The sequence below is a fragment of the Arthrobacter sp. E3 genome, from assembly GCF_017353415.1.
GTDB lineage: Bacteria > Actinomycetota > Actinomycetes > Actinomycetales > Micrococcaceae > Specibacter.
This window is the reverse complement of record NZ_JAFMPX010000026.1, coordinates 1-50,284: the sequence shown is the minus strand read 5'-3', so window position 1 is coordinate 50,284 and position 50,284 is coordinate 1. Positions and strand designations below refer to the sequence as shown.

The window sequence follows — 50,284 nt, the reverse complement described above, 5'->3', positions numbered from 1 at the left end:
GGGGGGGGGGGGCGGGCCCCCCTCGCCCCCCCCCCCGCCGCTTTTCTCATGAAAATCCCCTTCTTGAAAGTTGAAAGCTAAAATGTTGAAATTGCTGCTGCACACCTTCTCCATGGCATTCCCCATTGTCGTTGTGGTGCTGGGCATCCTGCTGCTGGTGGGCAAAATAGTATTCCTGCCGTACTTCATCGCCGCCGTTGTTGTCATGGTGGTCCTCTTGGTGCTTTTGTACGTGGACAAGAAGAAGGACGCAGCAATCAGCAAGTAGGCGAGTAATTGAGCACCGTTGAAACAAGTGTGCTAAAAAAGATATGTGCCTAAAATTATTGATGCCGATGACCGCCGTGAACTCGTTGCGGACGCCGTGTTCCACGTTATTTCAGAACGTGGAATGGGACAGGCATCGCTACGCAACGTAGCCAAGGCCGCCAATCTGGCCTTGGGTTCGGTGCGGCACTATTTCGATAACCAGGGCGAACTGATGGAGTTTGCATGCAGGGTAAACTCTGAACGCATCCATGTCCGGGCCCTTGACAAGCTTGTTGAGTTGGAAGAGAACACCTTGCCCGTTGCGGCCGCGGAGATCGTGGAGAATTGCGCCGCTGTCCTGGAGGAATTGCTGCCCTTGGATGAAAACCGGCGGGTCGATGCCGTGGTGCACATGGAGTTCATGCTGGCGGCACGCACCAATACCGACCTTTCCGCTGCCGCCAGGGACGACTATCGGGCCACGGGTGCCGTCGTTGGCCGAGTGGTCATGCAATTGCTGGAAAGCCCTCTCGCTGCCGCCAATTTGGTCCCGGTGGATGAAGCTGAAAGGCTCATCGGCCTCCTGGACGGTTTGAGCCTGCGCATGGTCCTGCAACCAGCCTGGTCGGCTCCCGAACAGGGTCGGTCCACCCTTCGCAGGCATCTGCACACGCTCCTATTAAAATAGCCTCACATTTGGTCAGTGCCGAGTTCCTCGCTTCAGAGTAATCTTGAAGGTGGGATTGCTGCACCAATAATGCAGCGGCTGGAGGCGAAAGAGAATGCATCACACAGGTGGCCCCGGATGGCGCATCACCATGGATACGTGCGGACCCATGCTGATAGCCCTTTATCTGCGCGACGTGGCTGGTCTGGTGGGCGCGGGTACCCCTGCCCTGTCAGATGTGGCACCCACGGTCGACGCCTCAGACCACACCATGCTGATCTCCAGTGTCGGTGGCACCGACGCTTTGCGGGACCAGTGGGAATTCTGGTGGAGCAGGCTGCTGCAGCAGGTGCCCGGTACGCAGGAAACCCTCACGCCCCCGAACTTCCCCGAACTGGCGGGGATGCCCGCCCTGCAGCGGGTGGCCCAAGCCCACTATGGGGCCGCACTGACTTGGTCCAGAGAGCAGACGAACCTGTATTCAGCGCTTGCACAGCAGCGTGAAACCCTGGGTGAGCACAAAATTTTGGCGGATCTTGTACAAAACAGGGAGATGGAACTCGGCCGCTGCGCCAGGGATTTCACCCTCACCATCGTAGAAGTTCCACTCGCAGAGCAACGGGCGTGGTTCATTGAACCGAACCGCCTCATCATGAGTTCCCACCTGCTTGATGACCAAGCATCCTTTTGCAGTTTTGTCCGTCCCGTGGTGGAACTGCTGGTCTAGCTTTGTGTTGCCGGGGCTAGCTGGATTGCCACTTGTTCCGGAGCTGCCGAACCACCAGTCTGCCAGCCCACGTTGCGGCCGTCGGTGTTGGCGCTCCTATCCCATGTTTGGCCGGCATGGCTAACTTCGACGATGCCGAATTGTTGTGCGTTCGCCAGTGCCCAGTTGGCCACGATCCAGCCATGGGATGGGGAAACCGGAACGTGCACCAGTGTGCCCGCTTCATTAACCGTCGTAGTGGCATCGAAAAGCCCCACGGCTGCTTGTGCCGCTGAAATCACAAGTTGTGGGTTGCTGCCGGATGTTGCGGTTGGCAACGTGCAATTGAGACTTGCGGAACTTTGCCCCGACATGGCGGAGGCAAAGGCGCGGGACAACGCCTCGTGCTTGCCGTAGGCGTGCGGGTACCCGGAGCGCTGGACGATCTGGGCGGCGTCATTGACGGGCATGTCAACATAACCTGGTACTTGAGCCAAGGCATCGTAGAATGCGTTGGCAGAAAATACCGGGTCCATGATTTCATCCACACTTCCCCAGCCTTGGGACGGGCGCTGCTGGAAAAGGCCAATCGAATCCAAATCCCCGTAGTCAATGTTGCGCAGCCTTGATTCCTGCAATGCCGTGGCCAAGGCTATGGAAGCTGCGCGCGCAGGCATGCCGCGCTGCACTGCGAGCGTGGTGATGAGGGACGCATTTTGGCTTTGATCAAGGGCAAGTTTGTAGCTCGCGTCTCCGACCGTTGCCGTGCAGCCAGTGGACAGCCCTGGAGCCAAGGTGTTCCGGAGCGTACCAACAAGCCAGGCGCCGCCGCCAATGAGCAGGCCGAGACAGACCATGGTGACAGTCAGCAACGTGGCAACGCGACGGCTCCGCCGGCTCATGGCACGGAACGTTCAGCAGTTGCGTTGCTAGTTCGCATGCAGGATCTCATTGAGGGCCACAGTGACACCCTTGCGCGGCAGGGCCTCGACTTCACCGGTGCTTGAGTTGCGGCGGAACAACAGGTTCGGAAGGCCTGAAAGTTCGCTGGCCTTGACCACAGCGCTGGTGAGCGTGCCGTCGTCGTTCTTGGAGCCGTAGAGCCGCACCCGTGTTCCGGCGGTGACATACAGGCCAGCCTCCACCACGGAGTCGTCGCCGATGCTGATGCCCACGCCTGAGTTGGCACCCAACAGTACTCGCTCGCCCACAGCCACCCGTTCACGGCCGCCACCGGACAGTGTGCCCATGATGGAGGCGCCACCGCCCACGTCGCTGCCGTCGCCCACCACGACGCCGGCGGAAATGCGGCCTTCAACCATGGAGGTGCCCAGCGTGCCGGCATTGAAGTTCACGAAGCCTTCGTGCATGATCGTGGTTCCTTCGGCCAAGTGGGCACCGAGACGCACACGGTCGGCGTCGCCAATGCGGACCCCCGACGGGACCACGTAGTCCACCATGCGTGGGAACTTGTCGACGCCGTATACCGTGACTGGGCCGCGGTGGCGCAGCTTGGCGCGGGTGAGTTCAAAACCGTCGACGGCGGCTGGGCCAAAGTTGGTCCACACGACATTGTTGAGCTTGCCAAAAACGCCGTCGAGGTTGAGGGTGTTCGGGGCTGCAAGGCGATGGGAGAGCAGGTGCAGGCGCAGGTATGCGTCCACGGCATCCTCAGGGGCTGCATCCAAGTCGATCTGGGCGAAAACAACCTGCACGCTCACGTCCCTGTCCGGGTCGGTGCCTGCTGCTGCCAGCTCGGTGAGGGCCGCGTCTGCTTCGGGAGCGTTCCCCAATGTGCCTGCGATGGTGCCCAGAGCAGGGCTGGGGAACCACACATCAAGGACGATGCCTGAACTGGTGGTGGTGGCAAGGCCGAAGCCGTGGGCGGAACGCTCTGTGGGTGCAGCTGGTTGGGTCATTGGATAAGTTTATCGGCACCGGGGGAGCGGGAATGTCAGCAGCACTGCTCAGACCACTGTGAAGCTGATGGAGTGCCAGCCGCTGGAGCCGTCAGGTGCCGGAGGTGCCTGGTCCTCGGTCTGCAGTTCGTTGCCGACGTCGTAGGCGCGGACGCGCACTTTGTGGTTTCCGGCCGGGGCGTTCTCCCAGACGTATGACCACTGGCGCCAAGTGTCCACCGACGCCTCGGCGGCCAGCGTAGCAGCAAGCCAAGGGCCGTCGTCCAGCTGGATTTCAACCTTTGAAATACCCTTGGTCTGCGCCCACGCACTGCCGCCGATGGAGACTTTCCCAGCAGGGATGCGTGCCAGCGCCCGGGGAACCTCCACACGTGATGCAGTTTTGATGGGACCGTGTGAGGACCAGCCGCGTGATGTCCAATACCCTGCATTCTCGGCGAAGGTTGTGACTTCCAAGTCAACAACCCACTTGGTGGCTGAGACAAAGCCGTAAAGACCCGGCACCACCATGCGGACGGGGAATCCGTGTTGCAGGGGCAGTGGCTCGCCGTTCATGCCCACTGCCAACATGGCGTCACGGTCATCCTGAAGAATGGGAAGGGGCGTTGATGCGCTGAAGCCGTCGATGCTTGTGGACAGCACCATGTCGGCGCCCGCCTTGGGCTTTGCCCGGGCCAGCAGTTCTCGAATGGGGTAGCCAAGCCATTTGGCGTTGCCGGCGAGGTTTCCGCCGACCACATTCGAAACGCAGGTCAATGTCACATACGACTCGATGAGATCCTGCGCGAGAAGTTCATCGAAACTCAGCGTAATTTCTTCCTCAACCATTCCGTGGACGCGCAGTTCCCACTTGGCTGGGTCGATCTCCGGGACCACCAGGGCAGTGTCAATGCGGTAAAAGTCGCTGTTGGGGGTCACAAACGGGGTGACTCCCTCCACCGGCGCCTGCACCCCAGCGGGCAATGCCACAGCTTTGATCTTGGCGGACGGGAGCTTGAGGGCCTCACGCACCTGCCGCACGGCGTTGCGGGTGGTGGAAAGGGCGCTACCTGCCACGCCGGCCACAACAGCCACTCCAGCCAGGGCCACGGTTCTTAGCAGGAAACTGCGACGACTGGTGGAATCCACATTGGCGGCCTGCTGCCCTGCCTGAAGTGGCTGTGCCTGCGTTTGTTCATGTGCTATTTTCGGTTCCGGGGTCAAGAACCGCAGGCTCAGAAGCCCGGCGATGGTGCCGACCAGCAAAGGAAAGAGGTCTGCAATGCCGGCGCCGGAGCGGGTGATGATGGCTGCGGCCATGACAAGGGCAAAGACAACCACCAGTGCGGCGCCAACCCGAAAGTGCCTGCGGGCCACAATGCCGGCCACGGCGGATAGCAGGGCTGCTGCCACTCCCATGGAGATCAGCAGCACCATTTTGTCATTCGTGCCAAAAGTGGCGATGGCGAAGTCTTTCAGCCACGCCGGGGTGAAATCAATGAACGTGGAGCCAACTGATGTCAGCGGGGCTGATGCAGGGCCAAAAAAGACCGAGACCAATTGGGCTGAGGCAAACAAGATTCCAGCCGCAACGACGCCGGCCAGTGCCCCTGGCCAGAGTCCATGCAAAGAATGTTGACGTGGTGCCTTGTTCAGATTGCGCATTGGTTGATCCTTAGAATTATTGCTTGGCTACCGGGTTGGCAGTTCGGTAGAGGTGCTCTTAAAGTACTTCGGAGCGGAGCCCCTGTCGGATTGCTTGGACAGGGGCTCCGCTCCGAGAACTCTTTTACTTTAGAGCGCTTGGACCATAAGTGGCTTGGTGGTGGGCGCCGTCGAACCGCCAGCCGGTTCAATGGTGATCCCGACATGCGTGGCACCGTCCAGCTTCCCGTCGAGCACCTGCATGCCTGGGGTGGGAGAGCCGGGATTCGGCATGACCCCTGCGGGAACCGCCCCTTCGGCGGAGATGAACCAGAGTTCATAGGTTTTATCCGCCGGCAGCTCAGGCATGCCCTTGACCATGACGGCGGCCCTGTTGGCCGTGGTGGAGGAGGCGACGGTTACTGATGCGCCGTCGGACATTTCGGTGGTGGCAATCTTGGCGTCGGAGGCACTGACTATCCCCAGCATGGCTTCCTGTTGTGCCGCAGCCGAGGCCTGATTGGATTCAAGGGCCACAAGCCTTTTTTGCAAGTCGGTGTCGGTCGAATTTTGGCCGACAACCCAACCGGCGGCACCGGCGAAAACCGCCAGCGCAGCAGCGGCGCTCAGTGCTGGCAGCCAGCGACTCCGGGTGGCGGTGTTGGGAGCCGAGGAATGGCTTCCATGCCTTTTACCGGAGGAAATATCGAGGACTGTTGAGGAGTTCGAAAGTTGACGTTTGTTGCGAATGGCAGCCATCACGTCGGCCTTGAGCTGTGCCGGTGGTGCTTGCTCATCTGTTCCGTAGGCCAGCAGTGTCGCTGTCTCGGTGAGTTCGCGTGCCTCTTGCGATGTCTGCTCGTCGGTGATTGCGAACTCTTCAAACTCGATACGTTCCTGGTTATCCAGGGCGTCCAAAGCGTAGGAGCCGGTGTTCAAGTGCAATTGCTTGTCCATCATGCCACTCCTAACCTGTCTCGCATCCTTATCATTCCGTCACGGATTCTTGTCTTAATTGTACCCACTGGAACCTTGAGAAGCTCCGCTACCTCTTGATGGGTGTAGCCTCCGTAGTAGGCCAAGCTGATGGCTTCCTGCTGGGCAGGTGTCAAGGACTTTAAGGCCTGTTTGACGCGTTCGGCCTCAAACTTGCCTTCCACCGTGTCAGCAACGTCCTCGTAGCTCTCTTGAAACTCTTTGATACCTTGGCGCAGGTCCCTGTCGGTGCTGGCCTGGCTGGCTCTGACTTTATCCACTGCCTTTCGGTGCGCAATGACCAAAATCCAAGACATTGCCTTGCCTTTGTCCGGATCAAAGCGGGATGCCTGTTCCCAGATGTCAAGGAAAACCTCTTGGGTCACTTCCTGACTCTGGGCGGGGTCCCTGACAACGCGGCGCACTAAGCCAAATACTCTGGGCGCTACTTCGTCATACAAAATCTCAAAGGCCGCCTCGTCGCCAGAGGCGACGAGGCGGATAAGTTCTTCCTGGGACGGCGGGGCCAAGGCCTCCACGGATCGCAACCACGGTACACGCATAGTGTCTACAGTGCCACGTTCTTCCCTCTGAAGCGGACTTCCTTCGATATGTGTTGCGAAATATTGATGCTTACGGTTACTTCTTGGCCGGGGGCATCAGTACGGTGTCGATCAGGTAGACCGTGGCGTTGGCAGTCTTGACGCCACCACAGATCACCTTGGCGTCATTGACCATGATGTTGTCGCCACTGCCGGTGACCTTCAGGTCGCTTCCCTCGGCGGTTGCGTGCGTTCCATCAATGTCCTTGGGGGAAAGCTGACCGGGGACCACGTGGTACGTCAGGATGGAAGTCAATGCTGCCGAGTCGGTCTTCAATCCGTCGATGGTTGCTGCCGGGATCTTGGCGAAGGCGTCATCAACTGGTGCGAAGACTGTGAACTGGCCGCCGTTGAGCGTGTCAACCAGATTGACGTCCTTGTTCAACTGGCCCGAGATGGCGGCCGTGAGAGTCTTCAACAGGGGGTTGTTCGAGGCAGCGGTGGCAACCGGATCCTGAGCCATGCCGGCAACTGAACCTGCTCCCGACGGAACTGCTTCGGCGTAGGCTGCACAGCCTGATCCAACAAGGTCTCCTGCCATTGCCTCAGTGGTGGCCATGGGGGCTTCGGAAGACATCGGCGCCTCCGAGCTTGCGCTCGGCGTGGTGGTCGTTGCTCCGCTGCAGGAAGTGATTCCCATTGCTGCAACGGCCAGGATTCCCAGGCCAAAGCTGATGCGCTTACGGTTTCCGGACTTCAAGGTGGTGTTCATGATGAGTCTCCATAAATGTGAAAGCGGAAGGATTCCGTTTTTTCCCCACCAGTCGCGGCTTGCGCTGCTCCGGTTCGGGCTGTCAGAGAGTACTTCGGAGCAGCTCGGGAAACGGATTGGATTTTCTTGAAGAAAGTTTTTTCGCTCTTTTCCGCACCGCTAAACTGTGGGAATGACCAGCCAAAATACCCCGCAAACCCCAGCCACTGCCCCGGGAGCATCGACACCTTCGACGGGCTCCCTGCCGCTGGATATCCGCCAGGATGTGGCCATGCTCGCTGCGGACTTGATGGACATTGAGAGCGTCTCCGGAAACGAGGGAGCACTCGCAGACGCCGTGGAGCAGGCCCTGACCGGGCTGGAACACCTTCACGTGGTGCGCAACGGCGATGCCATCGTGGCGCGCACATCGCTGGGCCGGGGCGAAAGAGTGATTTTGGCCGGCCACCTAGACACGGTGCCCCTGCCCACTGCATCGGGGGCGCGAGGAACCGTGCCCAGCACTTGGGACGGTGAGGTGCTGTACGGCCGCGGGGCAACGGACATGAAGGGCGGGGTGGCAGTGCAGCTGGCCCTTGCTGCCACGCTGCTTGAGCCGAACAAGGACCTGACCATTATCTTCTACGACCATGAAGAAGTGGCCGCGTCCAAAAGCGGTCTGGGCCGTCTGGTGCGCGAAAACCGGGAATTGCTCAACGCGGATTTTGGCATCCTGCTTGAACCAACCAATGGGACGGTGGAAGGTGGCTGCAACGGCACCATTCGCTTTGAAGCAACAACGAAGGGGATTGCGGCACACTCTGCACGGGCTTGGATGGGGGAGAACGCCATCCACGCGGCCGCACCGATCCTGGCCCGGCTGGCAGCCTACGATCCTGCAACCGTCACCGTCGACGGCCTGGACTACCGGGAATCATTGAACGCTGTGAAGATTCACGGCGGCACGGCTGGCAACGTGATTCCGGATGCCTGCGTGGTGGAGATCAACTACCGGTTCGCGCCCGATAAAACCCCGGCCCAGGCCGAGGCGCATGTGCGTGACGTGTTGGCCGGCTTTGATTTGGTGTGCACGGATTCCTCCTCCGGGGCACGTCCGGGACTCACAGCGCCAGCCGCGGCCAGCTTTGTGGCGGCTGTGGGGCGTGAACCACTTCCCAAGTACGGCTGGACAGACGTTGCCCGGCTGAGCGAGTTGGGTATCCCTGCCGTGAATTTCGGCCCAGGCGACGCACTGCTGGCCCACAGCGACAACGAGCATGTGCATGGCGGTGCCATTCGCGAATGTCTGGCGGCACTGACCCGTTGGCTTGCCTAGCCCCACCCTCGTGGCGACTGCCGCTTAAACGTCAGGGGCCGGCGTCGTTCATTGAAGAACGACGCCGGCCCCTGGCTTTGCTGCTTGGGTTGCCGCAGGCGGATCAGCCAGTCAGGCCAACCTTGGTCTTGACGATCTTCACGCGGGAGGACATCTTGAATTCCACGTACTTGGCAATGCCGGACAGGATCAGGCACAGGCCCACATAGATGACGGCAGCGACCATGAGCGCCGGGACCACGGGGGAGCCGTACCCGCCCTGCGAGCCAAGGAAGTCGGCGTAGTACAGGATTTCGTGGTACGTGATGAGGAAGCCCAGCGCGGTGTCCTTCAAAATGACCACGAGCTGGGAAATGATGACCGGCAACATGGCTCGAACTGCCTGCGGGAGCAGGATCATGCGCAGCACCTGGCTCTTGGACAGCCCAATGGCAAGTCCGGCCTCACGCTGTCCCTTGGGGAGGGACTCGATGCCGGCACGGAATACCTCGGCCAGCACAGAGCCGTTGTAGAGGATCAAGCCGACCACAACGGCGATGAAGGGCGTGATGCCCTTGACACCGGCGGAGGGCAGGCCGTAATAGACAATCATCATCAGGACCAGCAGCGGCACCGCACGGAACAACTCGGTGAACCAGTAGCAAGGGATGTGCAGCCACTTGGAATCGGACAGACGGCCGAAGGCGAGGACGATGCCCAGCAGCAGGCTACCTACGGCTCCAACCGCAAAGGCCTTCAGCGTTGCGCCGATGACCTCCAAGAAGGTTTGCTGGACGAGTGGGAACGTGAAGATTTCCCACTTCTTGGCCGTGAACTGCCCCGATTCGTAGAACCGGAACAAGATGAAGCCAATGATGCCGACCACCACAACGAACGTCGCGACGTTCAGATAAACGTTGCGTGTGCGGGCTTTGGGTCCGGGGACGTCAAACAGTACTGAGCTCATCGTGCCACCCTCCACTTCTTTTCAAGGTAGCGTTGCAGCGGCGTCATGATCCCCAGCACCAGAACCACAAAGATCAAGGCAACCCACAGCAGCCCTGGCAAGAGGGGCTCGCCGCGTTCGCTCAGGTAGGCACGAATGGCACCGGCTTCCAGAACTGAGAACCCCGCGGCAACCGTGGTGTTCTTCAGCAGTGCAATGAATACGCTGAAAAGCGGAGGAACTACTGAGCGGAACGCCTGTGGGAGCACAATCAGCGTCAGAGTTTGGATGAAGGGAAGCCCTATCGCCCGGGCGGCCTCGGACTGTCCGACGGACACGGTGTTGATACCGGAGCGGATTGCTTCGCAGACATACGTTGCCGTGTACAGCGAAAGGCCGACGATGGCGGCATTCATGAAACTGATCGAAGGCAGTCCCAACCGGGGATAACCCAAGGCGAAGAAGGCCAGTATCAGCACCAGGGGGGTATTGCGAACGGCATTGACGTAAAGGGTTCCTGCGGCACGCATGGCAGGAGCCGGGGAGACGCGCATCCCGGCCACGAGGGTGCCCAGAATCAGTGCGAAAAACGCAGAAATGATGAAAAGAATTCCAGTGTTCTTGAAGCCAGTGAGAAACAAGTCGCTGTTGTCAATAATTATATTCACAGGGCTGTGTCGCTTTCAGTGAATTGGCTAGAGGGCTAAGCGGTGGTGGTGGGGGGGGGGGATGCCCGGGCAACACCACTACCTTGGGACGCTTAGTACTGATCAACCGCGGGCTGCTCGACCTTCGTGCCGGATTTGCCCAGCGTGGAGTCGTAGATCTTGGTCCACGTTGCGTTGCCGTCGGTCAGGGTCTTGTTCAAGAACGTGCGCAGTGCGGTGTCGCCCTTGGGCAGGCCGATTCCGTACTTCTCCACGGTGAACGGTTCGCCAACAACTTTCAGGTTGTCAGGGTCCTGTGAGGCAAAGCCCAACAGGATGGCCTGGTCGGTGGTGACAGCGTCAACGCTGCCACTCTTAAGTGCGTCCACGCACTTGGAGTAGATGTCGAACTCAACCGGGACAGCCTTCGGGAAGTTCTCGCGAATGTTCTGGATGGGCGTAGAGCCGGTGGCGGAACAAACCTTCTTGCCATCCAGGTCCTTTTCGCTCTTGATCGTGTCATTGGACTTCTGCACCAGCAAGCCCTGGCCCGTGATGAAGTACGGTCCGGCGAAGTCTACGATGGCCTTGCGCTTGTCGGTGATGGAGTAGGTGCCCACGTAGAGGTCCACGTCGCCGTTGGCGAGGGCCGTTTCACGGTTGGCTGACGGGATGGCCTTGAAATCAATCTTGTCCTTGGCCACGCCCAGCGAGGCTGCCATCCAGGTGGCAATCTCAATGTCGAAGCCGCTGCGCTGACCGGTAGCTGCGTCCAAGTAACCCAGTCCGGGCTGGTCTTCCTTCACACCAATCCGGATTGCCCCGGAGGACTTGATCTTATCGAAGGTGGGGCTGCCTGTGAGGGCAACATCTTTGGCTACATCAAAGGCTGGGGCGTCGCCAGCGGAGCCGCCGTCGGTGGAGCCTCCTCCTGCAGTTGTGCCGCCGCAACCTGTCATAGCCAACGCCGTGGCTGCTAGAACAGCCGCAACTCCGAGGCTCTTCCTTCCAAAAAATTTCTTCACGTGTATTCCTTTGATAAGCGGCCGTCATGGCCGGTGAAATGATCGGCTTCAGCAGCCGGGAAAGCTAAAAATACGTTGCGTGTCAGTTGGTGAGGATCTTGGACAAAAAGTCCTTGGCCCTGGCTGTCTGCGGATTGGTGAAGAACTCACTCGGCGTGGCCTCTTCGACAATCTGTCCGTCGGCCATGAAGATCACCCTGTCCGCTGCTTTGCGGGCAAAGCCCATCTCGTGGGTCACCACCACCATGGTCATGCCTTCTTTGGCCAGTTCAACCATGACGTCCAGGACCTCATTGATCATTTCAGGGTCAAGTGCGCTGGTGGGCTCGTCGAAGAGCATGACCTTTGGCTTCATCGCCAAAGCCCGTGCGATCGCCACGCGCTGCTGCTGCCCGCCGGAAAGCTGGGCCGGCAGTTTCGCTGCCTGGTGGCCTACGCCTACCCGGTCCAACAAGCTCAGGGCGAGCTTGTCGGCGTCGGACTTGCTCATGCCCTTGACCTTGATGGGCCCCAGTGTGACGTTTTCCAAAATTGTTTTATGTGCAAACAAGTTGAACGACTGGAACACCATGCCCACATCTGCGCGCAAGGCCGCGAGCTGACGGCCTTCCTTGGGAAGTTCCTTGCCCTCAATGGTGATGGAACCCGAATCGATGGTTTCCAGCCGGTTGATGGCGCGGCACAGGGTCGACTTGCCGGAGCCCGAAGGTCCGATGACAACCAAGACCTCACCCTTGGCAACTTGCAAGTTGATGTCCTTGAGCACGTGCAGAGTGCTGTAGTGCTTGTTAACAAGCTTTAACTCCACTAGTGCAGGAGCATGTCCGGGATTTGTCATGCATTGAATCTATCGAGTTTCTCGCGAGGTGGAAGAGAAATCACGAAGATGGGCAAGGATCGTAACGCTAACGAGATATTCTGAGCCAGCGTTTTAGCGGTTTTCACGTAGCCTTATGGGCATGAGCGCACCCACAGGACCCAGCAGCCCCATTCGCCCGCAACTTAGACGATTCGGCATATGGCGCAAAAACGGCAAGGGCCACGAAACCGCGGATGCCCGGCTGCTGGAGACCCCGCCGAGCAGCGATTTCACCCACACCGACCCGTGGCGGGTCATGCGGATCCAAAGCGAGTTCGTGCAGGGCTTTGATGCGTTGGCTGAAATTGGCCCGGCCATCAGCGTGTTCGGTTCGGCTCGGACCAAACGGGACTCACCGTTTTACGCCACCGGGGTTGAAGTGGGCAAGCGTCTGGTCGAAGCGGGTGTAGCGGTCATCACCGGGGGCGGGCCCGGGTCCATGGAAGCAGCCAACCGGGGTGCTGCAGAGGCAGGCGGGCTGTCCATTGGCCTGGGTATTGAACTTCCTTTTGAAGAAGGCATGAACGAATGGGTTGGCCTGGGCGTCGACTTCCGCTACTTCTTCGCCCGGAAGACCATGTTCGTGAAGTACGCCCAAGGCTTCGTGGTGCTGCCCGGAGGACTGGGCACCTTGGACGAGCTCTTTGAAGCCATGGTCCTTGTGCAAACCAGCAAGGTCAGCCAATTCCCCATTGTGCTTGTGGACAAGGAATTCTGGGGTCCGCTGCTTGACTGGATTCGCAACGTGGTCATTGAACGAGGCCTTGTTTCGGTGGGGGACATGGACATTATCTCGATCGTGGATACGGCCGAAGAAGCCGTGGAACTCGTCATGGCTGGCAAGGCCGGTGCAAAAGTCGCTGCCCGTCGGGGCTGACATCATTGCTGTGGGGCGCTGTAGCTTGCTGTTGGCGGCGTGACATACGCCAGTATGGCCGCGCGTCTGGCACCATGGTCTAGTGACCTATTTCTTGATCTTTCTGGCGGTGGCGGTGGCTGCGGCAGCGGCGCTGTACGTGGTGGGCCTGAACAGGCAGGAGCCCGATGCTCCCGTATATGCTGACGCGCTGGCCGCGCCCGTGGCGAATCTGCCACCGGTTCTCCTGCCGGGCACGCCCGAGCCCGCTGATGTGGATAAGTTGCGGTTCTCCTTGGGGCTGCGGGGCTACCGTATGGATCAGGTTGACGAAGTCCTTGACCGACTCCGAGATGAGTTGGCAACCAAGAATGAGCGCATCACTGAGCTGGAAGGTGCATTGCTCACACCCGACCGCGATGCTGCACGCGGCAATGCTGACGCAGACACCAGCCACAACGGCTGATCGGATATGACAGGGGTGGCCGAAGACGACGGACGGATCCGCTGTGCCTGGGCTGGGATTGAGAGCGACAAACAATACCAGCGCTACCATGACCTCGAGTGGGGCAGGGCAGTGGCAGGCGAAGCGGAGCTGTTTGAACGGCTGAGCCTTGAAGCCTTTCAGTCCGGTCTCAGCTGGCTCACCATCTTGCGCAAGCGCGAGGCATTCAGAGCGGCCTTTGCCGACTTCGATCCGGCAATCGTTGCCAGCTTTGGCCCGAGCGACGTCGAACGTCTCATGGCGGATGTTTCAATTGTGCGCAACCGCCTGAAAATCAACGCCACGATTGGCAATGCCAAAGCACTTCTGGCACTGCCTTCCGGAACCACACTCGGTTCGCTCATCGCCTCGGAGGCCCCTGCCTCCACCCGGCCCGCAGGGGCACCGATTCCAACGCAGACGCCCGAATCGCGGCAGCTGGCGAAAAGCCTCAAAAAGTACTGGTTTTCGTTTGTCGGACCAACCACCGCCTATGCCATGATGCAGGCCATCGGCGTCGTCAATGACCACCAGCCGGAGTGTTGGCTGGCACCGGAAAAAGCTTTGACCCTGCCGTGAGCGGGCCGAATAAACGTGCTCTGGAAACGGGTCCGGTGCACACCGTCAACGATGAGCTCTACGCCATGTTGCGCAGTGTTCTCGCCCCGTTGCGGAAGGCTCCGTGGTGGCTGAAGGTCACGTTGATCTATGGCGCAGCCCGGTTTGTTTCTTATGCCATCCTGCTGGGTGCGGCCTGGCATGCCGAAGCATCCCCATGGGGTGGCCAGCAGCCTGACTACTTGACGTTCATCGACCGCTGGGATGCCGGCTGGTACGAGCGAATCTTCAACGGCGGCTACCCGACCAGCATCCCGCGCAACGACGACGGCACTGCGCAACCCAACGAATGGGCCTTTTATCCACTCTTCCCACTGTTGGCGCGTGGACTCAGTGCCGTGACCGGATGGGGTTGGGCAACATCCGGGGCCACCGTGGCAACCATGGCAGGGCTGGCCGCGGCGCTCATGATCTTCTGCCTGTTCAAGTACGTCGCTTCAACATTGACGGCCTTGTGGGGCGTGGCGTTCTTTGCTGTGTTCCCGGCTTCCCCGATCCTGCAAGTTCCCTATGCCGAATCGTTGGGCATCTTCTTCATCGCTGCTGCGCTGGATCTGCTGATCAAGCGAAACTACTGGGCCGCGATGCCCATGGTGGTACTGCTGTGCCTGACGCGTCCGGCAGGGGTGCCGTTTGCCGCTGTCGTGCTTGTGCATCTGCTGTTGCGCTGGCGGCACCGAAACGATGAACCGTTTCCGCGCAGGGACAGGGCTGCCGGCACGGGGCTGCTGGTTTTGAGCGCCCTCATGGCGTTTGCATGGATGCTGGCAGCGTGGTGGGTGACGGGGGAGCGCAGCGCCTACACCGATACTGAAACTGCATGGCGCGGTACGTCGTTGGTACTTTTCAAACCGTGGTTCGATGCCGGTGTTTCTCTGATGGGGCCATTCTGGGGGCCCGTGCTGCCCATACTTTTTGTGGCGCTGGCAGCGCTTTACTTGAATTCCAGGGCCGTCCGACGGATCGGGCTGGAACTGCGCATCTGGTGCACCATGTACTTGTTGTACCTGCTGGCCGTTTTGCATCCACAGTCCAGCACGTTCCGTATGCTGCTTCCATTGTTTCCGCTGGCCTTGGCGTCTGCCTTCATCTCCCGCTCCCGTGCGTACCGCTGGAGCGTGCTGGTGCTGTTTGGCGTCCTGCAAATCGTGTGGGTGGTGTGGTTGTGGCAATTTTCCGCCATCAGCACCGGCCAGGCTTGGCCGCCCTAATGGCATCGTCTGTGTCAGGGTGGGCGCGCCGATTAGCGCCCGGGCAGCCAGTACGGAATAATAGGTTGTGAGCAATACAACAGAAAGCCCTGCTGGGGAAAGCCCAGGCAGGGCAGGTGTGCACTACGAAAAGGGGAACTCCTGATGGCGGCCATGAAACCTAGAACCGGCGACGGTCCAATGGAAGTGACTAAAGAAGGTCGAAGCTTGATTCTGCGTCTGCCGCTGGAAGGTGGCGGGCGGCTCGTGGTTGAGATGAACGCCGACGAGGCCGTCAGCCTCAAGGATTGCCTGGTAGGGGCAACCAAGTAGCACCCTCCAGAAAAGTTCGAAAAAAGTGGAGGAACAGCAACTGCTGTTCCTCCACTTTTTTGTTCTCATAGAAGAACTGATGCGGTTAGGGTTGCTGCCGCTTGACTGCCAGCAACAGGCCGTCGCCGGTGGGCAGCATAGTGCTGATCAGCGCTTCGTTGTCGCGGATGAGCTTGCCGACGCGGCGCAGCACCACTGTACTGGTTTCGCGGATAGCGGGATCCGAGACCCGGTCCTTGTCCAGGGCGTCATTGACAATCAGCAATCCACCCGGTTTGAGCAGACGGATGGCCTGTTCCACGTACTCGGGGAAACTGGGCTTGTCGGCATCAATGAACACCAAGTCGTAGGCGCAGTCCGTCAGCCGTGGCAGCACATCCTGTCCACGGCCGGAAATGGTCCTCGTGCGGTTGGCTGGCGATCCGGACTCGGCAAAGGCCTCGCGCGCCGCCTTGAGGTGGTCGACGTCGGGGTCGATGGTGGTCAGCACAGCCCGCGGACCCAGCCCGCGCAGGAGCGAAACGCCGGAGACGCCGGCGCCGGTGCCAACTTCTACGGCCGTTTGCGCCTTCGAGTTGGCAGCGAGGACGGTCAGTGTGGCCGCCACTCCTGGGCTGACGGCGAATAGGCCCAACTCGTGAGAGCGTTCCCGGGCACGTCGCAGAACAATGTCTTCCACAGGGAGTCCCTCTGCATAGGACCAGCTGGTGGATTTGTCGGCGCTCAAGGGCAGTGTTTCCTAACATGGGCAGTAGCTGTTGCGGTGGCTACCTCTAGCCTACTGCCTGTGCGCCCGGTGTACTGGCGGGTACCGCTCAGCTAAATGTCAGCAACGTTTGGCACAATATTGGGACATACAGGGATCGTTCCCTAGGCTAGACATTCCCGCCGTGGGAAGAGCAGACGAGATTGAACCGAGGTGCAGAGATGAGTCCGAGCGTAAACCCCGTGATTCTTCCCGCCAGTACAGCCGGACAGGAAGTTGCAGCTGAGTGGGTCATGCCCTCATGGACTGAGGTGGTTGAAAACCACTCCGCCAAGGTTTTCCGCCTTGCGTACCGGCTCACAGGCAACAAGTACGACGCCGAAGATCTCACCCAAGAAGTGTTTGTCCGCGTGTTCAAGTCCCTGGCAAACTTCAAGCCAGGCACCCTCGACGGCTGGCTGCACCGCATCACCACCAACTTGTTCCTCGACCAGGCACGCCGCAAGCAGCGAATTCGCTTCGACACCTTGTCCGAGGATGCTGCCGCCCGCCTGCCCGGGAACGATCCGGGCCCCGAGCGGATCTTTGAATTCAACAACCTCGACAATGACATTGCCGCAGCGTTGGAGGCCTTGCCGCCAGACTTTCGTGCCGCCGTCGTACTTTGTGACATGGAAGGCCTCTCCTACGACGAAGTGGCGAATGCGTTGGGTATCAAGCTCGGCACGGTGCGTTCGCGCATCCACCGCGGCCGGTCCATGCTGCGGGAATCTTTGGCAGACAGGGCCCCCGGAGGCAGCAGCAACGCCCGCCCTGCGCGCAAGCCGCTGTTGAAGCTGCCGCGGATGGGGACCGCAGGCTAGACTTTTCCTTGGCAGTTGCCAACAGTCCGTAGACAAAGAATAATCCCTAAACGTTCAAGCATTAACGCTGGGAATCGTTGCTTTGAGCCTTGAGAGGGTAATCTTCCTAACGTGTTTGGTATCAATACCCCCGAGCTGGTCCTGATTATCATTGTGGCAGTCCTGGTGATCGGCCCTTCCCGGCTTCCCGGCTACTTGGAGAAGCTGAAGAACCTCATTCGCGAGGTGCGCAAGATGGCTTCCGGTGCGCGTGAAACAATTCGCGAAGAGGCCGGCGTGGACATTGATGACATTGACTGGAAGAAACTTGACCCGCGCCAGTACGACCCCCGCCGCATTATTCGCGAGGCGCTGCTTGATGACGACGACGCGGAAGCGCTGAACTCACTGAAGATGGCCCCGGGTGCGGCCATCGCCTCCATGATGGGCAAGGACAGCGACAAGAGTGCCGTCCCGGTTGCCGCGGAGCCCGAGATTGTCCGCCTCCCCGAGGGTGAGCGCGCCCCGTTCGACGTCGAAGCGACGTAGAAACCCCTTCTTTATATTGCGGCGGGTCTGCTTCGCAGGCTTCGGCCGCTCGAAATCGCGCTTTCGCGGCGTCGGCCAGCCCCGAAAGTGCAGGAGCGTCGGTGTTTTACGCCCCGAAAGTGCAGGAGCGTCGGTGTTAGCGGGGGGTGACGCCCAGGCTCAGCCCGGAAAGCCCGCGCGGACGCACGGCCAGCCTGTCCGCAATGGCCAGCAGGGCCGCAGCCGCTGGCGAATCCGGATCCGAGAGAACTATGGGCAAACCCGCGTCGCCGCCCTCACGCAAGGCGACGTCGAGCGGGATCTGCCCCAGCAGCTCCACGGGTGAGTTGACGGTTTGTGATAGCCGCTTGGCAAGCAGCTCGCCGCCGCCGGAGCCGAACAACTCCATGGTGCTGCCGTCGGGCAGAGTCAAAAAGGACATGTTTTCAATGGCGCCGGCAATTTTCTGCCCCGTCTGGACGGCAATGGCACCGGCGCGCTCGGCCACATCGGCAGCGGCCGCCTGCGGGGTTGTCACCACCAGCAGCTCAGCCTTGGGCAGCAGCTGCGCCACGGAAATCGCCACGTCGCCCGTGCCCGGCGGCAGGTCCAGAAGCAGAATATCCAAGTCCCCGAAGTAGACATCGGACAGGAACTGCTCCAGTGCCCTGTGCAGCATGGGCCCGCGCCAGGCAACGGGTTGGTTGCCGGCCACGAACATGCCGATCGAAATGACCTTCACACCGTGGGACACCGGCGGCAGGATCATTTCATCCACACGCGTGGGCGCCTGCGTGATGCCCATGAGCCCGGGAACCGAGAATCCGTAAACATCTGCGTCCACAATGCCCACGCGCAGCCCCCTCGCCGCAAGGGCGCAGGCAAGGTTGACGGTGACCGAGGACTTGCCCACACCTCCCTTGCCGCTGGCCACGGCATAAATACGGGTCAGTGAGCCTTCGTCGTTGAAGGGGATGCCACGCTCGGGTGCGCTGCCCTTCAATCGTTCCCTGAGCTCCGCACGTTGTTCGGCAGTCATGACGGTCAGCTCCACGTCAACGTCAGTGACGCCGTCGAGCTTGGCCAGTGCGCCCGTGACATCCGCCGTGATGGTCCCGCGCAGGGGGCAGCCAGCTATCGTGAGGCGGACGACGGCGCGTACCCGGCCGCCGTCTAACGCCTCCACCGACTCGACCATGCCCAATTCCGTGATGGGCCGGCGCAGTTCAGGGTCAATGACCGTGGCCAGAGCGGCAAGCAAAGTGGAGTGGGACGGGGCATTCATGGAGCAGACCTTAGGGATTGGTGGAGCGCTTGGAGTTACGGGTCTCTTTCAGGGTATCCCGACCCTCTGTTTGCGGGCCTGATGTATGGGGATCGTCCTGCACGGCCAGTAACTCTTCGAGCAGACCGCGCAGTTCCGAGCGGACAAAGTCTCGTGTGGCCACTTCACGCAAGGAAATACGCAGGGCCGCAATCTCGCGGGTCAGGTACTCGGTGTCGGCCAAATTGCGCTCATTGCGGGAGCGGTCCTGCTCAATCTGTACCCTGTCGCGGTCGTCCTGGCGGTTCTGTGCCAGGAGAATCAACGGCGCAGCGTAGGAAGCCTGGGTGGAGAAGAACAAGTTAAGCAAAATGAACGGGTAGGGGTCCCAGTGCAGGCCGAAAAGACCAACGACATTGATGGAGATCCAGACAATGACGAACACTGTCATATACAGCAGGAAATTGGCCGTACCCATGTAGCGGGCAAAGCGTTCGGCGAAGCGGCCGAAGAAGTCCGGGTCGCTGGTCAGGTTGGGCAGGAGCCGGGATTTCAGCTCCATGGGCGTGTCAAGGCCGCCACCCTTTGCGTGGTGCCGCTCAGCCAATGCGTCCTCCTAATTTCCTAAACGGTGCCCCGTCTTCATGGGTGCGCCAGTCGTCAGGCAAGAGATGGTCCAACAAGTCGTCAACCGTGACGGCGCCAACTAGGCGGCCTTCCTTATTGAGGACTGGAAGGGAGTTGAGGTTGTAGGAGGCCATGATGTGGCTGACCACCGCAATATCATCCTGGTCCGAGACGGGGCTGAGGTTCTTATCCACAATGGTGCCCAATTGTTCGGGGGGCGCGCTGCGCAGCAACTGTTGGATGTGGACCACGCCAAGGAAGCGTCCGGTGGGGGTTTCCAGGGGTGGTCGGCAAATGAAGATGGCCGATGCCAGTGCGGGGGAGAGGTCTTCACTGCGGACGTGGGCCAGCGCTTCTGCAACGGTCGCTTCAGGGGGGAGGATGACGGGGACGGGCGTCATGAGAGCGCCGGCTGTTCCTTCCGCATATTGGAGCAGGCGGCGAACATCCTTCGCCTCATCCGGTTCCATGAGCAGCAGAAGCTGCTCTGCCTTGGCCTTGGGCAGATCCGCCAGAAGGTCGGCGGCGTCGTCAGGGTCCATTTCTTCCAGCACGTCGGCTGCTCGCTCGTTGTCCAAGGCAGAGAGCAACGTGACCTGATCATCTTCAGGGAGCTCGGACATGACGTCTGCCAGGCGCTCATCCTGCAGTTCGCTGGCCACTTCCACACGGCGTTTGTTACTCATGTCCTGCATGGCGTCGGCAAAGTCCGCCGGTTTGAGGCTCTCATGGTTGGCGACGAAGAAGGTGGCGCTTTGTGGCTGCGTGTCATCCTCGGTTCGCGCTTCGGACCAGTCAATCAGCACGGTGTGTCCGCGGCGCAGGCCACGAAGGCGGGACGTGGAGGCTCCGCGGCGAACAAAAAGTTTAGTGACAAGCCAATCGCCATTGTTCTGCTGGTCCATGGCGATATCTTCGATGACGGCCACGCCGCTGCCATCTACGAGTGTCACCTTGCGGTCAAAAATCCCGCCCACCACCAGCTGCTCGGCGCCGCGCTGTTCAAAGCGACGCAAATTCACCAAACCGGTACAGATAATTTGGGACTGGTCCATGGAGGTCAGTCGGGTCATGGGCACAAAGACCCGCTTCTTGCCGGGAACTTCCACTACTATGCCCACCGCATGGGGTGCCGCGTTCAGCTTACGACCCAGAACGACGACGTCGCGCAGCTTCCCAAGACGGTCCCCGATGGGGTCAAAGACGTCAAGGCCCAAAAGTCGGGCAACAAAGATTCGTGTTGGTTGTGTACTCACAGATACAGGCTACTTCCCCGCTCGTACAATGGCCCAACCTTTACTCCTGCCATTGACGTCGCGGTCAAGCCCTGGACGTGGGCTTGGCAGAGCGTCGCAGGTGACGCTCATGGTCCTTTCATTTCACTGCCAGCGATACTCCAGTCAACGTGCAGCATCATGATGGACAATAGGAGCATGGCAAACCTCTTTGGACGCTCCCGACCACAGGACGAGGCCCGCATTGTTCCCACCGGCGAAACAATCGGTTCCTACACTTCTTACTTGGATGCGCAAAAGGCAGTTGACTACTTGGCGGATGAAAAGTTTCCCGTCCAGCATGTCTCTATTGTGGGCAACGACCTGAAGATCGTGGAGCGGGTGACAGGGAAGCTCAGTTACCCGCGTGTGGCCCTCACTGGCGCTATGACCGGTGCATGGTTTGGCTTGTTCATTGGCGTGATGCTCTCCTTCTTTAATTCCGGAAGCAATGGTGGTGCACCGTATCTCAACGTTTTCACGTCAGTCCTTTTGGGGGCTGCGCTGTGGATGTTGTTCGCGATCATTGGCTACGCAGCCCAGCGTGGCAAGCGCGACTTCACCTCCACCAATCAGGTGTTGGCCACCAGCTATGACGTGATTGTCACCGCTGATGTGGTCATGGACGCACGCCGCCTGCTGGCCCAGCTGCCGATGAACTCCAACGCTCCCCGACCAACACAGGCGTACCAGGGACAGGGCTTCCACGGCCAAGGACAAAATCAGGGATACCGCCCTCCGGCACAGCCGCCGGCTTCATCTGGTCCGGCTCCAACACGGCCCGAAGGCTGGCATGATCCCTACGCGCCGGCAGACCACTTAGCCGGCGATTCATCCGGACAGGGTGAAAACGCTCAGGGAGACGCGAATACTCATCCGGCCCAGGCGCCAACCCCGCGGGGACAGTTCCATGATTTGCCTGATGGGCGCCCGCAATACGGCATTCGAGTGGAGCCCGCTCCGGCATCCAAGGACCCTAACGCACCTGCCGATGGCCAAGGTGGCGGATCCGGCGCCTGAATGTGCGTCCGGTAGTTCCCTGATTAAGTAGAAATCGAATGACAACAACCCGCAGTCGCCTGCGGGTTGTTGAGTTTAAGTCGCCATGCCGCCGGGTTGAGTGATTCATACAGCAGCTGATGCGGGTGCCACGTTCCGCCCGTAGACAGTACTGCGGCTGATGTGGGTTGGTCCGCGTGTCACCCGCCGGAGCTGCAGTATGAATCGTAGTCACGACAGCACACCCGCAGGAGCTGTCATACGAATGGCCGGGATGGCTATTGCCGCCGATTTCTGCCTCGATCAGCTGACTGCTTCGTTATACTCTTGACTTTCCATGGTGGAAAGTGGTTGACTTTCCACCATGGAAAACGAACAGAACCCCGAAGCCGCTCCAACCCACGATGCGCATGCCACCCTCGCTGCCATTGGCGGTGCGAGGTCCAACGCAGCCGATCGCCTCGTGACTCCCTGGTGGTACCACCCAATTCTTGGTCTGCTGGCCGCGGTGTTCGTTGTTGTCTACGCGACCGGCGACATTGTGGCCGTGCTCATCGTCACCGTCCTATATTTTGGTGGTTTAGGCGTCCTCATGGGGGTGTATAAGGAGAAGACCGGGATGTGGATCAACGGTCTCAGGGCAGGAAGGGCCAGCTGGTGGACGCTTCCCTTAGTGGTGATCATGGTGGCCTGCCTGGGCGTTGCGTACTATTTACACGCCGTGCATGGACTTGACTGGCCTGCATGGGTGGCGGGTGTAGTCATTTTCGTTGCCGTGAACTTTTTTGGTCACAGATTTGACGTGGCTCTGCGCACCCAGCTGCGGGAACAACCGTGACCGTGCCGACTGAAGTAGGGCTCAATGAGGTCATCCACGCACCCAACCGCCTGCGCATCTGCGCGTTCCTGAGCACCGTGGACCGGGCAGAATTCAGTATTATCCGCGACATGCTCGGGGTGGCAGACTCCGTCACGAGCAAGCAGCTGAAGGTGCTCGAGGACGCCGGTTACCTCACGCTCACCAAGCCGACCGGTAAGGGACGCGTCAAGACATGGGCCGGGCTCACGGGGGAGGGTCGGAAGGCGTATGCGTCCCACGTCGCTGCGCTCAAGGCGCTAATTGCGGGTCAGTGACGCCGAGGAGTGACCCTGGGCCTGACGGGGAACATACACAAAGGGCGACGTCGGCACCCAAACATGGGTACCGACGTCGCCCTTTGTTGCAGGCGTTCTGTTGCAGGCGCGTCTAAAGCTGGTGCATCAGCCCAGCAGGTTCGCCATCCATGCTTCGACGGCGTCGGCCTCGCGGGGCAGTGCCGCGCTCAGGTTGACGGGGCCGTTGGCGGTGATGAGGATGTCGTCCTCGATGCGGACGCCGTGGCCGCGGTACTCGGCCGGAATGGCCAGGTCCTCGTCCTTGAAGTACAGGCCAGGCTCAATGGTGAAGATCATTCCCTCGGTGATGATGCCGTCAATGTAGAGGTCGGCGCGGGCCTGGGCGCAGTCGTGCACGTCAAGGCCCAGGTGGTGGCTGGTGCCGTGCGGCATCCAGCGGCGGTGCTGCTGGCCGGCGGGGGAGAGCGCCACCTCCGCGGTGACAGGCAGCATGCCCCAGTCGGAGAGGCGCTCGGCCAGGACCTTCATGGCGGCCTCATGCACTTCGCGGAACTTCCGTCCCGGTACGGCTACGGCGAAGGCGGCGTCGGCAGCATCCAGTACGGCCTGGTAGATCTTCCGCTGGACCTCGGTGTACTTGCCGTTGACCGGCAGCGTGCGAGTGACGTCGGCCGTGTATAGTGTGTCTGCTTCCACCCCGGCGTCGACGAGCAGCAGCTTGCCGGAATCGACGGTGCCGGTGTTGCGGTTCCAATGCAGGACCGTGGCGTTGTTGCCGGCGGCGGCAATGGTGTCGTAGCCCAGCTCGTTGCCTTCTTCGCGGGCGCGGGCAAAGAACGCACCTTCCACAACGCGCTCGCCGCGCTTGTGGGCGACCGCGCGGGGCAGGGCCTTCACAATCTCTTCGAAGCCGGCGATCGTGGCGGCCACAGCGACCTTCATCTGCTCGATTTCCCACTCGTCCTTGACCAGGCGAAGGGCGGACAGTTCCTCGGCGAGCTGTGCGTCGAGGTCGTCCAGGATGGAGAAGTCCATGGCGTCCGGGTTTTTCGCCGTGTTGTAGCGGGCAGTGTCCACCAGGGCATCGATATTTTCATCCACCTTGCGCACCAAGCGGATGGACGTGCCGCCAACGCTGGTCTCGCCAACGTTCTTGGTGACAGCCACTTCAAGCTCGCTCAGGTCCGCGGTGGGCAGGCCGAGGAGGGCCTGGAACTCTGCGAGGGTAGGGCGGCGGCCAATCCAAAACTCGCCGCTGCGCGAATCTGCGTAAAACGCCTTGGAGTCCCGGCCAGCCATGGGACGGAAGTACAAGGTGGCGCGGTGGTTGCCGCCGTCGTCCCCTTCACCGTCAGCTACGGGATCAAGCACCAGTACGGCGTCGGGCTCATGGTCCACGCCAAGGCCTGTCAGGTGTGCAAAGGCGGAGTGCGGGCGGAAACGGTAGTCGCAGTCATTGGAGCGGACTTTTAACGGCCCGGCCGGGATGACGAGGCGTTCGTTCTTGAACTGCCCGGAAATCGCACGACGGCGACGCGCGGCGTGATCTGCCACCTCGGCCCGGGCGGGGAGCTCAGCGGAGCCGGGGGCCCACTGGGAGGCCATGAAGGTGCGGAAAGCGTCCGAGTCGGGACGGTGTGAACGGTTGTTCACCCGCTCCTCGAGAGGCTGCTCGCTTGAATGGTCGGTGTTCGCGGGGGTTTTCTCATTGTGGTTCACTCCTTAAGTCTCCCACCGCTTGCGAAAAGGGACAAAGGCGGGGCAATCCACCCGGGGTAGGCCGGTACCGGGCCGTGCCCAGAAGGTGGCGACTGCTTCATAAGAGGGCGGGCGACGTACGCTTGGGGCGTGAGGATCGATCTGCATACCCATTCCAATATTTCCGACGGCACCCAGACTCCGGCTGAGCTGGTGGCCGCGGCCGCGCAGGCACGCCTGGACGTCATGGCGTTGACTGACCACGACTCCACGGCTGGCTGGGCAGAGGCGCTGGAGGCGGCCCATGAGCACGGGGTGGGACTGGTGCCGGGTATGGAAATTTCCTGCAAGACGGACCGTGGCGTCAGCGTTCACCTGCTCTGCTACCTGCAGGATCCGGCTCACCCGGGACTGCTGGAGGAGATCACCAAGGCCAGAACTGCCCGCCTGAGCCGCGCCGAACGCATGGTGGAGCTCCTTTCCGAGGACTACCCGCTGAGCTGGGCGGACGTCAACGACCACGTGGCCCCAGGTGCCACGATTGGGCGCCCGCACATTGCCGACGCCCTGGTTGCAGCTGGCGTTGTGGCAGACCGAAGTGAGGCCTTCGCCAGCATCTTGACCTCGCGTTCACGCTACTTTGTCAGCCACTATGCCCCGGACCCCGTCCAGGCAGTGGAGCTGGTGCGCGCTGCTGGCGGCGTGCCCGTGTTTGCGCACCCTGTCGCTGCGGCGAGGGGACGGGTGGCGCCACCTGAGGTCTTCCATGACATGATCGACGCCGGACTGCTGGGCTTGGAGGTCGATCACCGGGACAACCCACCCGAGGGCCGTGAATGGCTGCGCAAACTGGCGGCGGAAACCGGCATGATCATGACAGGCTCCTCCGACTACCATGGGGCGGGGAAGCCGAATCTGCTGGGTGAAAACCTGACTGATCCATCAGCCTTGGAGCGTATTTTGGGGCACGGAACGGGCACTAAGCCGTTCTTGCAGTAGCCGGTGCACCGGTAGTGGTTGTAGGCACACGCGGTAGGCACACGCGGACTCAACGAAAAATGCCGCAGTTTGGCGAAAATGCCGGGGTTTGTACCGTGGCATTTTCGTCAAACTGCGGCATTTTTGCTCGCTGCTAGAACATGCTGGTTACTCGCCGCTGTCCTGCTGTGCCACGACTTCGCCGTTGCGGCGACGGGTGCGGCTGCGCCTGGGGCGTGCTGCGCGAGCCTCGGCGGGAGCGCCGCCCTCAGCTGGTGCGGCAGTTTCGGTGGATGTACGACGGCGGTTACGCCCGCCGTCGTGCTTATCACCGGCGCCGGACTCTTCGCGACGCTTCTCACCATGACGGGCACCCGAGCGGTTGCCTCCGCGGTTTCCACCACGGGGGGCCTCAGACTTGGGGGAGTTGCGCTTGCCGGTCTCGCCGAGATCCTCAAGAACCTCTGCGTCAATGCCGGCGTGCGTGCGCTGGTTGCGCGGCAGGCGGCCCTTGGTTCCGGCAGGAATGTCAAGGTCGGTGTACAGGTGCGGTGAGGACGAGTACGTCTCAACGGGTTCAGGAACGCTGAGGCCCAAGGCCTTGTTGATCAAGGCCCAGCGCGGCATATCATCCCAGTCGACGAATGTCACGGCCGTGCCCTTGTTGCCTGCACGGCCAGTACGGCCCACGCGGTGCAGGTAGATCTTTTCGTCCTCGACGCACTGGTAGTTCACCACGTGCGTGACGTCATCCACATCGATGCCGCGAGCTGCGACGTCGGTGGCGACAAGCACATCAACCTTGTTGTTGCGGAAAGCACGCAGAGCCTGCTCGCGGGCGCCCTGGCCCAGGTCGCCGTGGATGGCAGCGGCGGCGAATCCGCGGTCAACCAATTCCTCTGCAACCTTCGCTGCCGTGCGTTTGGTCTTCGTGAAAATAATGCTGCGGCCGCGGCCGTTGGCCTGCAGGATGCGGGCCAGCACCTCGATCTTGTCAAGGTTGTGGGCGCGGTAGATCAGCTGGCGGATGTCGCGCTTTGTCAGGCCCTCGTCGTCGGGATCAGCAGCACGGATGTGCGTGGGCTGGGTCATGTAACGGCGTGCCATGGCCACGACCGGGCCGGGCATGGTGGCCGAGAAAAGCATGGTTTGGCGCACGGCCGGGGTTCCGGAAATCAGCGTCTCAACGTCGGGCAGGAAGCCCAGATCGAGCATTTCGTCGGCCTCGTCAAGGATCACGATGCGAACGTGCTTAACGTTCAAGTGGCGCTGCTTGAGCAGGTCGATCAAGCGGCCCGGGGTGCCAACAACCAGTTCAACACCCTTTTGCAGGGCCTCGATCTGCGGCTCGTAGGCGCGGCCACCGTAAATGGTGGCGATGCGGATGCCGCGGTGCTTGGACGCTGTGACCAGGTCACCGGCAACCTGCACGGCAAGTTCGCGTGTGGGCACGATGATCATGGCCTGGGGTGCGCCCGGCGCTGCGAGCTTCTCAAAGCCCTCATCCTTCGGGGCCACGATTCGGTTCAGGGCCGGGATGCCGAAGCCGAGCGTCTTGCCCGTTCCGGTCTTGGCTTGGCCAATGATGTCGTGTCCGGTCAAGGCGATGGGCAACGTCATGGCCTGGATGGGGAAGGGGTGGATGATGCCGGCCTCGGTCAGTGAGGAAACGATCTCATGGTGCACGCCGAAGCTGGCGAACGTTTCCTTCTCTTCCTGGCGGGGAGGCTCGTTGCTGCTCAGTGTGCCGTCAATTTCGACTTTCTCGCTGCTGTCTTCAGCCTGCAGGAGGGAATCTGCTTCAATGCTCAAATGCTTACCGTTCAATTCGTCTATACAAGGTGCTTCCTGCCTGGGCTCAACGCGGGCGCAATGATGGGCCTCACGGAGCCGGGGACGGCGGCACAATCTTAGGGAAGCCGATCGCGGGCTAACAAAAACTTGCCCTCCCATCGCCGGAAAGGCGGGTGGGGGAGGAACTAAAAAGACGCGCGTAGGGGCGGGTTTGTTGAACTAAAAACTATCAATCAACGACCGGGCATCCATGTCTACCCTTTTAGTCTAACGGCACGCAGCCTAATTCCCCCGCGGGCGCGAAGTTAAAGCCATTATTGCCAGCCACCCAGCCACTCTGTCGGCCCAGCCACTAGCTCCGGATGGGGGTGGATGCGGCAGGTACAAAGGTGATGGTGCGGGTGGCGATGTCCGCCTTGACCAGCTTGACGCGCACCATGGTGCCTGGCTCCAGCGCCCCTTCGCAATAACCTGTCACAGCAGGGACGGAAATCTGGATGGTGCTGCGGGCGGCGGATGCCTTTGAGCTGCGTCCGTTGTTCTTCGGCCCGGAAAGCACGACGGCGTCAAACTCGTCTCCCACGAAGTGACGCAACAGTGCTGCTTCGACGGTGTCAATGGCTGCCCTGTCCACCTTCGCGGCCAGCTGATTGGAGGCATTCATGATGTCCGGCAGTTCATCCAGCGAGTCAATGGCCCATGCCGGGACGTCCTCGTTGGAACACAGGGACGCGCAGATGGCCAGCACAAAACGATCCACGAGGCGGCGCAGTGGAGCGGTGGTGTGCGCATAGGGCGCTGCCACGGCAGCCTGGAGAACCTTTTCCGGGACTTCACCGTTGAAGGGCGTGTAGCCGGCACCTCTGAACAAGGTGGTGGCTGCATGCATGAGCGCCAGATCCTTGGGGTCTTCGGTGTTCAGCGTGCGCAGGTACTGGCCGTAGGCCATGTCCGTGCCCCACGGATTACCCAGCGCCACGGTTCGCGCACGGTAGGCGGCAATGGCTTCCTCATCAGGTGGCGGCATGGTGCGCAAAATGCCCACCTTGCCCTTGATCATGACCTGGGCCGCGGCCATTCCCGTGAGCAGGGAAATTTGGGCGTTCCAGTCCTCAATGGGCAGGTTGGGCCGAAATTGCAGGACGTAGCGGCCGTCCGTGAACTCCACTTCCTGTGCTGGCACGTTCAGGCTGGCACCGCCGCGGGCGCGTTCCAGCTCGATGCGCTTCGTCCCGATCTCGGCCAGCAGCTCCAAGGTGCCGGCATAGGCGCTAGGTGCGTTCCCGGCGTCGTACATTTCCTGGGCCTGCTCATATCCGAGCTTGGCGATGCTGCGCACCGTGGCGCGTCGAACGCTGCAGCTGGTCTGGGAGCCGTCTGCGGCCAGGTGGATTTCCCAGACGAACGCGGAGCGGGTGTCGTCGGCGAATAGGCTCGCGGCGCCCTCACTCAGGGTCAGCGGATGCAGTGGGATGCGCTGACCGGGAGTGTAGATGGTCTGGCCGCGGCGGCGCGTCTCCGAGTCCAGCGGGCCTCCGGGCGGCACGAAAGCGGGAACGTCGGCAATGGCGTAGTGGACCACATAGCCGTCGTCGCTGCGCGCCAGGTACATTGCCTGATCGAGGTCCTGTGAGTCTGCAGGGTCGATGGTGATGAACGGCAGCGCTGTCAGATCCGGGGCGGGGAGGGCATGGCCGGCGATGACGGCATCAACTTCGGCCAGGACATCGGGGGTGAAGCCGTCAGGGAGTTTGAACTCCTCACTCAGGGCGGCCAGTGCTTGGGCGAGTGACTGCTGGGCGGCGCTACGTCTGACGCCAATATGGGAGTACGGCACGGTTTCAGCGTAAACGATTCCATCCCAAGAACAAGGGCGGCGCGGCAAGCACTACGCTGGGGCCTATGAGTATTTCAGCATCCGACGCCGATGATTACGTAACTGCCGGGGAACTACGGGCCCGCTATGACACTTTTGTGGTGGATCTGCTCGGCAGTATTGCGTATGGGGAACTCTCCGCGTTTGAGCGTCTGGCAGCTGACGCGCGGCACTCGCCTTCATTGAGCGACAAGGCAGTGTTGGGGAAAATGGCGGTCTCGGAATTTGGCCATTATGAAGCGATGTGTGCACGCCTGGAAGCCATGGGCATGGATCCGGAACTGGCCATGGCGCCCTACCAGCGCATGGTGGATGCGTTCCACGAGCGCACCCGGCCGGCAGACTGGCATGAGTCGCTTATGAAGGCCTATGTGGTGGAAACGATCACCGAGGAGTTCTATGCGGCCATTGCGGAGCACCTGGATGCGCCCACCCGTGAAGCGATCGCCCAAGTGCGCACCAGCGATGAACAAGTGGAACGGCTGACGTCCATGTTGAAGAAGATGCTGGCCGAAGATCCGCGGCTTTCCTCCCGGCTTGCACTATGGGGCCGCCGGCTCGTGGGGGAGGCGCTGAGCCAGGTGCAGCACATCGGAGCCAAGCACAGCTTCCTGGTGGGGCTGCGCCCTGACGCCACCCACGAGCAGGCTGCGGCCGAAGTGACAAAAATTCTCAGGACGCTGACGCGCAATCACTCCAAACGGATGAGCCTTTTGGGACTGACCGCCTAACTCGGATTAGCCCGCCTCACGGGCGGCTCAGAGGTTCCGGACATCGTCCAGTATGCGGGCCATTGCTTCGCCAAGAGATTCGTGCGCTGAAATCCGCTGCTCTTCGATGCCGTTCAACGGGTCCCACCCGTGGTACCAGCCGCGCATGTCCTGCTCGCCAAAACTCGCCTGTTTGCGCGGTCGTGTGGCATGGCGGCGAAGGGTGTCCGCCAAGGTGAGGTCGTAGGCGTAGAACAAGCTGTGCCCCGCATGTGCCCCGCGCAGCGTATTGAAGCTTGCACTATATTTACGGGCATTGAACATGCCATCGGCAATAACCGTGCGGTCGTGGCTCAGCGTCAGTGCAACCGTCTGTTCAATGAGCTCAATTGTGAGCGGGGAGTAGTTGCCTACTTCGCCCAGGACAGTCCGGCGAAAGTAGTCCTGCTCAATCCAGACGGCACCGAGTTCGCGTTGCAGCGCTTGGGCCAACGTGCTCTTGCCGGAGCCGGAATTGCCGCGCAGCACAATGAGCAGTGACATGCTTCTATCCAAGCACTTTGCGTCGCTGCCGGGGTGAAATTTCTGCAGGTGGGAGTTAGTCGTCGGTACCGTTTCTGAAGACCAGCATCACAATGAGCTGTTGGAACAACCCCGTGAGGAAGCTGCGATCCAAGGAGTGGCCCAAAACCCGTACGTTCATGGAGAAGCGGCCTTGTTCCAAGTCTTCGCTGATTTTGTTGATGAGGCGTGGAAGACGGTTGAGCAGGGGAAGCTTTGGTTTGCAGTACTCCAGTTCGCGGATGTAAACCCCCGGAAGCAGATCCACCCCAGTAGATAGCATCGGGCCCATTTTGATAAAGGCGACGCCGGCTTTATTGAGTGCGTTGCGCAAAGCTTGGGCGATTTTCGCGTCTTGGGCGAACCCGTCATCGTGGCCGACCCCACGAAGCCGGGCGCCCAATCCGTGGCGCACCGCGATGGAGGGGACGAACGCATAGCGGCGGGCGCGCCGCCGTCGAGCCTCCCATCCGGTAAATATCTGGCTGAAACTCCGCAGGGTGCCTGTGGGGAAAGCTGCCTCGAAGTACACCAGTGCGGCGACGCCGAGGGCAAAAATCCAACCGATGGCCAATATCAGGAACAGCATTGCCACGGTGCGGGCCACGTTCAGACCGTTGGGATTTTGGTCTGTCCCCGCGCGAAGCAATTACTGGACGCTCGGCCCCATGGCGGCGCTCATGACGAAGCCGACGGCTATGGAGCTCAGCCAGCCGATCGGTACGGCAACCACGCGCCGCACCACTGTTGCTGCAAGCCCTGACTGAAGGGTCAGAAACAACATTCCGGCAATACTCAGCAGCACAATGACAACAATATCCACGCCAGCCATCAGGACCTGCACCTGCTGACACTGGTTCGGGCAACGTTAACTTTGGCTTCCTGGATGGTTCTAGTTTCTGACTTCACTGTAACTGTGGCGTCAGGATTTGATGGGGTATGCCCAGTGCAGGAGGGGGTGCGGTGCTCAAAAGCGGTTATTGGGTAGGCCGTCTGCGGGGCTGCCGGCCGGGAAGCAGCCCCAACGCAGCCGCAACGGCCAGAGCCGCCAGCACCGCCAGGGCACCAGCCATGGCCGTCCAGCCAAACTGTTGAAAGACGAAACCGGCACTCCAGCCCACCAGGCTCGAACCGGCGTAATAGCTGAGATTGTACAACGAAGATGCCTGGGCCCGGCCAGTGACGGCCAGCGCTCCCGTCCATCCGGAGGCGATGCTGTGGGCGCCAAAAAAGCCAGCCGTGAACAGCACCAGCCCCACCAGAATAACTGCAAGCGGATGGGCCAGCGTCAGGGCCAAGCCAGCCACCATCACGCCGGTGGATGCAAGGAGAATGGCGCGCTTGCCAAACCGAGTGGCCAGTCCGGCAACGGCACGCGAAGACACCGTCCCGGACAGATAAGCCAGGAACAGCAACGCTATGGCGGAAGCCGGCAAAAGATAGGGTGGCGCCTCCAGCCGGAAGCCCAGGTAGTTGTAGACGCTGACAAAGGAGCCCATCAGCAAGAAAGCCTGGGCATACAGGGCCAACAGGGACTTGTTACGCAACTGCGGGACCAGCTTGCGCAGGACCCCGCCAAAGCCGCCGGAGGTTGACACCGGCACAAAGCCGCGGGGCTTGGGGGCCAGCATGAGAAAGCCGACGGCGGCAGCCGCAGCGCACAGGGAGACAACCAGGGTGCCCATGCGCCACCCTGCAATTTCTGCCACGGGCCCGGCAATCAATCGGCCGGAAAGCCCGCCGATAGTGGTGCCGGCCACGTAGACACCGGCTGCCGCTCCTGCATGCCGGGGGCTGATCTCTTCGGTCAGGTAGGCGATGGCAAGTGCGGGAACCCCGCCCAGCGCAGCACCTTCGAGAACACGCAGCAGGAGGAGAATTTCGAAAGTAGGGGCAGCAGGGACCATTAAGCCCAGAATCGTTGCCATGACCACCGCCAAACCCATGGTGCGGACCCTGCCAAGCCGGTCGGCAGCAAAAGACCACGGCAACACGGCGATGGCCAGCCCCACTGTGGCGGCTGAAACGGACAGGGCTGCCTGCGCGGCGGTGATGCCCAGATCGCGTGACATCAGTGGCAGTAGGCCCTGCACCGAATACAGCTGCGCAAACGTCGCCACGCCCGAACATGCAAGTGCTGCCAGGACCCTGCGGTATCCGTTGCTGCCCTGCAGGTGGCCTTCCCACGGGCCACCCACTGCAGTTGGAACCTTGTCCGCGCTCTTTCTTCTTCCCACACCACAACCGTAGAACTCCCGGACACCAACACCTAACGGTGAGCCAGCACCGGTTCATCCCAAGCATGTTTGCCGCCAATTGCCGCCCGTGGCTGCCAGTCGTGGCGGAAACGAAAACTGACGGCCCCTCGGGTTTCAAGGTGGCCGTCAGTTTCAGTGCCCGGTCGGGGCCACTGTGCTCGTAGCGTCAGTGCTCCGCGGCTTCCGCGGCAGCCTTCTTGGCTTCCTTCTCGGCGTCCTTCTCCGCACGCAGGGCTTCTGCCTCGTGCTGTTCCTCAGCCTTTTCCTGGTGGATGACCTCGGCCAAAAGCTTCTCCATTTCCTTGGCCACACCAGCCGCGGACGCTGGGTTCTGGCCTGTCACCAAGCGCTCATCAACCACCACCTTCTCCTCGAAGACGTCGGCGGCGACGTGGGTTGCGCCCTGTTCCTCGAGCCGGTCTGCCAGGAAGAAGGGGATGACTTTGTCCTTGCCCGCGGCAACCTCTTCCTCGTTGGTGAAGGCAGCCACCTTTCTGCCATTGACGAGGTGGATCCCATTCTCCAATTTCACATTCACCAGGCCGGCTGGTCCGTGGCAGACTGCGCCCACCACTCCGCCCGCGTTGTAGACGCTGGCCACAAGATTCTGCAGGCCTTCGCTGTCCGGGAAGTCCCACATGGTGCCATGGCCCCCCACGAGGTAGAGCGCGTCGTACTGTTCGGGGTCAACGACGTCGATGCGGGCCGTGTTGTAGAGGCCTGCGCGCGTGGTCTCGTCCTCCGTGAACGCAACCTGAATGGGATCCTCGGAGTCCACCGTGTCGCGTGGGGGCTGGCCGCCCTTGATGGAGGCGAAGTCCACGAAATGCCCGGAATCCTTGAAAACCTTCCAGGGATGTGCGGCCTCGGCCACGTTGTAGCCGGTCTTCTCGCCGGTGTCAGCAATCTCGGAAACGCTGGTCAGTACCATGAGGATTTTCTTCATGAAATGCTCCTTTCGTCCGTTTCCCACCCTAAGCGAGTGTCCAACCGCTTGCCTAGTCCATGCGATCATGTCCCGCCCTCGGCTTAACCACGGATTGACGCAGGCGGAACTCCGGTGCTGCGGCTGCGGTGGTACGCTTGAATGTCGAATGTTTGTTCTAGGAGGTGGTGCGGTGTTTGGCATGGACCTCGTGGAACCGACGCCGCCCAATACAGCTCCCAGCGGCTTCCCCAGCCCGGCTCAGGACTACTTCCATGGCGGGATCGACCTCAACAAACACCTGATAAGGGACCGTACCTGCACCTTCGTCATGCGCGTCTCCGGAGGCGCCATGTCAGGGGCGGGCATAGCCGACGGCGACGAAATCATCGTGGACCGCTCCCTCACTCCGCGCGATGGTTCGGTCGTCGTGGCCGTGGTGGAGGGTGAGCTCCTCATCCGCCGCCTCGTGATGCTCGACGGCGCACCCTCCTTGGTAACGGAACCCGCCGATGCACCGTCCCCGGCAACCGCGGTGACTGTGCTGGCAGGGGAAGCAGGCGAGATTTCGGTATGGGGCGTAGTCACCCGGTGCCTGCACCATGTCTAACTGGACGGCAATCGCCAGCTTCGGCTTCGAACCTGATGCGGATCCAGGCCTTGCGTGAAAAAGCCATGGGCAGCACCCACATCGCCCTGGTGGATGTGAACAACTTTTATGTCTCCTGCGAGCGGGTGTTCAACCCAGCGCTGGAAGGCCGTCCCGTCGTCGTGCTTTGTGTACGACTGGACAGTGTCTGGGCTGTTCACCGCTAGTATTTTCAATCGCGTTCTGCAATTTGGAGCGTTGGTAACCGATGGGGGTCCACCCCATCGGTTGGATTCTCTGCTTACGTTAACCCGCGGACAGCATGATCACGAACCCCATTTTCCGGCGTTCGCCAGGACGTCCACGGCGCCTGGCCGAGCCTTGTAGAGAAAATGTAACCGAGGAGATGGAGAGTTTCGGCATGGTGCAATGCTCCCGGCCAAACCCGCACGGGCCCTTTGTCGGATGCGACGACCGTCTCGGCTTCAAAGCACATGCCGTAAAAAGCCCCCTTCTCACCCGAATAAAAACACCGGACGGCTCTTGTGGGACGACGGATTTCTTGGCGCAACAGCGGCATAGGTCAGAGGCAAGTCTGTCCGGCGAAGGGCAGATTGTCGGACACCATGAAAACTCGGCAGAACGTTCCGCCAAGCAGGTCCAAATGGCCATCGCAACAGCGAGGGTTTCTGCGGTCACTCTTGCATCTCGTGGGTTCAGGATTTCTGACGGCGATGATGATAGTGGTTGTGCGGTGTCGGCTACCCTTGTGGCGGTCCAACTCGTCAGGACCAGCGCACAGTCTCTGCAGACACATGTTCAACTTGAGTATCGTGCACGAAAGACCTGGTCTATCTAGTCAAGTTGGCTGCAACCAACGGAGCGTGCCTTGAACCATTTTCCATCCGACTGAATGTAGATGGTGTTTGATGGATTTACATCGCAGTCGGCTAAGGGGGAAGACGCATTGTCCGAGCCTGAAAGATTTACTTTAGCCGGGAGCTTCATACCGTCAACGGAGTACAGGTTTTCCCACGGCTTTTCTATAAGAACCTGACCCGGTGTATTGGGATCATCTGAAGAAGTTGCACATACCGGGACAGTCTTTCCTACAATCGACTGAGCCACGCTCAAGGTCAGGTCTCCCTCCACAGGTATATTTCCCAGACAACCTTTCGATTGATTGCTACATCCAACCACCACTGACAGCGGTAAAATCAACATAAAGAGAACTAGCCAAGCCGCCCGCCTCTGGCCCTTAACCAACGTATGCACTGGAATTCCAAGCCCGTACTCCACTTAGTTGAGTGCAATAGTAGTCTGTCGAACCTGCTACATACCGTCCGGTGACGATTCCAGCAACCTTCACTCCTCCGGCACCGTCGCTGAAGTAACATGGGCCGCCCGAATCGCCCGGTTTCCATCCATTAGAGTCTGAAAACCCCGGCTGTCCGCTACTGGTGTGACCCAACATTGTCAGTGGATAGGTAAGAACCCCATTCCACGAATGGGCTTTGTAGAAATCTGCCACGTAGTATCGGCAGATCTGGCCCGTCGTGGCACCTGACGAGCACATACCGGACCCCAGTGCTTTAACTCCCCATTCAGCCCCAGTGATTGGCAAACTGGCACTGCTGTATACGTCGCCGCTGTAGACGCGAAGCGCGTAGCTTGAGCCCTGCAGCAGTTTCCAGTCTCCAAATATTTTGGCGTTTCCGGGATATGACGTTGTATAAGTGCTGCCCACAACTTGACCGTTGTTCGAGTAAGTACCACTCGTACAATGCCCGGCCGTCAGAAGCCTGCGTACACCACCAATTATGAGGGGTACCCCTGACGAACAATAGCCTCCGGCTGAACCATTGAGTTTCGCGCCCATCCAATGGGGAGCGTAATCGACGTCTCGTGAAGATAGCTCACCTTCGCCCCCTTGTTGAAATTTAAGACTCATGGATGGTTCGACCAAGGGTTCTACAATCGTTTCGATTTTACTTTGATAGACACTCACCTGCGCCCAAAGCTCGGGTTTTATATCTATCAGAAATCCTCCGTTATAAATATCTGGAGCAATGCCCGTTATATTGTCCACTAATTCTTGATTTTGCATCAATTTTATTTGGGTTGCTAACAAATCATTAAGCGAAAAATCAACAGATCTTGTCAAGATTTTCTGGTCTGGAAATTTCTTGGCAATTTCTGCTACTTCCTTGAGAATTCCATCACTCGGCGACTTAACAAATATCGCGGCACCATCGTAATGGGAACATAAAGCGACCCCTGCAATCTGATTTTGATTGTCGTTGGCGACAGAGTCGAGCGCTTCTCCTAGTTGAGTGACGTCTGAACCAGGCGTGTCATACCAGACCTGCTTTCCTGATTTGCCGAGCTCAACGCAGTCGTTGTAGGCAGAAATATCGTCGGTAGTGAGTGTGGTAACTTGATTCGGAACGCTAGCCGCTGCCTGTCCGGCAATAAAAAAGGTTGACACCAGAGCTATGCTCCAGGCCTCCGGACACGGATCTCCGGTCAATGATCGACTTCCTTGAGTTTCAGACGTTTTTGGGCGGTGGTGCTGCCGTGGAGTGACTGGTTTTGCGAGATAATAGATGCAAGGCCCGCTGACTCCCCGATCTACTAAAATCCTCTACATCTCGCGGTTCCTCTGGGCCAGAACTAGCATGATCGTGCAGATTGCTTTAGATCTATTAAATCGCCATATCAGGAGTCCTGATGCTCGCAAAAATTGAACCACCGAGAAAATTTCGACTACCCATTGTAATTCCCCAATCTAGGTACGAATTATTCATGATTGTGACACGCGCCACATGACCTGTCAATAGTCCGAATTTATTGGCTCACACTTTCGACGAGGGATTGATTCACTGGAGCGGGCGGACTTTTCCGTTGCCGGACGAGCGGGCTCTCATCTCTGTGAGTCACCCCTGGGAAGTTTCACTATGTTTGCTTGGACCTCGAGTTGATCTCGAAGTGCTTGATTGTCGATTGTGAGTCGTTGGATATGAGCGACGGCAAGGTCAATCTGATCCCGCAGTGTCGCATTTTCTTTTCGGGGAGCACCGTTGGGATCGCTGGCTCTTGGTGCGTTCGCAGGAGTTGCCTGGGCGGCGCGAGACGTGACTCGATTTTCATCGGCAACTTCTTGAGCGATTTTCGGGAAATGACGCCAGAATGTCGAGTTCGCCAGGCCAAGCTGACGCGCGAGGTCCCTCGCAGTTACCGCTTCATGACCGGGTGCCGCTCGGAGTTTCGCGAGGGCAGAGTGGATCTCAGATTCGCTTGGGAGGAGAACGCGGCGTGTCATTGTGGCTCCTGGTGTCGAGCTATGAATTGGGAAATCTGTTTACGGCGTGCTTCCAGACGATCGATAAGCAGTGGTGGCAGGAGTGGTCTGGAGCCGAGATCTCGATCGATCGCAGCGAGCTCGACCTGCCACGTCTCAAGATTCTCGTCGGTGAGGGCGACATTGTGGCAGGCCAGGGGTTTACAGTTGCCCAGGTCAGGTGTGTCAGCGTCCACACCAGTGCGGGTGCGGCACAGAGCCTTGTCCAGGTTATAGACGCAGGTAACATACCGGCCGGGATAAATGGCGGGAGCGCGGACATCAATCAGACGTAAGAGTCGGCGTCGGTCGGTGGTCGCTGTCCCGGCAAAGGTCGGATCTGCGCCCATGTCCGCGAGACGGCGCTCGGCTTCATCTGCGGCTGGTCCGGTGAGATTGATGTGCTCGTTTCGGTCTATCATCGCGAGAAGGTGTTCTCCTCTAGCCAGTGCCTCTTCCGCCTCGACTTCGGATCGAAATCCGGATGCGCTGGAGCCCGCATATCCCTCGAACATCTGAACGCTGTGATGACGGTAGGCGATTGCGCCAGCGATGGAGCCTCCGGGGCGTCGGGCGATGTACCAAGCGAGAGTACGTCGGAACTGTCTGGTGCTGAGTCGCCAAGGCTTGCCATCGACGTCGGGAATGCCATCGATCCGGCCATGAGCAGCGCAGTAATTCCTAACCCATAAGACGAACCGGTTGATCTGAACATTGGTGCCAGCAAGCGTCATGGCCTTGTTTTCACCCCGTCCTGGGGCACTCGGGCCCGCTTTGATCGCAGCGAACAGCCAATCAGTGCGATTGCGTGCTCTCTCGCGGTGGATGCGTTCGAGCACACTGATGGCCCGCGCTGCGGCCTCGCCAACGACCCACGTCGCGGGTACACCGATACTCGTGCTTTCGCCCTTGAACGCAAGGCTCGACACTTTCCAGCGATAAGCGTTCCCAAGGTTGTCGGCTTCGCTTGCACAACAACCGGTGCGTAAGTGTTTGATTTCGCTATCTCGCATGCCTGAGAGGAACGCGATCACGATATAGCAGGCGGCTTGCAGCATTTGGGTGAGTACGGTGAGGGAGTCGTCGCGAATCGGATCTAGTGAGACACCTTCGATCCAGGGGACGCCATCGATGGAACCGTTCACGGTGATGTTGAGTTCAATGTATTTCGAGACCCCGACCGCGTTGGCAGTAGCTGTGATATTGGCGGTGTGCCTTTGGAAAGCGTTTCGATCGCAGCCGATCGACCGGGCGAGGGCGGCATAGCTGACTACTCCGTTGGTTCCGGGTAGCGGTCGTCCAGAAATGCGAGCGGTATCCAAGTATCGGTCAACTCTGCTCCAGCTTGAGCCGTATGCCGCGGGAATTTTGGGTTGTTTGGTACGGAGGTTTTCCCATCGGCCGGTGGCATTGAGGATGTCGTCGGCGAAGTCGTTTACGAAACGCAATGCCCAGATCAGCACACGACTGTGGACGTCTTCGGGGATGCGCGCCGTGGTGTTTTCGTCGCTAAATCGTGTGGTGCTCTGCGGTTCGTTCCAGCCGGTGACAGTTCGCGGATCCAACGAGAGAGATTCTTCCCCGAGACTTCGCCGATATCGCCAGAAGAAGACAACAGCGGCACGAAGAGCCCGACGGCGCCCTGGCGACCGGTACCGGCCGAGGAGGAATCTCTGAAACTCCAGGAGCATCGCGTCGGAGACCTGCGCGAGGCTGCGGCTGGAGTGATACTCGTCGAGCCAACGTAAGAACACTACGACGTTGTAAAAGATACTGACGACACTACTGATTCCGGGCCGCGGCTCGTCACTCGGAATCTCGTCGGATAAGGACGTGTAGGCGAGCAGTTTCAATGCATGACGGTGTCGAACTGGGATGTCCTCGAATCGAAGCGTTAGGCCGCGTTCTTGTCCTTGAAGAGAGGCCGGTGCTAGCGGCCAGATATCGTCCTTGAACCGGGCCGTTCTGGCCAAGATCGTGGCCGGGCGCAGCTGGCGATTATGAAGAACAAATCTGTCGTCCAGTGGTGTGAAACCAGATGCCAGGTTAGTTTGTCTGCTCATGGCTGCTCCCACCTGGGCTCGACGAGATCTAGGAAACTGTCGTTGGGTTTCGTTTGTGTGGCCCGGTCTACTTCCGCTTCGGTGAATTTGGGCAGCACTTCATAGCGGATTGCCGCCCAACTGGATCCGTACCGCGTCCACCATGCGTCCTCGCTCATCTGCTGACGACGGGTCTCAAGGGCATCGAGAAGACTGAGTAACCTCGGAAGGTGATCGTCAGTGACCACGCAGTTGCCGCAATGGAAACAGTCCAGAAACGATGCTGCGCATCGCCTCCCGGTCAAAGGATGATGTTCATGGTCCGAGCAACTTGTCCACGCCGTATCGACCTCATTCGAAGGAGGTTGCTGATCGCTGTCTTCCGACTTAATCCGAATCTCCAAGTTCATCACACCGTGAGTAGCCAGCGCGCGCCGATGTGCCGACCATGCAGCCTGCTCGACCTCGACCAGAGTTTCGGCCATCAGCTCTCTGGCCCAATCGATCGTACTTTTGTCGCCAGCAAGGTAATTTCTGAACAGCACCCCGGTTGTATTGGTACGCGCGGCTGAGGGTAAGTGGCCGCCCATCTGTCGGGTACGGCGGACATCGATGCTCGTTTTGAGCCGGTTAAAGTCCAGGCGAAGGATGGGTGCCTCAAGGGAGGTGTCGTCCGTCAAGGGGTCTGCCTTGACACCCCGCTCGCGCATCCAATGCTGGTGTCGCAGACTCGCATCGAGGGCCGCTGCGAAGGGGTTTCGGCAGCCATCACCACCACTTCTTTGCCCTTGCCGGTGGTGCCAGAGCGCCCAGAATGTTGACGGATCATCCATCAATTCACGAGCTGGAGCCATCATTCGATGTAGTAGGAGATATAGCCCTCCGGGAGTGGACAGTTCCTTTCCGGGCGGCCCAATCTCCCACGTCGCGGTCTGATGCCAGTGCCCGGGGCCACGTCGTCGCTTAGTTACTTCTACCTCCACGGCAAGGTCTTCGATGATGCGATGCTTTGCTGGGAGGTCTTTGATGACTTCGAGGTTCCAGCCCGTCGTTGCTACTAATAGAGCTAGGAGCGGGGTTAGGTCCCGGCGGGTGACGAAAAGATGTTCCGCTACCCTTCGTTTCACTCCGGCGATTCGTGGCGCAGAGACTCCTCGTAACTGGATGGATCCAGTGGTGCGGGCAACTTCGAGGAGGTGCCGTTCCTCCTCGTCGGAATCGAGTGGAGCAACAAGCAAACGATCCCGTAGGATCGCAACGTCTGCCCGAGCCGCAGTGACAATCCTCGCCAGTTCTCCATCCGAGTATCCCGACTTGGGATTTGGCTGATATCTCAGATGCGGCCGCATCCTGTCGCGAACCTCGGCAGATACCAGTTCAGCCAAAGGTGGTACGTCGAAAATAAGCGCAATCGAGCGCAATTCCAGCTTCGCGTAGCGTTCATTGGTGCTCGATTCCCGAAACCGCCTGTACGCATCAATATGCCTAACTTCAAGATCGCCGGGATGCTGAGGCGGGTGCAAAGTCTGCGCAAGGAATCGGATCAGACGCGTCAACGATCCCCACGCGCTAGTCGCCGATGCGCGCGTTCGGAGTGTTCCCGAAGGTCCGACGCGGGACGCCCAGCTTGTGGCGAGGTCGTCATGCCATCCAGGCAATGGCAGCAGGCTGATGTCGAAACGTCGGGAGCGGCCATCCTCTCCAAAGAAGTCGACTACTGATTCTGCGGATTGTGGTCGCGGCGTATACGTGCCGAGCGGCAGTGGTGTTGGTTTCCCTATCCGGGTGGTTCCTCGGGGGCTCATTATTCGCCCGCTTTGGGCGGGGTTAGATTTGCGATCATCCGCGGATCTCGTGGGTCCTCCCACGGGTCGGAGGTTAGTGCCATCCGTGTCTCCATCTCCAACTCCTCCAGCGCGTGCAGGTAGATCTGAGTTGTCGTCACACTTTTATGCTCGAGCCGGCGCCGTACCCAGTCCAACGGATCACCGAACACCCGCGTGTACTGTCCGCGCTGTGCTGGGGTGAGCTGGGCGAGCGAGGCGATGTGACCCCGCTGCAATTGCTCAAGCGTGATGACAGCAAAGGTGTGCCGCAGCATGTGCGCGTGGGCGCGGAGATCGACCGCATGCTTCGCGCATCGCTCGTTGGCCTGCCGGAATAGGTCCTTCCAAGTCGAAACAGACATCGGCAACCCGTCCTCGGACAACCACAATGCCGCTGGCTCTAGGCCATTCGGGCCAGCAACCAACAATCGTCGGCGCTCCTTTGGCGTCAGCTGCGATACGTTGACATTCCCTGCCGTTGGGACTGAGGGCGTCACGCCGCGGTCATCGAGGACCAAATAGTCCTCGCCGGCACGTTTGTACCGGCCCTGAGCCTGCGCGTGGGAAATGACAGCGCGGCGGTCGACATCAATATAGGTGTGTAGCTCATGGAGTATGGCCGACGGAACATAAACCCATCTGGCTGAGCCGGACTTCGCCACGGCACCAGGCAACCAGAATCGGTGATACCCGCGCTGCTCACGAATCGTGGGAATCTCAAACACGCTCAGCGAAGCCTGCTCCGAAAGTCTCATCCCGGTTCGCACCATCAGATCGGCGAACACAGCATTCCGGTCCGCCCACCGACCGCGGAAAAGCGGGTCAGTCAACCCGTCCGGGCCATATCCTCGCAGACCGACATCACGCCACTGACGATAAGAACGGGCTGGAAGCCACTGAATCCGTTCTCTACGCGCGCCATGGGAGTAGGACGCCGCCGTTTCCCCAGGTTGCCCCTGTGGTCTGAACCCAGGGGCAGAACGGCGCATTCGTTGTGGGATCGGGCTAACAAGCACATGTCCACGAGCCACCTGCCAGCGATAGAAGCGGTTGACTGCCGCGACTTCACGGTCCCACGTCGACGCACTAATACGTGGTCCGACCGGATCCTCACGGCGCCAAATCAGGTAAGCCCGGTGGTCCTCCTCCATCGCGTCGCGCCACGTCCTACCGTCACGGCCAAAATAGAGGAAGTTGAGGAATCCCTTCAGATCACGTGCATAACCGACCCGTGTCGTCAATCGGGCACCGAGCATGTCCACCGAGTAAAAGAATGCGTTGAGTTGCACGTCGTATTCACAAGTTGGTGCAATTAGGTACGGCGTGCCAACCGGAATCCCTTGGCCTGTGCGCCACTGCGCCCAGTCACTTGTCAGGTCTGCGTCAACGACACCTGGCAGAGAGGCGTGAGGGAGGACAGTACGGACCTGATAAAGCCTCCATACATGCTTCGTTGCGAGTGGTTCTGCAGCATCCTCATCCACTTCTACAGGGTAAGCACAAGTCCGCGGCGATAGACACTGGACACGCTAAAAACCCCGTCCACAACGTGCTTTCCAACAACGACGGCTGTGTGGTGGCGCGCTCGCAGGAGGCAAAGGACTTGGGCATTGCCACGGGGGCGCCCTGGTTCCAGCTTCAAGCCCAAGCCAAGGCTTGGGGCCTGGTGGCGCGCTCGAGCAACTACGAATTGTACGGGGACTTGAGTGCCCGGGTCATGGAGGTTGTGGGCCGTTTTGGAACGTGGCAGGAGGTGTACTCCATTGATGAGTCATTCGTGGGGCTGCTGGGGACTGAGGAACAGGTGGAGGCCATGGGGCGCAGCATCCGGGCGGCTGTGATGCGGCACGTGGGCGTGCCTGTGTGCGTGGGTGTGGCCGGGACCAAGACGTTGGCGAAGTTCGCCAACCGGATTGCCAAGCAAAACCCGTCACTCGGAGGGGTGTGTACCCTTGACGCCATGCCGGACGGGCAGGTCGAGTACATCCAGGCGCGGGTGCCTGCTTCGGGGCTGTGGGGTGTGGGAGGCAAAACGGCCGCGCGGCTGAAACTAATGGGCATCGAGAACATCGCGGACCTCAAAGCTGCCGACCCGGCCCTCATTCGGAAGAAATTCTCCGTGGTGCTGCAGCGCACCGTTCTTGAACTCAACGGAACCGAGTGCATTCCGCACAGCGAGGAACGCGCGGATAAACAGCAGATCATGTTCTCACGCAGCTTTTCCGAACCTGTTACCACAGTGGCCGGAATGGAGGAGGTCATGGCCGTGTATGCCCAGCGCGGCGCCTCCCGGCTCCAAGACGCCGGGCTGTGTGCGTCGTCCATGACGGTGACGGCTGGGACCAGCCGCTTCGCAGCCGGGGAAGGCAGTTTTCCGGCCGCCACGATCCGCTTCACCACACCCACGCGCGACCCGATCGTGCTGATGCGTGCAGCTGTTGCCGCCATGGCACAAGGCGCTGTCGAGGGGGCGCCCTATCTCCGGGCCGGGGTCATGTTCCACGGCTTGGAGCCTGCAGCCGGACCGCAAATGTTTGATGTGTTTGCCCAGGACGGCAGCCAGCAAGGCAGCCAAGCCGATGTGGGTGGCGTGCTCGGGGAAGTGCGCAGCCGCTTTGGGGCGCAGGCCATCGGCATCGGGGTGGGTGGACTGGCCGTGCCACCGGCCTGGTCCATGAAACGCGAGCACAGCTCGCCGCGGTACACCACTGAATGGGACGAACTGCCTACCGTGCGCGCTTGAAGCCCGCACTTGAAGGCCGCACCGGAGTCCAGAGGCGTGCCGACGCCGGTGCCCGCCTCGCTAGACTCGGGCCCATGGCATTTCCCCGAACCCCCAATTCCCGGCGCCTTGCGCTGCTCTTTGCTGGAACCGATGTTGCTGTACTGGGGCTCGTGCTCCACTTCTTCGTCCCGGGAGACGTTTCAAGCCTGATCGCCGACGCCTTGTTCACGGTGCTGCTCTATCTGTTGTTCGCGCTCGTGCTCCCTGCCGCCGGCAGGATCTGGGTGGCGCTCGCCGCCTTTGGTGTCAGCGCGTTCATCGAAATTGCCCAGCTAACAGGCGTCCCGGCAGCGCTGGCGGAGAGCTTCCCGGCAGCACGCTTGGTCTTTGGAACCGATTTTTCGGCACTTGATCTGGTGGCCTACGCGGTGGGTGCAGCCGTGGCGTGTGCTGCGGACACGGCGCTGTCGCAGCGCGCGCTCCAGTGGCGTGCAACACAAACGGAATAGCCCCCCGGCCCGGCCGGTTCAACCACTCAAGGAGGCAAAGATGCTCGATGTGGTGGTTGTTGGGGCAGGACAGGCCGGATTGTCGGCCGCATACTACTTGGCCAGGCAGGGGCTGTGGCCGGAAACGGATTTCGTGGTGCTGGACGCTAATCCGGCACCGGGAGGTGCGTGGCTGCACCGCTGGGACTCTCTCACTCTCGGCACCGCGCACGCCGTCCACAGCCTTCCGGGCATGAAAATTCCCGCATCCGACCCCACCAACCCGGCCTCCGCAGTCGTGTCCGGCTACTACGGCAGCTACGAAAAGGAATTCTCGCTGCCGGTGCACAGGCCCGTAAAGGTCCGGGCTGTGCGCCCTGCACCCACGCACGACGCCGGGCTGCTGGTGGAGGCGGACAACGGCACCTTCGCCACGCGCCTTGTCGTCAACGCCACCGGAACCTGGGACAAACCGTACTGGCCGCATTACCCGGGAGTGGAATCCTTTGTCGGCAGGCAGTTGCACACCCATGACTTCCACTCCGTGGCAGAGTTCGCTGACCAGCGTGTCCTGGTGGTGGGCGGCGGCACCTCGGCTGTACAATTCCTGCTGCGGTTGGCCGAAGCAGGTGTGGACACGGCTTGGTCCACCCGGCGCCCTCCGGAATTCAAAACCGGCGAGTTCAACCAGGACTGGGGGCGCGACATTGAACGCCGCGTCAACGAACGCACCACTGCCGGCTTGCCGCCGCTGAGCGTGGTGGGGGTTACGGGCATTTTTTTGACACACCAGTATCAAAACGGCATTGCCGCCGGAACATTGCTTTCCCGAGGGCCCCTGCAACGACTCACCACTGATGGGGCGGTGTTCAAGGACGGCACCACCTTCATAGCCGACGCCGTCCTCTGGGCCACGGGATTCCGTGCCGCCCTTGACCATCTGACCCCGCTGAAAATACGCGAACCGGGCGGTGGAATCGTCATGGACGGGGTCAAGGTGGCCCGGGAACCGCGGCTGATCATGGTGGGCTATGGCGCCTCGGCGTCCACTCTGGGCGCGAACCGGGCAGGCCGGGCGGCAGCACTGACCGCCCTCGACCGGCTCAGTGTCTGTGCCTGAGCGTGTCCAATCGTGACGTGGTGCATCCCATTGATGGAAATATCCGCAGGCCTCCGGAGGTTGGCGCCAATGACTACTTTGAAAGGCAGCACCCATGAAGCTCCCCATCTCCATCCTTGACCTCGCCCACATTGGCGACGACGGAATTGCCGCCAGCTTCCGCGCATCGGTGGAATTGGCGCAACAGGCCGAAGGGTGGGGATACACGCGCATTTGGTACGCCGAGCACCACAACATGCCCTCCATCGCCTCCTCAGCCACGAGCGTGCTGATTGCCCACGTGGCAGCCCACACCAACACGATCCGCTTGGGATCCGGCGGGATCATGCTGCCCAACCACTCCCCGCTTCAAATTGCCGAACAGTTTGGCACGCTGGAGACGCTGCACCCCGGGCGCATCGACCTGGGCCTGGGCCGGGCACCAGGAAGCGACCAAAACACCATGCGCGCCCTGCGCCGGGACCCGTCCGCTGCGGACACCTTCCCCTCCGACGTGCAGGAACTGCAGGCCTACTTTGCCGGCCAAACACGGATATCAGGAGTGAACGCCTATCCGGGCAAGGACACGAACGTGCCCGTGTACATTTTGGGCTCCTCGCTGTTTGGGGCGCGGTTGGCCGCGGCATTGGGGCTGCCGTACTCCTTTGCCTCGCACTTTGCCCCGACGGCGTTGGAAGACGCCGTGCGCATCTACCGCCGCGAGTTCAAGCCCTCAGCTGCCCTGGCTGAGCCGTACGTGATTGCCGGCGTCAACGCCATTGTGGCCGACTCCCAGGAGGAAGCCAATGCCCTTTCCCTGACCGCCAACCGCCGCATGGCCGGTGCGCTCGTGGCACCGGGGCGCACCTTCACCGATGCCGAGTACGATCTGCTGCTGGAATCCCCGGCAGGCCAGCAGGTGATGAACATGCGTCGCTACTCGGCCGTGGGGACGAAGCCCGCAGTGCGCGCCTACCTTGACGAGTTTGCCGCCAAGGCCGACGCCGACGAGCTGATCGTGGCCTCGCAGATCACCGACCGGACAGCCTGGATCCGCAGCTTTGAGCTGCTCGGGCAGGCCATGGAACTCTCCTTGGCCGTGTAGTCAGCGCCGGGCCACAAGGTGGTGGCGGTCTGAGACGGAGATGCTCAGTGCCGCCACCAGAACGCCGATGACAACGCCCACCAGGGTGTCGCCCACGCGGGCGAATGCCGCGGCAGGCGCCAACTGGGCACCGAGCCCGGTCATGATCAACGCCATGGGCGTCACCACGATGGTGGTCAGTGTGTAGTTCGTCATGACCAGCAATTCAGCGAGCACGACAAAAATGATGACTATGACCACGGCAGGCCAGAACCCCAGCGGCATGGACAGCAGGACCAAGGCCAGCACTGCGCCGAGCACATTGCCCACCATGCGTTGGATGGAGCGTTGGACGGTGATGCTGTAATTGAGTCCCTGTAATGCAGCAACGGCACCCATCGACGCCCACAGCGGATGCTCAAGTCCAAGTAAAACGGCGGCCCAACCGGCCAGCGCAGAGGCAGCGGCCATGCGCAGTGCCTGACTGAAGGAATCTCCTGACAACAGCGCAATGTGGGCTGTAGGAAACAAGCGGGGCCTGGCCGGTGCCGTGGGTGCTTCAGGCAGGGAAGTGGCAGTTAGACGGCCGCGCACCTTGCGCAAGGCTGCTTCGTGACGGGCCAGACCGTCCAGGCGCGCCGCCGTCGGAGGTTCGTTGTTGAGCACGATGGATGCTTCTGCCAGCAACGACTCCAGTGCGTGGGCCCGATGGGCCAATGCGGTGGCGCGCTTTTTTCCGGGAACTGAACTTGAGGCACTGATGGCCACCGAATCATGCGCCGTACCCACGGCCAGCAGTGCCGCTTGGCGCAGTTCCGTTTCCTGTGTGGTTGAGTGGCCAATTTCTCCCCACCGGAGCACGGCGCCAATGGCGCGTGCCGTGGCCAGCCGGGCAGGTCCCATCGGGAAGAATATTACCGGTGCCAAGGCGATGAGCCAACCCACTGCCGCACCGATGAAAACTGCTAGCAAAACCGGACCAATGTCAGTGAATGAGTGGGCAGTGCCAGCGCCGGCTGAAGCTGCAAACACCAGGATAACGGCTCCGGGTCCGGTGATCTTGAAGGCGTTGAAGGTGTGGGATGCCAGTCCGGCTATCAACGAAAGCAGTGCAATCTGCATCCACAGCTCAACCCCTGCCGACCCCATCAGGGCACCAGCACCCGTGGCGATTAGCAAGCTTGCGGCCACCACAGCCAACTGCCGGGCCAATCGTCCGTAAGGTTGGTAGCGGCCAAAAGCGGAGACCAGCGCACCGAGAGTTGCCAGCCCCACAAGGTGCTGCTGACCTGTCAATCCGCCCGCCACCAGCACCACGGAAGCAGCGATTCCCACCTTCATGGCCGGGACGAAGACTGCGTCGGCAGGGCGCGGACTCAAGGATTTCCTCCACGTTGTGGCTGAGGCGGCATGGGCGAGTGCGGTGCCGGAATGGCGTATACGGGTGGTTGTGGTCATTCATTAATTTTACTATGTATTTTACTAGTAAAATAGATGTGAAACGTGTGAGAGTCCTCTCTAGACTGGGTTCATGGGCACAAGGAATGAAATGGGCGACTTTGTCGACAAGGCGCGGCAAGGATGGGAGCAAGCCCGTCCAGAGCTGGAGGTCTCCAGCATCGAGATCATGGGCAGGATCGGACGGATCGGGGCCCTCACCTCGCACCGGGCCGGCAGGGAGCTGGCGCCGGCAGGTGTGACGCGGGCTGAATTTGATGTCCTGTGCACACTTGCCCGTGCCGGCGGTCCCATTCGGGCCAGCGAAGTCACGGCGGCAACAATGCTCAGCGGAGCCTCCACCACCAAAAATGCCGACCGGCTGCTCAAGCGCGGGCTCATAGAGCGGCTGAATTGGGAGCGCGACGGCCGGGTGGTGCTGATGAAACTGACTCCGCTGGGCCAGCAGCTTGTGGACCGTGAATTCCCGAAGTTCCTTGCCCGGGACCGTGACATGCTGGCAGGCCTCAGCGCCAGAGAAGAAGCCCAATTGGCGGCACTTTTGCGCAAAGTTGCCCTCAATGTGGAAGCAGCACACTAGCTGGGCTGCGCCACCAGGCGACCGTTTCTGCTGCCGCGCGGACCAACGGCGTGGGTTCCAAGCCCAGCAGTGCTGAACTGGCTGTGGATTCCATGATGAACGGTTCGCGAAATTGATACATGGTCTCGACCAACTCGCGCATTTTCCCGGAAACAAGGCCAGCAGCCCTGACAACCCATCCGGGCATGGTGCTGATCCACGGAGGCCTGACTCCTGCCGACGTTGCGAAGGCTTGCGCCAGTTCCCGCTGGGACGGAGCTGGCAGACTGAGAGCGTGCACCACCTGGTTCCAAGCGGCAGGGGTCTCCGCAGCCCGAATCATGGCTGCGGCAAAATCCGGGACGTAGCTGAATGTGTGGGGTACATCGGCACTTCCGGGGAACTGCAGGCTCCGGCCCGCCAAAATTCTCGCCACCATGCGTTCGCCGGCATGGGCCTTCCGAACCCGGGGTCCAAAGAAGCCCGAGGCCACCACGCTCACGGTGCGTGTCGCTGATTCTGCCCGAGCCTGCAGTAACATGGTGCGGACACCCCGCGTGCCGCCAGTTGCTTTGCGAGGGCTCCTCTCGGTCATGATCTGCGAGGGGGAGCTGTAGGAGTACAGGCTCTCCGGGAAGACCACCACGGCCCCTGCCTGGCCTGCCGCGTGCAGCACATTCTTCTCGGTGCCGGGCAATTCCCACCGCCAGGCCTCCGCAGTGTACGTTGAGGCGTGAATGCAATGAAACACCGCATCTGTGCCCATCATGGCATTTCGGAATAGAGTAGGCTCCCCAACGTCAACACCCCACCTTTCCACCAGTGGGTGCTCCGGTCCCGAGCCAGTCCTGGTGAGGATGCGCGCCCGGTGCCCTGCAGCAGCCAGTTGTGCTGCAACAGTCCAGCCGACAGGGCCTGCACCCGTAACCACTTTTAAAGCTTCCATGACGCACTCAATCTCCCAAGGTTCCAATAAAGCGAGAGCGCCGCTCTCGTGTTAGCCATCCAGCGCCGCTGGCGCGCCGTTACGGGGGAAAGTTGGGGGCAGGTTTCCCTTCGCGATGGCAGGGGTTTGGGGTGATGATAGTGGCGTCTGTTGTGGTTGATGTCGAAACCAACTTGGTGCCTTGTGCCCGAGTGTTAGCCTGACACGGAGGGTGTGCGGGGACCGTTTATTGTTGCCATGGAGCACGAGTGTCAGATTCCTGATTTT

At 60.5% G+C, this 50,284-nt stretch carries 51 protein-coding genes; 23 read left to right on the top strand and 28 right to left on the bottom strand.

Annotation, left to right across the window (positions count from 1 at the left end; translation table 11 throughout):
• The first annotated feature begins 82 nt into the window (after positions 1 to 82).
• The 3 genes from JMA46_RS11850 to JMA46_RS11840 all read left to right on the top strand — a co-directional run bounded on the left by JMA46_RS11850 (position 83) and on the right by JMA46_RS11840 (position 1,643).
• A complete protein-coding gene (locus tag JMA46_RS11850; RefSeq protein ID WP_207345540.1) occupies positions 83 to 268 on the top strand; it encodes a hypothetical protein in 186 nt (61 codons plus the stop codon).
• A gap of 45 nt (positions 269 to 313) precedes the next feature.
• The gene (locus JMA46_RS11845; RefSeq protein WP_207345539.1) at positions 314 to 937 is read left to right on the top strand and encodes a TetR family transcriptional regulator C-terminal domain-containing protein; all 624 of its coding nucleotides are present in this window, start codon (positions 314 to 316) and stop codon (positions 935 to 937) included.
• A 148-nt stretch (positions 938 to 1,085) separates the two neighbouring features.
• A complete protein-coding gene (locus tag JMA46_RS11840; RefSeq protein ID WP_348770144.1) occupies positions 1,086 to 1,643 on the top strand; it encodes a hypothetical protein in 558 nt (185 codons plus the stop codon).
• On the opposite strand, the gene JMA46_RS11835 is transcribed toward JMA46_RS11840, so the two are convergent.
• From JMA46_RS11835 to JMA46_RS11810, 6 genes are all read right to left on the bottom strand, one after another.
• Positions 1,640 to 2,524, bottom strand: coding sequence for a hypothetical protein (locus JMA46_RS11835; RefSeq protein ID WP_207345537.1), 885 nt, complete (start codon positions 2,522 to 2,524; stop codon positions 1,640 to 1,642). The genes JMA46_RS11840 and JMA46_RS11835 overlap by 4 nt on opposite strands.
• Positions 2,525 to 2,551: 27 nt before the next feature.
• A complete protein-coding gene (gene dapD, locus JMA46_RS11830; RefSeq protein ID WP_207345536.1) occupies positions 2,552 to 3,541 on the bottom strand; it encodes a 2,3,4,5-tetrahydropyridine-2,6-dicarboxylate N-succinyltransferase in 990 nt (329 codons plus the stop codon).
• 48 nt (positions 3,542 to 3,589) lie between these two features.
• Entirely contained in the window at positions 3,590 to 5,185 is a 1,596-nt protein-coding gene (locus JMA46_RS11825; protein WP_207345535.1) for a molybdopterin-dependent oxidoreductase, read from the bottom strand.
• Between the two features lie 129 nt (positions 5,186 to 5,314).
• On the bottom strand, positions 5,315 to 6,124 hold the full coding sequence (locus JMA46_RS11820) for an anti-sigma factor (protein WP_207345534.1): 810 nt from the start codon (positions 6,122 to 6,124) through the stop codon (positions 5,315 to 5,317).
• A complete protein-coding gene (gene sigK, locus JMA46_RS11815) occupies positions 6,121 to 6,678 on the bottom strand; it encodes an ECF RNA polymerase sigma factor SigK (RefSeq protein ID WP_348770143.1) in 558 nt (185 codons plus the stop codon). The genes JMA46_RS11820 and sigK overlap by 4 nt, the downstream gene beginning before the upstream one ends.
• A gap of 100 nt (positions 6,679 to 6,778) precedes the next feature.
• Complete coding sequence (locus JMA46_RS11810; protein ID WP_207345532.1) at positions 6,779 to 7,453, bottom strand: fasciclin domain-containing protein; 675 nt, start codon at positions 7,451 to 7,453, stop codon at positions 6,779 to 6,781.
• 172 nt (positions 7,454 to 7,625) lie between these two features.
• Here JMA46_RS11810 and dapE point away from each other — a divergent pair, with 172 nt between their 5' ends.
• Positions 7,626 to 8,768 carry a succinyl-diaminopimelate desuccinylase gene (gene dapE, locus JMA46_RS11805; protein ID WP_207345531.1) on the top strand — a complete coding sequence of 381 codons (1,143 nt, stop codon included), beginning with the start codon at positions 7,626 to 7,628 and terminating at the stop codon, positions 8,766 to 8,768.
• 103 nt (positions 8,769 to 8,871) lie between these two features.
• Here the strand turns inward: dapE and JMA46_RS11800 are convergent, their stop codons facing one another.
• The 4 genes from JMA46_RS11800 to JMA46_RS11785 form a co-directional block, all read right to left on the bottom strand.
• Entirely contained in the window at positions 8,872 to 9,714 is an 843-nt protein-coding gene (locus JMA46_RS11800) for an amino acid ABC transporter permease (protein WP_207345530.1), read from the bottom strand.
• A complete protein-coding gene (locus JMA46_RS11795; protein WP_207345529.1) occupies positions 9,711 to 10,361 on the bottom strand; it encodes an ABC transporter permease subunit in 651 nt (216 codons plus the stop codon). The genes JMA46_RS11800 and JMA46_RS11795 overlap by 4 nt, the downstream gene beginning before the upstream one ends.
• Positions 10,362 to 10,453: 92 nt before the next feature.
• On the bottom strand, positions 10,454 to 11,299 hold the full coding sequence (locus JMA46_RS11790; protein WP_207345545.1) for a glutamate ABC transporter substrate-binding protein: 846 nt from the start codon (positions 11,297 to 11,299) through the stop codon (positions 10,454 to 10,456).
• Positions 11,300 to 11,447: 148 nt separating this feature from the next.
• Positions 11,448 to 12,203 carry an amino acid ABC transporter ATP-binding protein gene (locus JMA46_RS11785; RefSeq protein ID WP_207345528.1) on the bottom strand — a complete coding sequence of 252 codons (756 nt, stop codon included), beginning with the start codon at positions 12,201 to 12,203 and terminating at the stop codon, positions 11,448 to 11,450.
• Between the two features lie 121 nt (positions 12,204 to 12,324).
• On the opposite strand from JMA46_RS11785, the gene JMA46_RS11780 reads away from it, so the two are divergent.
• The 5 genes from JMA46_RS11780 to JMA46_RS11760 all read left to right on the top strand — a co-directional run bounded on the left by JMA46_RS11780 (position 12,325) and on the right by JMA46_RS11760 (position 15,705).
• The gene (locus JMA46_RS11780) at positions 12,325 to 13,101 is read left to right on the top strand and encodes a TIGR00730 family Rossman fold protein (RefSeq protein ID WP_207345527.1); all 777 of its coding nucleotides are present in this window, start codon (positions 12,325 to 12,327) and stop codon (positions 13,099 to 13,101) included.
• Positions 13,102 to 13,183: 82 nt separating this feature from the next.
• Positions 13,184 to 13,546 carry a DivIVA domain-containing protein gene (locus tag JMA46_RS11775; protein ID WP_207345526.1) on the top strand — a complete coding sequence of 121 codons (363 nt, stop codon included), beginning with the start codon at positions 13,184 to 13,186 and terminating at the stop codon, positions 13,544 to 13,546.
• A 6-nt stretch (positions 13,547 to 13,552) separates the two neighbouring features.
• On the top strand, positions 13,553 to 14,143 hold the full coding sequence (locus tag JMA46_RS11770) for a DNA-3-methyladenine glycosylase I (RefSeq protein ID WP_207345525.1): 591 nt from the start codon (positions 13,553 to 13,555) through the stop codon (positions 14,141 to 14,143).
• Positions 14,140 to 15,393: a hypothetical protein gene (locus JMA46_RS11765; protein ID WP_348770142.1), complete on the top strand. Its 1,254-nt coding sequence runs from the start codon at positions 14,140 to 14,142 to the stop codon at positions 15,391 to 15,393. Before JMA46_RS11770 ends, JMA46_RS11765 begins: the two co-directional genes overlap by 4 nt.
• 144 nt (positions 15,394 to 15,537) lie before the next feature.
• Positions 15,538 to 15,705 carry a DUF3117 domain-containing protein gene (locus JMA46_RS11760; RefSeq protein ID WP_207345524.1) on the top strand — a complete coding sequence of 56 codons (168 nt, stop codon included), beginning with the start codon at positions 15,538 to 15,540 and terminating at the stop codon, positions 15,703 to 15,705.
• An 85-nt stretch (positions 15,706 to 15,790) separates the two neighbouring features.
• Here the strand turns inward: JMA46_RS11760 and JMA46_RS11755 are convergent, their stop codons facing one another.
• Positions 15,791 to 16,432, bottom strand: a complete 642-nt coding sequence (locus JMA46_RS11755) for an O-methyltransferase (RefSeq protein ID WP_207345523.1) — start codon at positions 16,430 to 16,432, stop codon at positions 15,791 to 15,793.
• Positions 16,433 to 16,632: 200 nt separating this feature from the next.
• On the opposite strand from JMA46_RS11755, the gene sigE reads away from it, so the two are divergent.
• The gene (gene sigE / locus JMA46_RS11750) at positions 16,633 to 17,274 is read left to right on the top strand and encodes an RNA polymerase sigma factor SigE (RefSeq protein WP_207345522.1); all 642 of its coding nucleotides are present in this window, start codon (positions 16,633 to 16,635) and stop codon (positions 17,272 to 17,274) included.
• Positions 17,275 to 17,385: 111 nt separating this feature from the next.
• Positions 17,386 to 17,802 (top strand): twin-arginine translocase TatA/TatE family subunit, encoded by a 417-nt coding sequence (locus JMA46_RS11745; protein ID WP_207345521.1) that lies wholly within the window; start codon positions 17,386 to 17,388, stop codon positions 17,800 to 17,802.
• Positions 17,803 to 17,938: 136 nt separating this feature from the next.
• On the opposite strand, the gene JMA46_RS11740 is transcribed toward JMA46_RS11745, so the two are convergent.
• Genes JMA46_RS11740 through JMA46_RS11730 form a run of 3 tightly spaced genes read right to left on the bottom strand, consistent with a single transcriptional unit; the run spans position 17,939 to position 20,928 of the window.
• On the bottom strand, positions 17,939 to 19,066 hold the full coding sequence (locus tag JMA46_RS11740; RefSeq protein WP_207345520.1) for a P-loop NTPase: 1,128 nt from the start codon (positions 19,064 to 19,066) through the stop codon (positions 17,939 to 17,941).
• A 10-nt stretch (positions 19,067 to 19,076) separates the two neighbouring features.
• Positions 19,077 to 19,607: a DUF1003 domain-containing protein gene (locus JMA46_RS11735; RefSeq protein ID WP_207345543.1), complete on the bottom strand. Its 531-nt coding sequence runs from the start codon at positions 19,605 to 19,607 to the stop codon at positions 19,077 to 19,079.
• A 37-nt stretch (positions 19,608 to 19,644) separates the two neighbouring features.
• Positions 19,645 to 20,928 carry a CBS domain-containing protein gene (locus tag JMA46_RS11730; RefSeq protein ID WP_207345519.1) on the bottom strand — a complete coding sequence of 428 codons (1,284 nt, stop codon included), beginning with the start codon at positions 20,926 to 20,928 and terminating at the stop codon, positions 19,645 to 19,647.
• A 177-nt stretch (positions 20,929 to 21,105) separates the two neighbouring features.
• On the opposite strand from JMA46_RS11730, the gene JMA46_RS11725 reads away from it, so the two are divergent.
• From JMA46_RS11725 to JMA46_RS11715, 3 genes are all read left to right on the top strand, one after another.
• Positions 21,106 to 21,966: a general stress protein gene (locus JMA46_RS11725; RefSeq protein ID WP_207345518.1), complete on the top strand. Its 861-nt coding sequence runs from the start codon at positions 21,106 to 21,108 to the stop codon at positions 21,964 to 21,966.
• Positions 21,967 to 22,309: 343 nt separating this feature from the next.
• On the top strand, positions 22,310 to 22,783 hold the full coding sequence (locus tag JMA46_RS11720) for a hypothetical protein (protein ID WP_207345517.1): 474 nt from the start codon (positions 22,310 to 22,312) through the stop codon (positions 22,781 to 22,783).
• Positions 22,780 to 23,079 (top strand): transcriptional regulator, encoded by a 300-nt coding sequence (locus JMA46_RS11715; RefSeq protein ID WP_207345516.1) that lies wholly within the window; start codon positions 22,780 to 22,782, stop codon positions 23,077 to 23,079. The genes JMA46_RS11720 and JMA46_RS11715 overlap by 4 nt, the downstream gene beginning before the upstream one ends.
• 126 nt (positions 23,080 to 23,205) lie before the next feature.
• Here JMA46_RS11715 and JMA46_RS11710 read toward each other — a convergent pair whose 3' ends face one another.
• Positions 23,206 to 24,780: an aminopeptidase P family protein gene (locus tag JMA46_RS11710; RefSeq protein ID WP_348770141.1), complete on the bottom strand. Its 1,575-nt coding sequence runs from the start codon at positions 24,778 to 24,780 to the stop codon at positions 23,206 to 23,208.
• Between the two features lie 129 nt (positions 24,781 to 24,909).
• On the opposite strand from JMA46_RS11710, the gene JMA46_RS11705 reads away from it, so the two are divergent.
• Positions 24,910 to 25,758, top strand: a complete 849-nt coding sequence (locus JMA46_RS11705; protein WP_207345515.1) for a PHP domain-containing protein — start codon at positions 24,910 to 24,912, stop codon at positions 25,756 to 25,758.
• A 147-nt stretch (positions 25,759 to 25,905) separates the two neighbouring features.
• Here the strand turns inward: JMA46_RS11705 and JMA46_RS11700 are convergent, their stop codons facing one another.
• Positions 25,906 to 27,549: a DEAD/DEAH box helicase gene (locus JMA46_RS11700; protein ID WP_247647256.1), complete on the bottom strand. Its 1,644-nt coding sequence runs from the start codon at positions 27,547 to 27,549 to the stop codon at positions 25,906 to 25,908.
• A 334-nt stretch (positions 27,550 to 27,883) separates the two neighbouring features.
• A complete protein-coding gene (locus JMA46_RS11695; protein WP_207345513.1) occupies positions 27,884 to 29,368 on the bottom strand; it encodes an RNB domain-containing ribonuclease in 1,485 nt (494 codons plus the stop codon).
• 65 nt (positions 29,369 to 29,433) lie between these two features.
• Here JMA46_RS11695 and JMA46_RS11690 point away from each other — a divergent pair, with 65 nt between their 5' ends.
• Complete coding sequence (locus JMA46_RS11690) at positions 29,434 to 30,138, top strand: ferritin-like fold-containing protein (protein ID WP_207345512.1); 705 nt, start codon at positions 29,434 to 29,436, stop codon at positions 30,136 to 30,138.
• Positions 30,139 to 30,165: 27 nt separating this feature from the next.
• Here JMA46_RS11690 and JMA46_RS11685 read toward each other — a convergent pair whose 3' ends face one another.
• From JMA46_RS11685 to JMA46_RS11665, 5 genes are all read right to left on the bottom strand, one after another.
• A complete protein-coding gene (locus JMA46_RS11685; protein ID WP_207345511.1) occupies positions 30,166 to 30,660 on the bottom strand; it encodes an AAA family ATPase in 495 nt (164 codons plus the stop codon).
• A 55-nt stretch (positions 30,661 to 30,715) separates the two neighbouring features.
• A complete protein-coding gene (locus tag JMA46_RS11680; protein WP_207345510.1) occupies positions 30,716 to 31,285 on the bottom strand; it encodes a hypothetical protein in 570 nt (189 codons plus the stop codon).
• 42 nt (positions 31,286 to 31,327) lie between these two features.
• Positions 31,328 to 31,522 carry a hypothetical protein gene (locus tag JMA46_RS11675; protein ID WP_207345509.1) on the bottom strand — a complete coding sequence of 65 codons (195 nt, stop codon included), beginning with the start codon at positions 31,520 to 31,522 and terminating at the stop codon, positions 31,328 to 31,330.
• Positions 31,523 to 31,655: 133 nt separating this feature from the next.
• The gene (locus JMA46_RS11670) at positions 31,656 to 32,915 is read right to left on the bottom strand and encodes an MFS transporter (RefSeq protein WP_348770140.1); all 1,260 of its coding nucleotides are present in this window, start codon (positions 32,913 to 32,915) and stop codon (positions 31,656 to 31,658) included.
• A gap of 187 nt (positions 32,916 to 33,102) precedes the next feature.
• On the bottom strand, positions 33,103 to 33,882 hold the full coding sequence (locus JMA46_RS11665; RefSeq protein ID WP_207345508.1) for a type 1 glutamine amidotransferase domain-containing protein: 780 nt from the start codon (positions 33,880 to 33,882) through the stop codon (positions 33,103 to 33,105).
• Positions 33,883 to 34,063: 181 nt separating this feature from the next.
• On the opposite strand from JMA46_RS11665, the gene umuD reads away from it, so the two are divergent.
• Both umuD and JMA46_RS11655 read left to right on the top strand, forming a co-directional pair.
• Positions 34,064 to 34,471, top strand: coding sequence for a translesion error-prone DNA polymerase V autoproteolytic subunit (gene umuD, locus JMA46_RS11660; RefSeq protein ID WP_247647258.1), 408 nt, complete (start codon positions 34,064 to 34,066; stop codon positions 34,469 to 34,471).
• A 35-nt stretch (positions 34,472 to 34,506) separates the two neighbouring features.
• A complete protein-coding gene (locus tag JMA46_RS11655) occupies positions 34,507 to 34,677 on the top strand; it encodes a hypothetical protein (RefSeq protein WP_207345546.1) in 171 nt (56 codons plus the stop codon).
• A 1,031-nt stretch (positions 34,678 to 35,708) separates the two neighbouring features.
• On the opposite strand, the gene JMA46_RS11650 is transcribed toward JMA46_RS11655, so the two are convergent.
• The 4 genes from JMA46_RS11650 to JMA46_RS11635 all read right to left on the bottom strand — a co-directional run bounded on the left by JMA46_RS11650 (position 35,709) and on the right by JMA46_RS11635 (position 43,142).
• A complete protein-coding gene (locus tag JMA46_RS11650) occupies positions 35,709 to 36,938 on the bottom strand; it encodes a hypothetical protein (protein ID WP_207345506.1) in 1,230 nt (409 codons plus the stop codon).
• Positions 36,939 to 37,768: 830 nt separating this feature from the next.
• Positions 37,769 to 39,853, bottom strand: coding sequence for a hypothetical protein (locus JMA46_RS11645; protein WP_207345505.1), 2,085 nt, complete (start codon positions 39,851 to 39,853; stop codon positions 37,769 to 37,771).
• Complete coding sequence (locus JMA46_RS11640) at positions 39,850 to 41,388, bottom strand: hypothetical protein (RefSeq protein WP_207345504.1); 1,539 nt, start codon at positions 41,386 to 41,388, stop codon at positions 39,850 to 39,852. The genes JMA46_RS11645 and JMA46_RS11640 overlap by 4 nt, the downstream gene beginning before the upstream one ends.
• A 248-nt stretch (positions 41,389 to 41,636) precedes the next feature.
• Positions 41,637 to 43,142: a site-specific integrase gene (locus tag JMA46_RS11635; RefSeq protein ID WP_207345503.1), complete on the bottom strand. Its 1,506-nt coding sequence runs from the start codon at positions 43,140 to 43,142 to the stop codon at positions 41,637 to 41,639.
• A gap of 65 nt (positions 43,143 to 43,207) precedes the next feature.
• On the opposite strand from JMA46_RS11635, the gene JMA46_RS11630 reads away from it, so the two are divergent.
• The 4 genes from JMA46_RS11630 to JMA46_RS11615 all read left to right on the top strand — a co-directional run bounded on the left by JMA46_RS11630 (position 43,208) and on the right by JMA46_RS11615 (position 47,075).
• A complete protein-coding gene (locus tag JMA46_RS11630; RefSeq protein WP_348770139.1) occupies positions 43,208 to 44,401 on the top strand; it encodes a Y-family DNA polymerase in 1,194 nt (397 codons plus the stop codon).
• A 74-nt stretch (positions 44,402 to 44,475) separates the two neighbouring features.
• Entirely contained in the window at positions 44,476 to 44,892 is a 417-nt protein-coding gene (locus JMA46_RS11625; protein WP_207345501.1) for a DUF2809 domain-containing protein, read from the top strand.
• The gene (locus JMA46_RS11620; RefSeq protein WP_348770138.1) at positions 44,873 to 45,991 is read left to right on the top strand and encodes an FAD-dependent oxidoreductase; all 1,119 of its coding nucleotides are present in this window, start codon (positions 44,873 to 44,875) and stop codon (positions 45,989 to 45,991) included. The genes JMA46_RS11625 and JMA46_RS11620 overlap by 20 nt, the downstream gene beginning before the upstream one ends.
• 94 nt (positions 45,992 to 46,085) lie before the next feature.
• Positions 46,086 to 47,075: an LLM class flavin-dependent oxidoreductase gene (locus JMA46_RS11615; RefSeq protein WP_207345499.1), complete on the top strand. Its 990-nt coding sequence runs from the start codon at positions 46,086 to 46,088 to the stop codon at positions 47,073 to 47,075.
• Here JMA46_RS11615 and JMA46_RS11610 read toward each other — a convergent pair whose 3' ends face one another.
• On the bottom strand, positions 47,076 to 48,512 hold the full coding sequence (locus JMA46_RS11610; RefSeq protein ID WP_207345498.1) for an FUSC family protein: 1,437 nt from the start codon (positions 48,510 to 48,512) through the stop codon (positions 47,076 to 47,078).
• A gap of 73 nt (positions 48,513 to 48,585) precedes the next feature.
• On the opposite strand from JMA46_RS11610, the gene JMA46_RS11605 reads away from it, so the two are divergent.
• Positions 48,586 to 49,092, top strand: a complete 507-nt coding sequence (locus JMA46_RS11605) for a MarR family transcriptional regulator (protein WP_207345497.1) — start codon at positions 48,586 to 48,588, stop codon at positions 49,090 to 49,092.
• Here JMA46_RS11605 and JMA46_RS11600 read toward each other — a convergent pair.
• Entirely contained in the window at positions 49,070 to 50,017 is a 948-nt protein-coding gene (locus JMA46_RS11600) for an NAD-dependent epimerase/dehydratase family protein (protein ID WP_207345496.1), read from the bottom strand. The genes JMA46_RS11605 and JMA46_RS11600 overlap by 23 nt on opposite strands.
• Positions 50,018 to 50,284 lie beyond the last annotated feature (267 nt).

Excerpts from the sequence above, each read along its gene's own strand:
- JMA46_RS11850 (WP_207345540.1), top strand. The coding sequence starts at position 83 with ATGTTGAAATTGCTGCTGCACACCTTCTCCATGGCATTCCCCATTGTC.
- JMA46_RS11820 (WP_207345534.1), bottom strand. The coding sequence starts at position 6,124 with ATGATGGACAAGCAATTGCACTTGAACACCGGCTCCTACGCTTTGGAC.
- JMA46_RS11690 (WP_207345512.1), top strand. The coding sequence starts at position 29,434 with ATGAGTATTTCAGCATCCGACGCCGATGATTACGTAACTGCCGGGGAA.
- JMA46_RS11655 (WP_207345546.1), top strand. The coding sequence starts at position 34,507 with ATGCGGATCCAGGCCTTGCGTGAAAAAGCCATGGGCAGCACCCACATC.
- JMA46_RS11740 (WP_207345520.1), bottom strand. The coding sequence starts at position 19,066 with ATGAATGCCCCGTCCCACTCCACTTTGCTTGCCGCTCTGGCCACGGTC.
- JMA46_RS11800 (WP_207345530.1), bottom strand. The coding sequence starts at position 9,714 with ATGAGCTCAGTACTGTTTGACGTCCCCGGACCCAAAGCCCGCACACGC.
- JMA46_RS11770 (WP_207345525.1), top strand. The coding sequence starts at position 13,553 with ATGACAGGGGTGGCCGAAGACGACGGACGGATCCGCTGTGCCTGGGCT.
- JMA46_RS11835 (WP_207345537.1), bottom strand. The coding sequence starts at position 2,524 with ATGAGCCGGCGGAGCCGTCGCGTTGCCACGTTGCTGACTGTCACCATG.
- JMA46_RS11825 (WP_207345535.1), bottom strand. The coding sequence starts at position 5,185 with ATGCGCAATCTGAACAAGGCACCACGTCAACATTCTTTGCATGGACTC.
- JMA46_RS11790 (WP_207345545.1), bottom strand. The coding sequence starts at position 11,299 with ATGACAGGTTGCGGCGGCACAACTGCAGGAGGAGGCTCCACCGACGGC.
- JMA46_RS11610 (WP_207345498.1), bottom strand. The coding sequence starts at position 48,512 with ATGACCACAACCACCCGTATACGCCATTCCGGCACCGCACTCGCCCAT.
- JMA46_RS11645 (WP_207345505.1), bottom strand. The coding sequence starts at position 39,853 with ATGAGCAGACAAACTAACCTGGCATCTGGTTTCACACCACTGGACGAC.
- dapD (WP_207345536.1), bottom strand. The coding sequence starts at position 3,541 with ATGACCCAACCAGCTGCACCCACAGAGCGTTCCGCCCACGGCTTCGGC.
- JMA46_RS11720 (WP_207345517.1), top strand. The coding sequence starts at position 22,310 with ATGGAAAACGAACAGAACCCCGAAGCCGCTCCAACCCACGATGCGCAT.
- sigE (WP_207345522.1), top strand. The coding sequence starts at position 16,633 with ATGAGTCCGAGCGTAAACCCCGTGATTCTTCCCGCCAGTACAGCCGGA.
- JMA46_RS11665 (WP_207345508.1), bottom strand. The coding sequence starts at position 33,882 with ATGAAGAAAATCCTCATGGTACTGACCAGCGTTTCCGAGATTGCTGAC.
- JMA46_RS11785 (WP_207345528.1), bottom strand. The coding sequence starts at position 12,203 with ATGACAAATCCCGGACATGCTCCTGCACTAGTGGAGTTAAAGCTTGTT.
- JMA46_RS11605 (WP_207345497.1), top strand. The coding sequence starts at position 48,586 with ATGGGCACAAGGAATGAAATGGGCGACTTTGTCGACAAGGCGCGGCAA.
- dapE (WP_207345531.1), top strand. The coding sequence starts at position 7,626 with ATGACCAGCCAAAATACCCCGCAAACCCCAGCCACTGCCCCGGGAGCA.
- JMA46_RS11625 (WP_207345501.1), top strand. The coding sequence starts at position 44,476 with ATGGCATTTCCCCGAACCCCCAATTCCCGGCGCCTTGCGCTGCTCTTT.
- JMA46_RS11810 (WP_207345532.1), bottom strand. The coding sequence starts at position 7,453 with ATGAACACCACCTTGAAGTCCGGAAACCGTAAGCGCATCAGCTTTGGC.
- JMA46_RS11735 (WP_207345543.1), bottom strand. The coding sequence starts at position 19,607 with ATGGAGCTGAAATCCCGGCTCCTGCCCAACCTGACCAGCGACCCGGAC.
- JMA46_RS11615 (WP_207345499.1), top strand. The coding sequence starts at position 46,086 with ATGAAGCTCCCCATCTCCATCCTTGACCTCGCCCACATTGGCGACGAC.
- JMA46_RS11600 (WP_207345496.1), bottom strand. The coding sequence starts at position 50,017 with ATGGAAGCTTTAAAAGTGGTTACGGGTGCAGGCCCTGTCGGCTGGACT.
- JMA46_RS11725 (WP_207345518.1), top strand. The coding sequence starts at position 21,106 with ATGGCAAACCTCTTTGGACGCTCCCGACCACAGGACGAGGCCCGCATT.
- JMA46_RS11840 (WP_348770144.1), top strand. The coding sequence starts at position 1,086 with ATGCTGATAGCCCTTTATCTGCGCGACGTGGCTGGTCTGGTGGGCGCG.
- JMA46_RS11760 (WP_207345524.1), top strand. The coding sequence starts at position 15,538 with ATGGCGGCCATGAAACCTAGAACCGGCGACGGTCCAATGGAAGTGACT.
- umuD (WP_247647258.1), top strand. The coding sequence starts at position 34,064 with ATGGACCTCGTGGAACCGACGCCGCCCAATACAGCTCCCAGCGGCTTC.
- JMA46_RS11780 (WP_207345527.1), top strand. The coding sequence starts at position 12,325 with ATGAGCGCACCCACAGGACCCAGCAGCCCCATTCGCCCGCAACTTAGA.
- JMA46_RS11685 (WP_207345511.1), bottom strand. The coding sequence starts at position 30,660 with ATGTCACTGCTCATTGTGCTGCGCGGCAATTCCGGCTCCGGCAAGAGC.